General features: G+C 61.1%; 50 protein-coding genes and 1 other RNA gene. 23 read left to right on the top strand and 28 right to left on the bottom strand.

Going from position 1 to position 57,671, the window contains the following annotated elements; all coding sequences use genetic code 11:
• Nucleotides 1–63 precede the first annotated feature (63 nt).
• Nucleotides 64–420, bottom strand: a complete 357-nt coding sequence (locus RRF64_RS17450; RefSeq protein WP_479691305.1) for a 4a-hydroxytetrahydrobiopterin dehydratase — start codon at nt 418–420, stop codon at nt 64–66.
• A 307-nt stretch (nt 421–727) separates the two neighbouring features.
• Between RRF64_RS17450 and RRF64_RS17445 the strand changes: the two genes are divergently transcribed.
• Nucleotides 728–2,527 (top strand): DUF885 domain-containing protein, encoded by a 1,800-nt coding sequence (locus tag RRF64_RS17445; protein ID WP_323847212.1) that lies wholly within the window; start codon nt 728–730, stop codon nt 2,525–2,527.
• Between the two features lie 455 nt (nt 2,528–2,982).
• On the opposite strand, the gene RRF64_RS17440 is transcribed toward RRF64_RS17445, so the two are convergent.
• Nucleotides 2,983–4,491: a fumarate hydratase gene (locus RRF64_RS17440; RefSeq protein WP_323847211.1), complete on the bottom strand. Its 1,509-nt coding sequence runs from the start codon at nt 4,489–4,491 to the stop codon at nt 2,983–2,985.
• A gap of 158 nt (nt 4,492–4,649) precedes the next feature.
• Nucleotides 4,650–5,390: a hypothetical protein gene (locus RRF64_RS17435; protein WP_323847210.1), complete on the bottom strand. Its 741-nt coding sequence runs from the start codon at nt 5,388–5,390 to the stop codon at nt 4,650–4,652.
• Nucleotides 5,391–5,733: 343 nt separating this feature from the next.
• Between RRF64_RS17435 and sodB the strand changes: the two genes are divergently transcribed.
• Both sodB and RRF64_RS17425 read left to right on the top strand, forming a co-directional pair.
• The gene (sodB, locus tag RRF64_RS17430; RefSeq protein WP_323847209.1) at nt 5,734–6,315 is read left to right on the top strand and encodes a superoxide dismutase [Fe]; all 582 of its coding nucleotides are present in this window, start codon (nt 5,734–5,736) and stop codon (nt 6,313–6,315) included.
• Between the two features lie 83 nt (nt 6,316–6,398).
• A complete protein-coding gene (locus RRF64_RS17425; protein WP_323847208.1) occupies nt 6,399–8,288 on the top strand; it encodes a DUF885 domain-containing protein in 1,890 nt (629 codons plus the stop codon).
• Between the two features lie 104 nt (nt 8,289–8,392).
• Here RRF64_RS17425 and RRF64_RS17420 read toward each other — a convergent pair whose 3' ends face one another.
• Nucleotides 8,393–9,328: a universal stress protein gene (locus RRF64_RS17420; RefSeq protein ID WP_323847207.1), complete on the bottom strand. Its 936-nt coding sequence runs from the start codon at nt 9,326–9,328 to the stop codon at nt 8,393–8,395.
• A 188-nt stretch (nt 9,329–9,516) separates the two neighbouring features.
• Between RRF64_RS17420 and RRF64_RS17415 the strand changes: the two genes are divergently transcribed.
• Genes RRF64_RS17415 through RRF64_RS17405 form a run of 3 tightly spaced genes read left to right on the top strand, consistent with a single transcriptional unit; the run spans nt 9,517 to nt 13,314 of the window.
• Nucleotides 9,517–11,028 (top strand): thymidine phosphorylase family protein, encoded by a 1,512-nt coding sequence (locus RRF64_RS17415; protein ID WP_323847206.1) that lies wholly within the window; start codon nt 9,517–9,519, stop codon nt 11,026–11,028.
• Nucleotides 11,025–11,954, top strand: a complete 930-nt coding sequence (locus tag RRF64_RS17410) for a ribose-phosphate diphosphokinase (RefSeq protein ID WP_323847205.1) — start codon at nt 11,025–11,027, stop codon at nt 11,952–11,954. Before RRF64_RS17415 ends, RRF64_RS17410 begins: the two co-directional genes overlap by 4 nt.
• A gap of 4 nt (nt 11,955–11,958) precedes the next feature.
• Nucleotides 11,959–13,314 (top strand): MBL fold metallo-hydrolase, encoded by a 1,356-nt coding sequence (locus RRF64_RS17405; protein ID WP_323847204.1) that lies wholly within the window; start codon nt 11,959–11,961, stop codon nt 13,312–13,314.
• 4 nt (nt 13,315–13,318) lie between these two features.
• Here RRF64_RS17405 and RRF64_RS17400 read toward each other — a convergent pair whose 3' ends face one another.
• The 4 genes from RRF64_RS17400 to RRF64_RS17385 form a co-directional block, all read right to left on the bottom strand.
• The gene (locus tag RRF64_RS17400) at nt 13,319–14,581 is read right to left on the bottom strand and encodes a C69 family dipeptidase (RefSeq protein ID WP_323847203.1); all 1,263 of its coding nucleotides are present in this window, start codon (nt 14,579–14,581) and stop codon (nt 13,319–13,321) included.
• A gap of 230 nt (nt 14,582–14,811) precedes the next feature.
• Nucleotides 14,812–17,847 carry a glycoside hydrolase family 2 protein gene (locus tag RRF64_RS17395; protein WP_323847202.1) on the bottom strand — a complete coding sequence of 1,012 codons (3,036 nt, stop codon included), beginning with the start codon at nt 17,845–17,847 and terminating at the stop codon, nt 14,812–14,814.
• A 370-nt stretch (nt 17,848–18,217) separates the two neighbouring features.
• On the bottom strand, nt 18,218–18,967 hold the full coding sequence (hda, locus tag RRF64_RS17390) for a DnaA regulatory inactivator Hda (RefSeq protein ID WP_323847201.1): 750 nt from the start codon (nt 18,965–18,967) through the stop codon (nt 18,218–18,220).
• A 1-nt stretch (nt 18,968) separates the two neighbouring features.
• On the bottom strand, nt 18,969–20,066 hold the full coding sequence (locus tag RRF64_RS17385; RefSeq protein WP_323847200.1) for a DUF2066 domain-containing protein: 1,098 nt from the start codon (nt 20,064–20,066) through the stop codon (nt 18,969–18,971).
• 471 nt (nt 20,067–20,537) lie between these two features.
• Between RRF64_RS17385 and purM the strand changes: the two genes are divergently transcribed.
• From purM to RRF64_RS17360, 5 genes are all read left to right on the top strand, one after another.
• Nucleotides 20,538–21,599, top strand: a complete 1,062-nt coding sequence (gene purM / locus RRF64_RS17380) for a phosphoribosylformylglycinamidine cyclo-ligase (RefSeq protein ID WP_323847199.1) — start codon at nt 20,538–20,540, stop codon at nt 21,597–21,599.
• Nucleotides 21,599–22,273: a phosphoribosylglycinamide formyltransferase gene (purN, locus tag RRF64_RS17375; protein WP_323847198.1), complete on the top strand. Its 675-nt coding sequence runs from the start codon at nt 21,599–21,601 to the stop codon at nt 22,271–22,273. Before purM ends, purN begins: the two co-directional genes overlap by 1 nt.
• 288 nt (nt 22,274–22,561) lie before the next feature.
• Nucleotides 22,562–23,281, top strand: coding sequence for a DUF3108 domain-containing protein (locus RRF64_RS17370; protein ID WP_323847197.1), 720 nt, complete (start codon nt 22,562–22,564; stop codon nt 23,279–23,281).
• Nucleotides 23,282–23,517: 236 nt separating this feature from the next.
• Nucleotides 23,518–24,900 carry an outer membrane protein transport protein gene (locus RRF64_RS17365; protein ID WP_323847196.1) on the top strand — a complete coding sequence of 461 codons (1,383 nt, stop codon included), beginning with the start codon at nt 23,518–23,520 and terminating at the stop codon, nt 24,898–24,900.
• 419 nt (nt 24,901–25,319) lie between these two features.
• Nucleotides 25,320–26,540: an alginate export family protein gene (locus RRF64_RS17360; RefSeq protein WP_323847195.1), complete on the top strand. Its 1,221-nt coding sequence runs from the start codon at nt 25,320–25,322 to the stop codon at nt 26,538–26,540.
• A 795-nt stretch (nt 26,541–27,335) separates the two neighbouring features.
• On the opposite strand, the gene RRF64_RS17355 is transcribed toward RRF64_RS17360, so the two are convergent.
• Together RRF64_RS17355 and ffs are read right to left on the bottom strand one after the other, a co-directional pair.
• A complete protein-coding gene (locus RRF64_RS17355) occupies nt 27,336–29,210 on the bottom strand; it encodes a M2 family metallopeptidase (protein WP_323847194.1) in 1,875 nt (624 codons plus the stop codon).
• A 269-nt stretch (nt 29,211–29,479) separates the two neighbouring features.
• An RNA gene (ffs, locus tag RRF64_RS17350) (signal recognition particle sRNA small type) lies at nt 29,480–29,577 on the bottom strand.
• 197 nt (nt 29,578–29,774) lie between these two features.
• Here ffs and RRF64_RS17345 point away from each other — a divergent pair.
• The 3 genes from RRF64_RS17345 (at nt 29,775) to RRF64_RS17335 (ending at nt 32,046) form a co-directional block, all read left to right on the top strand.
• Nucleotides 29,775–30,632: a 6-carboxytetrahydropterin synthase gene (locus RRF64_RS17345; protein ID WP_323847193.1), complete on the top strand. Its 858-nt coding sequence runs from the start codon at nt 29,775–29,777 to the stop codon at nt 30,630–30,632.
• Nucleotides 30,633–30,820: 188 nt separating this feature from the next.
• Entirely contained in the window at nt 30,821–31,537 is a 717-nt protein-coding gene (locus RRF64_RS17340) for a 16S rRNA (uracil(1498)-N(3))-methyltransferase (RefSeq protein WP_323847192.1), read from the top strand.
• A 116-nt stretch (nt 31,538–31,653) separates the two neighbouring features.
• Nucleotides 31,654–32,046 (top strand): DUF6249 domain-containing protein, encoded by a 393-nt coding sequence (locus RRF64_RS17335; RefSeq protein ID WP_323847191.1) that lies wholly within the window; start codon nt 31,654–31,656, stop codon nt 32,044–32,046.
• Nucleotides 32,047–32,344: 298 nt separating this feature from the next.
• Here the strand turns inward: RRF64_RS17335 and ald are convergent, their stop codons facing one another.
• Entirely contained in the window at nt 32,345–33,490 is a 1,146-nt protein-coding gene (gene ald / locus RRF64_RS17330; protein ID WP_323847190.1) for an alanine dehydrogenase, read from the bottom strand.
• 199 nt (nt 33,491–33,689) lie between these two features.
• Here ald and RRF64_RS17325 point away from each other — a divergent pair, with 199 nt between their 5' ends.
• Complete coding sequence (locus RRF64_RS17325) at nt 33,690–34,175, top strand: Lrp/AsnC ligand binding domain-containing protein (protein ID WP_323847189.1); 486 nt, start codon at nt 33,690–33,692, stop codon at nt 34,173–34,175.
• Nucleotides 34,176–34,353: 178 nt separating this feature from the next.
• Here the strand turns inward: RRF64_RS17325 and RRF64_RS17320 are convergent, their stop codons facing one another.
• The 5 genes from RRF64_RS17320 to RRF64_RS17300 all read right to left on the bottom strand — a co-directional run bounded on the left by RRF64_RS17320 (nt 34,354) and on the right by RRF64_RS17300 (nt 39,587).
• Nucleotides 34,354–34,818 (bottom strand): Mpo1 family 2-hydroxy fatty acid dioxygenase, encoded by a 465-nt coding sequence (locus RRF64_RS17320; protein ID WP_323847188.1) that lies wholly within the window; start codon nt 34,816–34,818, stop codon nt 34,354–34,356.
• Nucleotides 34,819–34,934: 116 nt separating this feature from the next.
• Nucleotides 34,935–35,447 carry an O-acetyl-ADP-ribose deacetylase gene (locus tag RRF64_RS17315; protein ID WP_323847187.1) on the bottom strand — a complete coding sequence of 171 codons (513 nt, stop codon included), beginning with the start codon at nt 35,445–35,447 and terminating at the stop codon, nt 34,935–34,937.
• Nucleotides 35,448–35,598: 151 nt separating this feature from the next.
• Nucleotides 35,599–37,065, bottom strand: a complete 1,467-nt coding sequence (gene putP / locus RRF64_RS17310; protein WP_323847186.1) for a sodium/proline symporter PutP — start codon at nt 37,063–37,065, stop codon at nt 35,599–35,601.
• 684 nt (nt 37,066–37,749) lie between these two features.
• On the bottom strand, nt 37,750–38,691 hold the full coding sequence (ttcA, locus tag RRF64_RS17305; protein ID WP_323847185.1) for a tRNA 2-thiocytidine(32) synthetase TtcA: 942 nt from the start codon (nt 38,689–38,691) through the stop codon (nt 37,750–37,752).
• A 227-nt stretch (nt 38,692–38,918) separates the two neighbouring features.
• Nucleotides 38,919–39,587, bottom strand: coding sequence for an arylesterase (locus RRF64_RS17300; RefSeq protein WP_323847184.1), 669 nt, complete (start codon nt 39,585–39,587; stop codon nt 38,919–38,921).
• 177 nt (nt 39,588–39,764) lie between these two features.
• Between RRF64_RS17300 and RRF64_RS17295 the strand changes: the two genes are divergently transcribed.
• From RRF64_RS17295 to RRF64_RS17280, 4 genes are all read left to right on the top strand, one after another.
• Complete coding sequence (locus RRF64_RS17295) at nt 39,765–40,478, top strand: ABC transporter ATP-binding protein (protein WP_323847183.1); 714 nt, start codon at nt 39,765–39,767, stop codon at nt 40,476–40,478.
• Nucleotides 40,478–42,958, top strand: a complete 2,481-nt coding sequence (locus RRF64_RS17290; RefSeq protein WP_323847182.1) for an ABC transporter permease — start codon at nt 40,478–40,480, stop codon at nt 42,956–42,958. The genes RRF64_RS17295 and RRF64_RS17290 overlap by 1 nt, the downstream gene beginning before the upstream one ends.
• Before the next feature lie 132 nt (nt 42,959–43,090).
• The gene (gene bioA / locus RRF64_RS17285) at nt 43,091–44,359 is read left to right on the top strand and encodes an adenosylmethionine--8-amino-7-oxononanoate transaminase (RefSeq protein WP_323847181.1); all 1,269 of its coding nucleotides are present in this window, start codon (nt 43,091–43,093) and stop codon (nt 44,357–44,359) included.
• A gap of 72 nt (nt 44,360–44,431) precedes the next feature.
• A complete protein-coding gene (locus tag RRF64_RS17280; RefSeq protein ID WP_323847180.1) occupies nt 44,432–45,481 on the top strand; it encodes an ABC transporter ATP-binding protein in 1,050 nt (349 codons plus the stop codon).
• A gap of 66 nt (nt 45,482–45,547) precedes the next feature.
• Here the strand turns inward: RRF64_RS17280 and RRF64_RS17275 are convergent, their stop codons facing one another.
• Together RRF64_RS17275 and RRF64_RS17270 are read right to left on the bottom strand one after the other, a co-directional pair.
• The gene (locus RRF64_RS17275; protein ID WP_323847179.1) at nt 45,548–47,245 is read right to left on the bottom strand and encodes an ABC transporter permease; all 1,698 of its coding nucleotides are present in this window, start codon (nt 47,243–47,245) and stop codon (nt 45,548–45,550) included.
• A 66-nt stretch (nt 47,246–47,311) separates the two neighbouring features.
• Nucleotides 47,312–48,340: a Fe(3+) ABC transporter substrate-binding protein gene (locus RRF64_RS17270; protein WP_323847178.1), complete on the bottom strand. Its 1,029-nt coding sequence runs from the start codon at nt 48,338–48,340 to the stop codon at nt 47,312–47,314.
• A 146-nt stretch (nt 48,341–48,486) separates the two neighbouring features.
• Between RRF64_RS17270 and RRF64_RS17265 the strand changes: the two genes are divergently transcribed.
• From RRF64_RS17265 to RRF64_RS17255, 3 genes are all read left to right on the top strand, one after another.
• Nucleotides 48,487–48,939: a hypothetical protein gene (locus RRF64_RS17265; protein ID WP_323847177.1), complete on the top strand. Its 453-nt coding sequence runs from the start codon at nt 48,487–48,489 to the stop codon at nt 48,937–48,939.
• A 33-nt stretch (nt 48,940–48,972) separates the two neighbouring features.
• On the top strand, nt 48,973–49,257 hold the full coding sequence (locus RRF64_RS17260) for a PepSY domain-containing protein (RefSeq protein ID WP_323847176.1): 285 nt from the start codon (nt 48,973–48,975) through the stop codon (nt 49,255–49,257).
• A gap of 187 nt (nt 49,258–49,444) precedes the next feature.
• Nucleotides 49,445–49,753: a hypothetical protein gene (locus RRF64_RS17255; RefSeq protein ID WP_323847175.1), complete on the top strand. Its 309-nt coding sequence runs from the start codon at nt 49,445–49,447 to the stop codon at nt 49,751–49,753.
• Between the two features lie 3 nt (nt 49,754–49,756).
• Here the strand turns inward: RRF64_RS17255 and RRF64_RS17250 are convergent, their stop codons facing one another.
• The 6 genes from RRF64_RS17250 to RRF64_RS17225 all read right to left on the bottom strand — a co-directional run bounded on the left by RRF64_RS17250 (nt 49,757) and on the right by RRF64_RS17225 (nt 54,013).
• Nucleotides 49,757–50,821 carry a peptidase M42 gene (locus RRF64_RS17250; RefSeq protein WP_323847174.1) on the bottom strand — a complete coding sequence of 355 codons (1,065 nt, stop codon included), beginning with the start codon at nt 50,819–50,821 and terminating at the stop codon, nt 49,757–49,759.
• Nucleotides 50,822–51,176: 355 nt separating this feature from the next.
• Nucleotides 51,177–51,536, bottom strand: a complete 360-nt coding sequence (locus tag RRF64_RS17245) for a cupin domain-containing protein (RefSeq protein ID WP_323847173.1) — start codon at nt 51,534–51,536, stop codon at nt 51,177–51,179.
• 190 nt (nt 51,537–51,726) lie between these two features.
• On the bottom strand, nt 51,727–52,113 hold the full coding sequence (locus RRF64_RS17240; RefSeq protein ID WP_323847172.1) for a DUF488 domain-containing protein: 387 nt from the start codon (nt 52,111–52,113) through the stop codon (nt 51,727–51,729).
• Between the two features lie 70 nt (nt 52,114–52,183).
• Nucleotides 52,184–52,564, bottom strand: coding sequence for a hypothetical protein (locus RRF64_RS17235; RefSeq protein ID WP_323847171.1), 381 nt, complete (start codon nt 52,562–52,564; stop codon nt 52,184–52,186).
• 534 nt (nt 52,565–53,098) lie between these two features.
• Nucleotides 53,099–53,539 carry a hypothetical protein gene (locus RRF64_RS17230; protein ID WP_323847170.1) on the bottom strand — a complete coding sequence of 147 codons (441 nt, stop codon included), beginning with the start codon at nt 53,537–53,539 and terminating at the stop codon, nt 53,099–53,101.
• 45 nt (nt 53,540–53,584) lie between these two features.
• Nucleotides 53,585–54,013: a helix-turn-helix domain-containing protein gene (locus RRF64_RS17225; protein ID WP_323847169.1), complete on the bottom strand. Its 429-nt coding sequence runs from the start codon at nt 54,011–54,013 to the stop codon at nt 53,585–53,587.
• 83 nt (nt 54,014–54,096) lie between these two features.
• On the opposite strand from RRF64_RS17225, the gene RRF64_RS17220 reads away from it, so the two are divergent.
• On the top strand, nt 54,097–54,588 hold the full coding sequence (locus RRF64_RS17220; protein WP_323847168.1) for a DUF2938 domain-containing protein: 492 nt from the start codon (nt 54,097–54,099) through the stop codon (nt 54,586–54,588).
• Between the two features lie 76 nt (nt 54,589–54,664).
• Here RRF64_RS17220 and RRF64_RS17215 read toward each other — a convergent pair whose 3' ends face one another.
• The 4 genes from RRF64_RS17215 to RRF64_RS17200 form a co-directional block, all read right to left on the bottom strand.
• The gene (locus tag RRF64_RS17215; RefSeq protein ID WP_323847167.1) at nt 54,665–55,066 is read right to left on the bottom strand and encodes a DUF5655 domain-containing protein; all 402 of its coding nucleotides are present in this window, start codon (nt 55,064–55,066) and stop codon (nt 54,665–54,667) included.
• 134 nt (nt 55,067–55,200) lie between these two features.
• A complete protein-coding gene (locus RRF64_RS17210) occupies nt 55,201–55,800 on the bottom strand; it encodes a DUF4145 domain-containing protein (RefSeq protein WP_323847166.1) in 600 nt (199 codons plus the stop codon).
• A 42-nt stretch (nt 55,801–55,842) separates the two neighbouring features.
• Nucleotides 55,843–56,556, bottom strand: a complete 714-nt coding sequence (locus RRF64_RS17205) for a hypothetical protein (RefSeq protein ID WP_323847165.1) — start codon at nt 56,554–56,556, stop codon at nt 55,843–55,845.
• A gap of 127 nt (nt 56,557–56,683) precedes the next feature.
• Nucleotides 56,684–57,535, bottom strand: coding sequence for an alpha/beta hydrolase (locus RRF64_RS17200; RefSeq protein ID WP_323847164.1), 852 nt, complete (start codon nt 57,533–57,535; stop codon nt 56,684–56,686).
• Between the last annotated feature and the right edge of the window lie 136 nt (nt 57,536–57,671).

Here is a 57,671-nt window from a genome sequence, read left to right as displayed (position 1 = left end):
CCACCGACATTTCGTTCGGGGCCGCCAAGCCGGAAAGGCGGGCTGCCAGATGTGAGCAGCTGGTTATTCCGCCTCTAGTTGCTGGTCGGTACGCGCCGCCATGATGAAGTCGTTCTTGTGCAGTCCCTTGGCCTCGTGGCTCCACCAGGTCACGGTGACTTTGCCCCACTCGGTCAAAAGCGCCGGGTGGTGGCCCACTTCTTCTGCGATGGCGCCGACGCGATTGGTGAACGCCAGGGCCTGCTTGAAATTGCGGAACTTGAACACACGCTCAAGTTGCAGGATTCCGTCGCGAGTCACCGGTGTCCAGTCGGGGATTTGCCGCAGCAGCTCCGGGAGTTCTTCATCACTTACCAGCGGTGCATCGGCACGACAGGCTTCACATTGTTGTTGGGCCAGATCTTTCATATCAGCGGTCATGAATCAGTCCTCAAAAATCTTCGTTTATTATGGACTCTTTTGAGTTGGACCTCACTCTAACCGCCGCCCCTCAATGAAACAAGCGCACCGACCAAAAAGCCATTTTATGGCGTTTTCACATCGGTTAATGGGACGGAGTGCTAAAAATTACACATGAACACATAGCGCAAAAAATCGCCACCAGCGGGCGCGACTTTCGCCGTGAACCAATTGTGTGATGCGCTGGAGCGCCAGCGAATATGTTATTTTGCAGCACCCGAAATTCTTCTCAGATCACTACGAGACGTCACCGAGAATCACCATGAGAATGACCATCCCCGTCCTCGCCCTGCTGTTGGGCCTGACCGCCTGCGAGCGACAGACTGCCGACAGTGGCCGCCCAGCACCGGAACAAGCAACCGCCCCCGCGGAGGTCGGTACCGAGACCGCCCAGACTTTTCAGCAACTGAACGAAGAATTCATCCAGGAACTCTGGCAACTGTTTCCGTCCTGGGCAGTTAACGAGGGTTACTACAAGGTGGCCGATCAGCTGCAGATACCCGACGATGCCTATCGCAAGCGCGTCCTCGACTTCGCCAGCACCTACAGCCGCAAGTTCGCCAATATCGACAGCAGCCAGCTGGACGCCAATACCCGCAGTGACCTGGCGCTGATACAGAACTTCCTGGCGCGCACCCAGTGGGAACTCAAAGACTTCAAATCCCACCAGTGGAATCCCGCCGAGTACAACGTCTCCCACGCCTTCGCCCTGATCCTGAATACGGACTACGCGCCGCTGGACGAGCGACTGCGCACCTTCAGCAAGCGAATGGCGCAGGTACCTGCCTATTACCAGGCGGCAAAGGACTCACTGCGCACGCCGGCATCGCCACAGCTAGTGCTGGCCATTCAGCAGAACGAGGGCGCGCTCAGCGTGTTCGGCGAAGAACTGGAAGAGAAACTGGCGGCGAGCGGCCTCAGTGAAGAGGAGAAGGCACAGTTCAACCAGCGCCTGGCAAATGCCCGCGAAGCCATCCAGGACTACGTCACCTTCCTGCAGACCAAACACGCGGATCTGGAAAAGACACAGAAGTACAGGGATTTCCGCATCGGAGAAAAGCTGTACGAAGAGAAGTTCAAATACGACATCCAGATCGGCATGAGCGGGAAAGAACTCTACGAACGCGCGCTGGAGGAAAAAGCCCGACTGCACGAGAAGATGGCCGAACTGGCCGACAAACTGTGGCCAAAATATTTTCCCGACGAACAGCCGCCCGCGGACAAGCTGGACAGGATTTCGAAGGTGCTGGAAAAGCTGTCAGAGCACCACGCCACCAAGGAGACCTTCAAGGCGGAAGTGGAGCAGCAGATACCGGAGCTCGCCGCCTTCGTCACCGAGCACGACCTGCTGACGCTGGACGCGGACAAGCCGCTGGTCGTGCGCACCACCCCGCCCTATATGCGCGGCTTTTCCGTCGCCTCGATCAACGCACCGGGCCCCTATGACAAGGGTGCCGCCACCTATTACAACGTAATGCCGATCGAGGACTTCAGCGACGACCGCGCCGAGAGCTTCCTGCGTGAGTACAACAGCTATCTGATGCAGATCCTGAATATTCACGAAGCCATTCCCGGCCACTACACCCAGCTGATATACGCCAACAAATCACCGAGCCTGATCAAGAGTATTCTCGGCAACGGCGCCATGATCGAGGGCTGGGCGGTCTATACCGAGCGCATGATGCTGGAGGCCGGCTACGGCGACTTCTCGCCCGAGCTGTGGCTGATGTATTACAAATGGAACCTGCGCACCGTCATCAACACCATTCTCGACTACGAGATCCAGGTAAAGGGCATCGACGAGGCGCGGGCCATGGACCTGATGGTGCGCCAGGGCTTCCAGCAGAAAGCGGAGGCCATGGGCAAGTGGCGCCGCGCTACCCTGAGCCAGGTGCAACTGACCAGCTACTTCGCCGGCTACCAGGACATCCTCGCCCTGCGTGAGGAAATGAAGCAGAAACTCGGCGAAGACTTCGACCTGAAGGAATTCCACGAGAAATTCCTCAGCTACGGCAATGCGCCGGTGCCGGTGATTAGGGAGTTGATGCTGGCGGAGTTACCGCAATAAACGTTCCCCGGGGAACCGGGTTCCGCATGAGATTTTGCTTCGTAGTGGATTCCCGGGCGGCCCTGCTATCGGGGAACTGTTTGCCAGACACGCTGTGAATACATCCCTGTACGCTCTACGCGGCCATCCATGGCCGCGTAAGGTCTGGCAAACAGTTCCCCGGTAGCAGGGCCTTCGCGTTGACAACGGTGCTTCGCTCACCAGCGGGAGACGATAAATTCCCCCTGAAGGGCCGATAAAACTACACAATCGATGAGAAGGCCCTGATGCCGGTGACCTTTTGCGGGACTGTCGGCGAGAGGGATCTCGCCGACAAGCCTCCAGGGATGGATCCACGGCGTGTCCCGCAAAAGGTCGCCGGTAGCAGGGGCGCCACCAATATATCTACGAAGTCCCAAACAAAAAAAGCCGGGCTCCTCGCGGGGCCCGGCCTTCTATTTCTTTCGGAAGTGCAGTTAAACCGCACCCTCCTCGATCTTGGCCTTCCAGATCAGCGGTCCGGTGTTGTGCACCGATTCGCCCTGGCTGTCGACGGCCACGGTCACCGGCATGTCCTCCACCTCGAACTCGTAGATGGCCTCCATACCCAGTTCCGGGAATGCGACAACCTCGGCGGCCTTGATCGCCTGGGCCACCAGGTAAGCGGCGCCGCCGACGGCCATCAGGTAGACCGCCTTGTTGTCGCGGATCGCCTCGATCGCCGCCGGGCCGCGCTCGGCCTTGCCGATCATGCCCAGCAGGCCGGTCTCCTCCAGCATGGTGCGGGTGAACTTGTCCATGCGCGTGGCGGTGGTCGGGCCGGCCGGTCCCACCACTTCCTCGCGCACCGGATCCACCGGGCCCACGTAGTAGATAAAGCGGCCGGTCAGATCCACCGGCAGCTTCTCACCCTTGGCGAGGATATCGACCATCTTCTTGTGGGCCGCGTCGCGGCCGGTCAGCATCTTGCCGTTCAGCAACAGGGTCTCGCCCGGCTGCCAGCTCAGCACGTCGGCGCGGGTCACCTCGTCGAGGTTCACGCGGCGGGTATTGCCGCCTGCCTCGCGGGTGATCTCCGGCCAGTCTTCCAGTTTCGGCGGCGTCTGGCGCGCGGGGCCGGAGCCGTCGAGGGTGAAGTGAGTGTGACGGGTGGCGGCACAGTTGGGGATGATCGCCACCGCCTTGTTGGCGGCGTGGGTCGGGTAGTCCTTGACCTTCACGTCCAGCACCGTGGTCAGGCCGCCGAGGCCCTGGGCACCGATGCCCAGTTTGTTGACCTTGTCGTACAGCTCCAGGCGCAGTTCCTCGGCGCGGTTGGAGGCGCCGCGCTCCTGCAGTTCCTGGATGTCGATCGGATCCAGCAGGGACTCCTTCGCCAGCAGCATCGCCTTCTCGGCGGTGCCGCCGACCCCGATCCCCAGCATGCCCGGCGGACACCAGCCGGCACCCATCTGCGGGACCATCTTCAGCACCCAGTCGACTACCGAGTCGGACGGATTCAGCATCGCGAACTTGCTCTTGGCCTCGCTGCCGCCGCCCTTGGCCGCCACATAGACCTCGATGGTGTCGCCGGGCACGATTTCGTAGTGAATCACCGCCGGGGTGTTGTCGCCGGTGTTCTTGCGGGCGCCATCCGGGTCCGCGAGGATGGAGGCGCGCAGCACGTTGTCCGGGTTCATGTAGGCGCGACGCACGCCCTCGTTGACCATGTCGGTCACGCTCATGTCCGCGTCCCACTGTACGTTCATGCCCACTTTCAGCTTCACGGTCACGATGCCGGTGTCCTGACAAATGGGGCGGTGGCCCTGGGCGCACATGCGCGAGTTGATCAGGATCTGGGCCATGGCGTCCTTGGCCGCCGGGTTGGCCTCCTTCTCATAGGCCTTGTTCAGGGCCTGAATGAAGTCCTGCGGATGGTAGTAGGAGATGAATTGCAGCGCATCGGCAACGCTGTCGATCAGGTCATCCTGGCGGATAGTGGTCATTGGCGCTCCAGTAAAAGTCTCTGGCAGTTAACGTCTCGAGGCGGGCGATTTTACACGAAATGCGGGGTTATTGGCGGGCGTGGCGTTCACCCGCGCCGGTGCATGAAAAAGGGCGAACCAACCGGTTCGCCCTATTCAGCTATTGCGCTCAGGCGCTGTTACATGGAGGAAGCGGTGGAGCCGCCGCCCTGCAGCGAGCGGATGGCGTCGCGCAGCTGTACCAGGTCCTTGTTCACGGAGCGGCGGTAGGCGTCGATGGACTGCACCGCCTCCTCATTGGCGCCCACGCGGGCGGTCAGGTCGCTGCGCACGGAGGACAGCTGACGCTCCAGTTTCGCCAGTTTGTCGGCGGTATCGCGCTGGCTGGCGGTGTTGCCATTGCGCAGCTCCGCCAGGGCGGATTCCACCGCGGCGATCTTCTGCACGCTGGCGCTCAGGCCGTTGACCTTGCTGGCCAGGGCCGCGACCTGCTTCTTGTTGGCTTCCGTGGCGTCCTTGTTCGCAGCGATGCCCTTGCGATTGGTGTCGTAGGCCACGCCCCAGAGCTTGCGGATCTCGGCGGCGTTATCCTTGACCTTGGCATTCAGAACTTCAACCGAGGCCGAGGACTCCTCGTCGGACATCTCGAAGCGCTTCTCCAGCTCGGCGATGCGGCTCTCGGCATCGACCAGCTGTACCCGGCTGATCTGCCACTGCTGATACAGGAAGGCCGCCGCCCCCAGCCCCGCCAGCGCCAGGATCAGCGCGAACAGACCCAGCACCGAAAAACCGCCGCGGCGCTCCTCCGCCACCGGTACCGGCGCCGGCTCCGGCGCACGGTTCGGACGGCCGATCGGCCGGTTATCCAGTTGCGGTTCCAGGGCGGCACTGCCGTCCAGTGTGGGCTCTCTGCGTTGCATGTTTCAAAATACCCGATATTTTTAAAGGGCCCGCGCAGGCGAATCGCACGCGCGGAGCCGGTGATTGGTCGAATTCAGCGGCAGTTATACCAAAAACTGACGAAAAAGTAAGCAGTTACGACTTAAGCCTAGCAGCCAGGTGCCCTGAGGCGCCAGTTGGTGAGCCTTTGGCCCAAGTGGACTGTTTTTGCAACAAAAAGGCCGAGAAATCAACAGTATTCCACTGAGAACGCCGAGATTGTGGAAAAACGCCCTATTCAGCACCGTTGCCGGCTTAATTCTGACATGCCGCGCGTGTAGAATGCCCCCATCAATAACCCGAGACAAAAGGAAGGAAGACACCATGGCTTTCGAACTGCCCGAACTCCCCTACGCGAAGAATGCCCTGGAACCGCACATCTCCGAGGAAACCCTGGAGTATCACTACGGCAAACATCACCAGGCCTATGTGACCAATCTGAATAACCTGCTGGAAGGCACCGCCGATGCCGGCAAGTCCCTGGAAGAGGTCATCAAGTCCTCCTCCGGCGGTGTGTTCAACAACGCCGCCCAAGTGTGGAACCACACTTTCTACTGGAACTGCCTGAGCCCGAACGGCGGCGGCGCGCCGACCGGCGCGGTGGCCGAGGCCATCGACAAGTCCTTCGGCTCCTTCGACAAGTTCAAGGAGGAGTTCAGCAAGAGCGCGGTAGGCAATTTCGGCTCCGGCTGGACCTGGCTGGTCAAGAAAGGCGACGGCTCCGTGGCCATCGTCAACACCTCCAACGCCGGCACCCCGCTGACCGAAGCCGACCAGACCCCGCTGCTGACCTGCGACGTCTGGGAACACGCCTACTACATCGACTACCGCAACCTGCGCCCGAAGTATGTGGAAAGTTTCTGGGCCCTGGTGAACTGGGACTTCGTAAACCAGAACTTCGCCTGATAGAAGTCGACAGAAAAGAGCGGGCCCTGTGCCCGCTTTTTCTTTAATAGAAAAACAATTATCCGAACACCTGGAATGCAATCATGAAGTTGAACCAAACCCTGCTCGCCGCCGCCATCAGCGCGCTGGTAATCACAGGCTGCGACCGCGGCCAGGAGAAGGCAGCGGAGCAGAGCGCCGCCGAAGTCACCGTTGAAGCCACAGAGACTGCGACCGAGAGCACTCAGGTCGCCGCGCAGGCGGACGAAGCCGCCATTGCCCAGGCCAACCAGATGTTCGAGGATTTCTTCCAGGAACATCTGGAGCGCAGCCCGGAATTCAAGACCTTCCTCGGCATGAAAGAGGACTATGACAAGTGGAATGACCTGTCGCCGGAATTCGAACAGGAGACCCACGATATCAACCAGCGCCAGCTGGCGGAACTGAACAAGCTGGACCCGAACAAGCTGGACGACGCCACCCGTCTCAGCCTGAAATTGGCCAAACGCAATCTGGAGCAGGATATCGAAGGCTACAAGTGGCGCCTGCACACCTACCCGGTCAACCAGATGTACGCCACCCACACCGGCATCGCCTCGCTGCTGATCAACCAGCACCGCATCGACAACGTCAGTGACGCGGAAGCCTATATCGCCCGCCTGAATGCACTGCCGGAACATTTCGCGCAGCTGGAGAAAAACCTCGAGGAGCGCGCCGAGGTCGGCACCATAGTGCCCAAGTTTGTGTTCCCCTATGTGATCAGCGACGCGCAGAACCTGATCACCGGCGCGCCCTTTGACGACGGCAAAGACAGTACCCTGTTCGCCGACTTCAAAGGCAAGGTCGACAAGCTGGAAATTTCCGATGAGCAAAAGCAGCAGCTGATCGGCAAGGCCAAATCCGCGATGGTCAGCAGTGTCGGACCGGCCTATGAAAGCCTGATCGCCTATCTGCAGAAACTGGAGAAGCGCGCCACCACCGATGACGGCGCCTGGAAACTCGCCGACGGCGACGACTTCTACGACTTCCGCCTCAACGTCTACACCACCACCGATATGACTGCCGACGAGATCCACCAAGTCGGCCTCAAGGAAGTGGCGCGCATTCACGACGAGATGCGCCAGATCATGAAGAAGGTGGGCTTCGAGGGCAGCCTGCAGGAATTCTTTGAATTCATGCGCACCGACGACCAGTTCTACTACCCGAACACCGCGGAGGGCAAACAGCAGTACCTGGAAAAGGCCACCGCCATCATCGACACGATGAAAGGCCGCCTGGACGAGCTGTTTATCACCAAGCCCAAGGCCGACCTGACCGTGAAGGCGGTGGAACCCTTCCGCGAGAAGTCCGCCGGCAAGGCCTTCTACCAGCGCCCGGCCCCGGACGGCTCGCGCCCGGGCATCTACTACGCCAACCTCTACAACATGGCGGACATGCCCACTTACCAGATGGAGGCGCTGGCCTACCACGAGGGAATTCCGGGCCACCATATGCAGCTGTCCATCGCCCAGGAACTGGAGGACATTCCGAAGTTCCGCAAGTTCGGCGGCTACACCGCCTACACCGAGGGCTGGGGGCTCTACTCGGAGCTGGTGCCGAAGGAGATCGGTTTCTACCAGGACCCCTACTCCGACTTCGGCCGCCTGGCGATGGAGCTGTGGCGCGCCGGCCGCCTGGTGGTGGACACCGGCATCCACAGCAAGAAGTGGACCCGCGAGGAGGCGATCGACTACCTGAAGCAGAACACGCCCAACCCCGAGGGCGATGTGACCAAGGCCATCGAGCGCTATATCGTCATGCCGGGCCAGGCCACCGCCTACAAGATCGGCATGCTGAAGATTGTCGAACTGCGCGAGAAAGCCAAGAAAGAACTGGGCGACCAGTTCGACGTGCGCGCCTTCCACGACACCATTCTGGCCAACGGCGCGGTGCCGCTGGATGTGCTGGAGGAACTGGTGGACGAGTGGATCGCCGAGGTGAAGGCCCAGCAGTAATCAATCTCCCCAAAAAAGCGGGCCGCCAATAGGCGGCCCGCTTTTCCTCTATATTTTCTTCCGCCGGAAATAGCAGGCCCGGCGCAATTTCCTCTCGATACACCTCAGGCTTTTACCGGCGAGACAAAATCACTGGGTTTCAGCGCCAGCAGCGAACAGCTGACTTTCTGCAGGATATTTTCCGCGGTGTTGCCCATGATAAAGCCGGGGATACCGGTGCGGCCGACGGTGCCCATCACCAGTATGTCGAACTTCTTCTCGTCGATCAGCAGCGGAATATAGCGGTCCGGCCGGGCGATGGCGTGGTGCACGTCCAGTTTGCCGCCGATGCCCGCAGCCTGGATCAGCACGTCGAGTTTGGAGCGGTGCTTGGAGAGGGCCGCTTCCGCCGCCCTGTCCAGCTCCTCATCGGATGCGCTGAGAGGGAAATTGTGCCGCAGGTACTCGTCCACATCGTAATCCCAGCAGGAAATGATATGCAGCTCGCCGCTGCAGGTATCGGCCAGCGCGCGCGCCCAGCGCAACAGGCGGATGGCCAGGTCGTAGGCACTGGCCTCGTCGCATTCCGGATCCACCGCCACCGCCACGTCGATATCCTTGTGCGAGTTGGAAATCGGCCGGCACAGCCACACCGGGCACGGACACTTGCGCAACAGTTCCATATCCATGGCCTTGAAGCCCTTGCGCTGGGTGCGCCCCTCAACGTTCTTGATCACCAGGTCGTAATCCTCTTCCAGCACACGGCGGATGACCCGCTCGGCAGGTCGGCTGCCGCAATCCGCCTCCACCTCGAGGCTCAGTTGAGCCTCCGCCAGATTCAGCTGCTCCCGCACAGACTCGATACTCTGCCGGACGCGCTCCACCAGCGCATCCATGCACAGCTGGCTGTACTCTTCAAAGTCCTCCGGCACCGCCGGACAGACCACCAGCACCTTGACCGCCGCGCGGTTGTTGCGCGCCACGGCGAGCGCCTGCAGCAAGCCCCCGCTCTCGTCGCCGGTCGCATGACTCACATACAGAATGTTATGAAAATTTTGCATATCGGTTGCCCAAAACTTGCGGATCGCGGAAATAAACACGGCAAATGCCGTCCGCAGCGAGCGCAGCTGCCACAATTTAGTATTGTGGCAGCTGCGCGGATCAAAGAGGAAAACATGCAGGGCAAACCCGGCACTTTCCGGCAACCCTGGTTGGCCACAAGCGGCGAGGAAGATCTGGGTATCGGGCGATGGAGACCACCGGTCAACTGCGCGCTTTTCATATGGGCATAGACACCCACGAAGAGCCGGTTGTGTATATGGGCAGCGAGTGCGACATCTGCCGTGCCGAGGGCTTTACCGCCAATACGCGGCTGCAGATCCACGCCGGCGAAAGGAGTCTGATCGCCACCCTCAATATCGTCAGCCAGACAGTCCTGCCCACCGGCACCATCGGCTTTTCCGACAGCGCCTGGCACTACCTCGACCTGCTGGACGGCCAGCCGGTGCGCGTGCGACACGCGCCGCTGGTGAGCTCGCTGTCCGCCCTACGCAAGAAGATTTACGGCAATGAGCTGAATGCGCTGGAGATCAACGGCATCATTCGCGATATCGGCCACCGGCTGTATGCGGATATCGAGATCGCCAGTTTCCTGACCGCCTGCGCCGGTGGCCGCCTGTCCCTCGCGGAAATCACTGCGCTCACCCGCGCCATGGTCAGCAGCGGCAACCAGCTGCACTGGCCCGGCGACGGAAAGGTCTACGACAAACACTGTGTCGGCGGCCTGCCCGGCAACCGCACCACACCGGTCATCATCGCCATTGTCAGCGCCGCGGGGCTGATGATTCCCAAGACCTCCTCGCGCGCCATCACCTCGCCGGCGGGTACAGCGGACACCATGGAGGTATTGACAGAAGTGGATCTCAGCCTGGCGCAGCTGCAGAAGGTGGTGACGGAAACCGGCGCCTGCATGGCGCACGGCGGCAGGGTCGGCCTCAGCCCCACGGATGACCTGCTGATCCGCATCGAACGCGCGCTGGATCTGGACAGCGAGGGGCAGCTGGTGGCCTCGGTGCTGTCGAAAAAGGTGGCCGCGGGTTCCAACCATATCCTGATCGACATGCCCGTCGGCCCCACGGCCAAGCTGCGCGACCGCACCCAGGCGAAGCGGCTCGCGGATCTGTTCTACGGTGTCGCGCGGGCGCTGCAGCTGAATGTGCGCTGCGTATTAACCGACGGCACCCAGGCGATCGGCAACGGCATAGGCCCCACCGAGGAGGCCCGCGATGTGCTCGCCGTGCTGTGCAACCGCGCCGACGCCCCCGCCGATCTCGCCGAGCGCTCGCTGTTTCTCGCCGGGCAACTGCTGTCGATGCACTCCGGTGCGCCCGATTCCGCCGGACTGGAGCAGGCGCGGGAAATTCTGTACTCGGGCCAGGCGTGGCAGCAGTTCCGGCGCATCTGCGAGGCGCAGGGCGGACTCAAGGAGATTGCCGAGGCACCCCAGCACTCTGAACTGCGTGCCACTCGGGATGGGCGACTGCTGTCGATGGACAATCGCCGCCTGGCGCAGCTGGCCAAACTGGCCGGCGCGCCTTCGTCCCCGGCCGCCGGACTGCGACTGCATGTCAAAGTCGGCGCATCGATTGTCGCCGGCCAGCCACTGGCCACGCTGTACGCCGATAGCGTCGGCGAGCTGGCCTACGCGCGGGATTATTTCCGGCAGAACCGCGATCTCTTTCGGATCGGAGCCGCGCCGTGACACCGCTGCTGTTTGCGCTCGATCCCAGCCTGGCGCTGTTTGAACCGCTGCGCCGCGGACTGCCGGCGGAAGCGGGCGCACTCGAATACCGGCATTTCCCCGACGGCGAAAGCTACCTGCGCATCGATACGCCGGTTGCCGGCCGGCACTGCATCCTGCTCGCCGACCTCAGCGACCCCGACGGCAAGTTTCTGCCGCTGCAGTTTCTCGCCGCGACGCTGCGCGAGCTCGGCGCCGGCAGCGTGGGACTGGTCGCGCCCTATCTCTGCTACATGCGCCAGGACCGCCGCTTCCGCACCGGCGAGGCACTGACCTCGCACCTGTTCGCGCGGTGGATTTCCCGGGAAGTGGACTGGCTGATCACCGTGGATCCGCACCTGCACCGCATCCGCGACCTGGCCGAGATTTACCCCATCCCCGCCATCGCCCTGTCCGGCGCGCCGGCGCTGGCGGACTGGCTCGTCCGCCGCGGTGAGCCCGGCCTGCTGGTGGGACCGGATGCGGAAAGCCGCCAGTGGGCGGAGAAGATCGCACAGCGAAGCGGTTGGCCCTATATCGTCGGGTGCAAGGAGCGCCGCGGCGATCGCGATGTCCACGTTGCCCTGCCGGCACTCGATGCACAACAGGCAGCGAGGCCCTGTGCGGTGATCGTCGACGACGTCATCTCCAGCGGCCACACGGTGCTGCAGGCGGTCGCGCGGTTGCAGGCGGCCGGCTTTGCCGCCATCGACTGTATCGCGGTACACGGGCTTTTTGCCGGCGATGCGCGCGAGCAGCTGCTGGCGAGCGGCGTGCGTGCGCTGATTACCAGCAACAGCGTTCCCGGGCCGGCGCCGGCGATCGATCTGGGCCCGCTGCTGCTCGATCCCATCCGCGCACTGCTAGCCGGCGCAGCGCGGCACTCAAATTCCGGCAACGGAGCCTGAAGGCATGAAAATTATCTTTCTCGGTGCGACGCAGACGGTGACCGGCTCCAAGTTCCTGGTGGAGGAAGGCGGGCACAGCTTTCTCGTCGACTGTGGGCTCTATCAGGGCTACAAATGGCTGCGCGAACGCAACTGGCAGCCGCAGGCATTCGCGATCGACAAGCTCGACGCAGTGGTACTGACCCACGCCCATATCGATCACTCCGGCTATATTCCGCGCCTCTATCAACAGGGCTATCGCGGACCTGTCTACTGCCACCACGCCACCCGCGACCTGTGCGGCATACTGCTGCCGGACAGCGGGCGCATACAGGAGGAGGATGCGCGCTTCTACGCACGCCACAAACTGAGCAAGCACGAGCACCCTGAACCGCTTTACGACGGCGAGACTGCCGAGCGCTGCCTGGAACTGTTCCAGCCGGTGGACTTCGGCCAGGAATTCTTCGTCGGCAACTGTCGCGTCCACCTGCAGCCGGCGGGACATATCCTCGGTGCCGGCTGTGCCATTCTCGACAGCGGCGGCACGCGTGTCGGCTTTTCCGGCGACGTCGGCCGCCCCCACGACCTGATCATGCGACCGCCGCAGCCGCTGCCGGAACTGGACTTGCTGCTGCTGGAATCCACCTACGGCGACCGCTCGCACCCGGAAATCGACGTCTACCAGGAGCTCGCGCGGGTGGTCAACGAGGCCGTGGGCCGCGGCGGTGTGCTGCTGATCCCGAGTTTCGCCGTGGGCCGCGCGCAAGTGCTGCAGTATCTGCTGGTCAATCTGATGGAGCGGGGCGAGATCCCCGAACTGCCGATTTTTCTGGACAGTCCGATGGCCATCGACGTCACCGACATCTACTGCCGCTACGCAGACCAGCACCGCCTGGCCCCGGAGGAATGCCAGCGCATGCACCGCGGTATCACCTATACCCACAGCGTCGACGAGTCCAAGGCCCTGGAGAAGATTCACTACCCGCATATCATCATCGCCGGCAGCGGCATGGCCACCGGCGGGCGGATACTGCACCACATGAAGCGCCTGCTGCCGAACCATCGCACCACCCTGCTGTTCACCGGCTATCAGGCCGGCGGCACCCGCGGTGCGCGCCTGTCGGGCGGCGGGCTGTCGGTGAAGATCCACGGCGAACAGGTACCCTGCAAGGCCCGGATAGAGATGATCGAAGGTCTGTCAGCCCACGCGGATTACCGCGAGCTGTGCGACTGGCTGCTGCAGTCGCAGCTGCGCCCCGGCACCGATATCCAGCTGGTACACGGCGAACCGGACGCCGCCGACGCGCTGCGCTTTTACCTGAAGGAGAATACCCGCTTCCACCCGGTGGTGGCGGAGTACCGGCAGGTACTGCACCTGTGATCGGTCACTGTGCGTCGAGGTCGAGTCTTTTCCAAAAGCGGTCGTAGGCGGAGTACCAGCGGTAGCGCGCTTGCCCTTCCCCGGCGCGGTCGCGCCAGCGCCGGTGCCAGTCCTGCGCCATCTCGCTGGCAGTGCCGATGCCAGCGCCTTCGGCCATCGCGGCGATTATTTGCTGCTCCACCCTGTCGCGATCCTGGCGCAGCCGCGCGCAAAACGCGCGGTCCCGCAGGGCGCGCCGGTGGACTTGTTCGAACCGGAGCCAAGGGCTCTGCCGGGGGTCGCCGTCGAGCAGAAAAATCACCCCGCTATCGGTGGAGAAGTCCACCGGCTGGAACAGGGACAGACAGGGCGCGGAGGTGCCGGTCACCCACACCTGCGGCGCCAATCCGCTTTTGAGCCGGACAATCATCGAGCCGCAGGTCTGGCTCGGCCGGGCAATGCCGCCCGCGTGCATACAGATGTCGCGATTGCTGCAAGCGGCAAAGTGCCCGCCGTCGCGGTGATGCCGGCGCAGACCCGCCGCCATGACTGCCAGAGATGGCCTCTCGATCGCTGCCAGGGATTTCAGGCTCGACAAACGGCGCTCCCGGGCGCGGCCCATATATTTCATGAACCGGGTATCGAAGGCGCGGGCGAAGTGAAAGGATCCGCTGCCGCGGTAATAGCCGGCAACCGTCGCGAAGTCCGTGAGCCCGTCGGAACACAGGTCGAACGACTCGCCGATGGAAAGCGCATTGGAAATGGCCGCGATCCGCTCGACCCGCTTCGCCACCCAGTGACGTCCCGCGGTCTCCAGCACCCAGGCCTCGGCGCTGTCGGCGATGATAAAGCTGTTATCGTAGCGGAAGGATTTATTGCGGTAGCCGGCCGCGCCACCCTGTCCGTGGGCTTGCAGCAGGCCGGTGATCACTTCCAATGCCCGACGCGCACTGGCGCCGCGCTCGAGACCCAGGCGCAGCAAGTCCATACCCAGCAGCGCCTGACCTTCCTTATCCACCAGGCGGCTGAACACCGCCTCGTTGCCGATCACCACGCCGCAGTCGTTCACCCCCATCTCGGCACCCCAGATCCACGCCGGCTTGGACAAGATCATGCCGTGGCGGTCGGGCACCTGGGGAATACGGATATAGGTAGTGGCGACTTCTGCGCTCCGATCTGCGCACACCGGCGGAATGTAGCAGACGACCTGCGCCTCGCCGGGTTCGCGATCGCTGTTTTTGGCAAACCAGGTCTCATCGGACTTTCTTATTATCTGTGTATCGCACATGGTATTTTTCGCTCGGCCATCCCGGGCAGGGAGACGAATTGTCGCGCTGGCCCGGCCTGTTAGCTGCCAATAATACACGCGTATCAACGCGAACATCACCGGCGCGTGAATTTCCAGGTGTGTGCAGGTAAATCCCGCACGGCTTCATTCCGCGCGACTTTATCCGGCGCGACTTTATCCGGCACGATCCGGCACAGCTTTGCCGCATCGCTTCAAGAATCCACAGCGCGTTACCGCCGGATGTCGTAGTACTCGCGCCGCACACTGTTTTTATTGCGCGACTTCACCAGCACGCCGTGATGCTCAGTTACCTGCATATGGTCGCTCGCGGGCTCGCCGCGCAGCGTCACCTTCAGCTCACTGCCCTGCCCGACCACCCGCAACTGATCCCGCAACTCCGCCACCGTTACCCGGCACGGCAGGACAATACACCGCGTGTCGTAGTCTACCGCCAGATGTTCCGAGTACAGCAGACCACCGCTGACCGTAAACTGGGTGGCGCCAAACAGGCGGAAGCTGCCGAGCAGCGGCAGCTCCACTTTGTAGCTGCTGTCGAGGATATTGATGCGCACAAAGCGACCGCATCTGCCGATCGCATCCGCGGTGCGCAATGGCTCGCGGTTGCGGCGCCGATCCACCACCATGTCGTAGTGCTCAACAAATACCGTTGCATCCGGCTCCAGGTCCCGCGCCACTTCTACCGTGTACTGGCAGACACCGTTTTCCGTCAGCAGCGGCGGCAGCCAGGCACTGTCGAGCCTATGAATAAAGTAGTCCGCGCCCAGATCGATGCGGAGATGACCACTGCCCTGGTTGGCATCCCCGGTCAGCCAATAACTCGCCGTGTGCTTCTCCTGCTCGAGCGGGAAACTGTCATTGCCGTCGACAACCTTTACCGCCGGCGCCGCCGGATATCCGAAGATGCCGTGCAGCAATTCCTTATTCACCCTGACCGGCCGCGCCACCGACAGGGCGCCCCTGGCAACGGTGTATTCGCGCCGTCGACCGTTGGCCGCCACTACCGCGAAGCGATCGCCCGGCCGTACGATTCTCCCTGCAGAGCCTATTGCGGAGACATCCAGGACGGCGCCGAAGGGCAGCTTGATGAGCCCCTCCAGCTCGGCCACCGAAGTGCCGTAAGGCAGGTGGTAGATACGGCGGTTGTCGAGGTCCACACCGATGACGCCGTTGCTGGCGGCTATATCGGTATCGTCGTTATCGATGCGCTGCCAGTGCACCTGGTCGCTGTGCCAGTGGCTGTCGCGATCGACCGCCTTCGCTTCGATGCAGTTGTCCCCCATCGCCAGACCTACTGCCGGAAAAATCACGCGGCAGTCCTCGACCTGCCTGACACCGAGTGACCTGCCGTTCACCAGCAGCTCCACTCGCTCCAGATTGGAATAGATTTTTATATCGGCACAGGGGCGCTTGCGCACATTGAAGCGGCGACTGGTGATGTAGAGCACCGGCGCCCGGCTCCAGTTGGCCTTGTACCAGAAGAAGCTGTCCTTGCGGATCTTGCGGTCATAAGTCACCAGCCCCTTGTCGTTGATTCCGGCCCGCTCACCTTCATCGCGGCTGTCCACGGCGAAATCGAACATATTCCAGATGAACTTCGACCAGAGGTACGGGCGCCGGCGCATCTGCAGCCAGCTGATCTCGTGATAGATACTCTGGTACTCCTCCGAGTGGTCCCCGGCGTGCGGCTCATCGCTGTGAATGCCGACACCCGCTCCGGCACCGTACTCGCTCACACCGAAGGCCCGCTGCGGGTACGCCTGGCGCGCGCGGTCGGCCCAGCGCCCCAGATCCTCGGCGGCGTCGTAGTACCAGCCGAAATAAGTGTTCTCCGCGACTATATCGGTGAGGAACCAGATATCTTCGCCGTCGCAACGCCCCAGCACCGCGTTGGTGGTCAGGCGGCCGGGATCCTCCGATTTCGCCAGCGCCTGCAGCCCCTTGAGGATCTCGAAGCTGTCCGCGCCCATGCCGCAGAGGCTGACCTCATTGCAGATGCCCCAGAAGAGTATCGATGGATGGTTGTAGTTCTGGCGCACCAGCTCCAGCAACTGACTGCGCACATTGCGTTCGAAGGCCTCCGTCGCCGGCACTTCGTTGACCAGCGGAATTTCCGCCCAGGTGACCAGACCCTTCTCGTCCATCAGGTCGTAGACACAGGGGGCGTGCTGGTAGTGCGCCAGGCGCACCGCACTGGCGCCCAGCTCCTCGATCATCTCCACATCCCGCCGGTGATCGTCTGCGCTGAGGGCCCACCCCTTGCCCTCAGAATCCTGGTGGCGACTAACGCCGCGGACGTCGTAGTGGCTGCCATTCAGGAAGAGTCCGCTCACCGCATCGACCTTGAACTCCCGCAGCCCGAGCGGCTGGCGCAAGCTGTCGACAAGGGTTTCGCCGTCGAGCAGGCTGACGGTCACCGCGTAGAGATAGGGATCGCGGATACCGTCCCAGCGGCGCGGCTGGTCGATCTCCAGGGTAATGAAGCGGGCGCTCCCGCAGCCCGCCCGAAGCGCTACCGGCTGCTCCCGGCGCGCGACAATAGATCCATCGGCGTCGGCGATCTCGATGCGCAGCAGACGCTTGAGGGAGGCTGTGGCGTGGTTGATCAGGTTGACCTGCACGTCGATCCGGGCCCGCTGGTCGCTCAGGCTTTTCTGGTGCAGGAAAACCCCGGGCGAGGCGTGGTCCATCACATCGATGTGTTCCTGCCGGGTCACCAGCAGTTTCACATCGCGATAGATGCCGCCGAAGAAGGTAAAGTCGGCGCTCAGCGGGGCCACGTCCTCGTGGCGCTCGTTGTTGACCTTCACCGCCAACAGTTGATCTTCACCGGGCCGCAGCAATTCGGTGAGGTCGAAGCGGAAAGCGCTGTAGCCACCGCGGTGCTGCCCCACATGTCGGCCGTCGACATACAGGTCCGCAATCAGGTTGGCGCCGTCGAAATGCAGATAGAAACGCCGACCGGCAAGCGACCCGTCCAGCCTTATTGTCTTGCGGTACCAGCCGTCGCCGCGGAAATAATCGTTGCCGCCACTGTAGCCGTCCAGTGCATTCCAGGTGTGCGGCAGGTCGACCCGCCCCCATTCGTCACACCCGTTTCCGCTCCGATTGACGTCCGCATCCAGCGGGCCCCGGTGAAAATCCCAGTTGCTATTGAGTGAGATTTCAAGGCGCCCGGATCGCGCACTGAGCTTTGTCAGTTGGATTTGTTGGGTTTCCACACCGCTGTCAGAGATTATTGTCACCATGGCTGTTTCGCAGGAATTTAACGACGGATTTGCTCTGGGAATTCCGGGCGCGGGAAATTCGTGCGACCGTTTGACGTGCAACCGATTATTAAAAAGAGGTTACGGCGCTGTTTCGGACCGGCGAGCGGAAAGCCCGCCCGTCACCCTAATCAGAGATAGTCAACGAATGCGCAAAGGTCAAAAACCCCGGGGGACAGGGGAGAGGCGAGAGAGGTGTGGGAAAGGATCAGGTGAAGAAAGGGTCAGGAGAAGAAGGGGTTGCGGTTGAAGCGCTGGCGCCCATGGTAGGAGTGCGCCGCTGCCCACCGGTGCACCGGTCGGAATTCGGGGGCAGGCGCGTCGCTCGGGTGTGCCGGCCGCCAGAGGGACGTCAGATATTCAGCACCTGTTTGACGAACGGAATGGTGATCTTGCGCTTGGCCATCAGCGAGGCCCGGTCCAGCTGTTCCAGGCAGAGAAACAGGGCGCGGGTGTCGCGCGGCGCGCGGTGCAGGATGTACTGCGCCACATCCTCCGGCAGGTCGAAGCCGCGCAGGCGGCTGCGCCGGCGCAGGGCGGCGATCTTGTCGCTGTCGTCGAGGGGTTGCAGCTGGAACACCAGCGCCCACTGCAGGCGCGATTTCAGGTCGGCCAGTGCGATATCGAGGCCGCGGGGAGATTTCCGCGCGCCCAGCAACAGCTGGCCGCCACTGTCCTTGACCCGGTTGTACAGGTGGAACAGCGCCGTCTGCCACTGCGGCTGTCCCTCCAGCAGATGCAGGTCGTCGATGCACACCAGCTCCAGCTGCTCCAGGCCGTCCAGCATCACCGCCGGGCCCATTGCCAGCCCTTTCTCGAGCCCTTTCTCGAGCCCTTTCTCCAACAAATCGGCCAGCGGCAGATACTGGAACGAGCGGCCACAGGATTCAGCGCTCTGGCACACCGACTGCAGCAGATGGCTGACGCCACTGCCCGCCTCGCCCCACAGATAGATCACCGGTTCCGGATTTTCCCCGCGGGCAAAGGCCTGCAACAGGGCCACCACCTGGCGATTGGGATCCGCATCGGACAGGTAGAAGTTGTCAAAGGTGGCGTCGTCCCGCAGGGATATACCCAGCGGCAGCTGTTGCGGCGTGGTCATTTCAGTGCCAGCGATAGCGCAGCGGATTTTCCGCGCTGCCCAGCGGGGCGCGATAGCCGCTCAGGTCGATGGACTCGCTATCGGCCTGGGCCTGCAGTTTGCGGTTCAGGGCCAGAGCATCGCGCAGGTTCTGCATCCGCGCGGAGGTGGTCAGCGCGACGCGCATGCGGTCGCCATCCACCGACAGCAGGTCGGCCCTGCTGACCTGGGCCAGTCCCTGCAGGTAGGCGCCGGCCTCCGTGTAATCGGCAAAGCTGTCGACACCGGACAGCTCGACAATCACCGTACTCTGCTGGCCGCTGCCGCCGTCCGGGCGCACCGCGTAACGCTGCGCCAGCAGATTGGCCGCCTCGTCGATGCCGCGCAGGGCAACCTCCTCCAGGGAGCTGCCGCTGGCGTCGAAGGCATAACTGCGGCCGCCGTGAATCAGCAGCCAGCTCGCCTGCCAGCGCTGGCCGGACGCCTGCAGCAGGCGCCCCATCAGGGTCGCATCCGGGCGGTAGCGCACGCCGGCCTGCTCGGCGGCGCGCTCGTCAAGGGCCCAGAGGTTACCCAGCGGCAGGTTGCGCTGGTCGTTCAGGTCCATGACCGGGAAATCCACCGGCAGGCCGCGCTCGATGGCCATGGCCTCCAGGGCGGCGAAGAGCTCCGGGCTGTCGTCGCCGCGCAGCGCGCTGCGGCCACCCTGCAGCGTGTCCACCGCCATCCACACCAGCGTGCCGGGACGGTTGTTCGGCCACATGGGCAGCCCCAGCTTGTGCACCTGATCGGCCACGGCCTGGGGATCATAGGAGAGGTGCAGGTACAGCTGGTTGTCTTCGCTGGTATAGCGGTAGCCCTGAATATACTGCTGCGCCTCCTGCAGCACCGGCTGCAGCTGGGGATTGCTGCCGATGGCCGCGTCACCGGTCACGCGCACAAACACCCGCTCCAGCCCGCGACTGCCGGCGCTGGCGCGGTCAGTGGCACCGCGGCTCGGCACGGCTTCCACCACCTCGTACAGATCCGGGATCACCCGGGCCTGGGCGGGCAGGACCAGCGCGCAGAGCAACAGCACCAGACCCGCTGGCATCAATCCATGCCGGAGCAGCTTATGCATCGGATATCTCCCCGAAACCTCTTCAACGGTCCGGAAGGCGTGGATACTCACCTTCCGCCCTGATCTGTGAAAGCGGCCGGTTCCGCGGCGCAGGGCGCCAAAATGGGCGGGTCACGGCCAGATTTGGGGCTATTGTATCAGTGTCGGGTATTTCTCCCAGTACCTGGCCCGCATTTCTCGCAATGCCCCTGTGTCGAGCCCCCGCGGCGTCGCCGCGCCCGGGCGTTTGCCAGAATCGCCGACCTATTCGCACAATTGGTTAGTTTCCCATTAGCCCGGACTTGGGCCGGGAGGCGCGATGATCGCGCCGATATCTGTCCAGCCAGTGCGATTTACGCTCGTACGCCCATGCTTCTGCATGGATTAGAGCGGAAATTGCGCTGGATGGGCAGAGATCAAGCGAGGGCGTGGATACCTGCCCAAGACCGGGCTAGAATACGCGCCCTCCGTAGACCCATCGCAGGATGAATCATGAGCGATTCCAAGCCGCAGAATCCACAAAAGCCCCTCTCCTATAAAGACGCCGGTGTCGATATCGACGCGGGCAATGCCCTGGTTGAGCGCATCAAGCACGTCGCCAAGCGCACCGCGCGCCCGGAAGTAATGGGCGGGCTGGGCGGATTCGGCGCCCTGTGCGAACTGCCCAGCGGCTACAGGGAGCCGGTGCTGGTGTCCGGCACCGACGGCGTCGGCACCAAGCTGCGCCTGGCGATGGACCTCGGTATCCACGACACCATCGGCATTGACCTGGTGGCCATGTGCGTCAACGACCTGGTGGTGGCCGGCGCCGAGCCCCTGTTTTTCCTCGACTATTACGCCACCGGCAAACTGAACGTGGATATCGCCACGGAAGTGGTGTCCGGCATCGGCAGGGGCTGTGAACTGGCCGGCTGCGCCCTGGTGGGCGGTGAGACCGCGGAAATGCCCGGCATGTACGAAGGTGACGACTACGATCTGGCCGGCTTCTGTGTCGGCGTGGTGGAGAAGTCCGAAATCATCGACGGCAGCAAGGTCAAGACCGGCGATGTACTGCTCGGCCTCGGCGCCAGCGGCCCCCACTCGAACGGCTATTCGCTGATCCGCAAGGTGCTGGAAATCAGCGGCGCCGACCTCCAAGAAGATATGGGCGGCGTGACCCTGGCCAAGGCGCTGATGGCGCCGACGCGCATTTACGTGAAGAGCCTGCTCGAACTGATGAAGAGCTGCCAGGTCAATGCGCTCAGCCATATCACCGGCGGCGGCCTGCTGGAAAACCTGCCGCGGGTGCTGCCGGAAGGCGCCTGCGCCCGCATCGACGTCAACAGCTGGGAACTGCCGCCGGTATTCCGCTGGCTGCGCGACGCCGGCAATATCGACGGCCGCGAGATGTACCGCACCTTCAACTGCGGCGTGGGCATGGTGATCTGCGTGCCGGCCGACGCGGCCGATGCCGCACTGGCGACCCTGCGCAAGCTGGGCGAAGACGCCTTTGTGATCGGCAGCATCGAAGCCGCCGCGGCGGGCGCCGAAGCGGTGGAGCTGGCAGGTCTTTGATGTCCTCCGATTCCCCATCAAAAAAACAGTGCAGGGTGGCCGTGCTGATATCCGGCAGCGGCACCAATTTACAGGCGCTGATCGATGCAGCCGCGCGGGACGATGCAGATTTCACTCTCAGCGCTGTCATCAGCAACAAGCCGGAGGCCTACGGCCTGACGCGCGCCACCGAGGCGGGCATTCCCGCCGCGGTGGTCGACCACAGGGACTTCCCGAATCGCGACACCTTTGATCGGGCGCTGATCGAGGAGATTGACCGCCACAACCCGGACCTGGTGGTGCTGGCCGGCTTTATGCGCATCCTGACACCGGAGTTCGTGCGCCACTACAGTGGCCGTCTGCTGAATATCCACCCCTCCCTGCTGCCCAAATACCAGGGCCTGCACACCCACCAGCGCGCGCTGGAAGCCGGCGACAGCGAACACGGTGTCACGGTGCACTTCGTCACCGAAGAACTGGACGGCGGCCCCGCCATCGTTCAGGCGGTAGTGCCGATTGAAGCCGGCGACACCGCCGAGCAGCTTGCCAAACGGGTACAGGTGCAGGAGCATGTCATCTACCCGCTCGCGGTGAGCTGGTTTGCCCGCGGCCGCCTGCGCATGGTGGAGGACCGCTCGGAACTGGACGGTGAGCTGCTGCCCCGCTGCGGCAAGCAGCTAGCCGCAGCCGATTAATAGATCCCCGCCAGATCCCAGCGAGGTCATCTGCACTTTTCCCGGCGAGCCGTGTCTCATTGACTGACAACGGATTCAGGTTCGGTATAGATTTCGGATCGTACGATGCGCTGTAGCCTGCTTGCAGGCGAACGGGGGAGCGGACGGCAAATGTAATGCCCGCTTCCCCGGCGCTACAATTCCGTTTTCGATCAACCCAGGGTCCCGCCACCCGTGGCGGGCCGCCGCTCCGCGCACAAAGCTGCGCTTTGTAAACGCGCGACGCGGTCCAGACATCAGGAGGTCGCCGTGCCAGCGCGCTTTATCGCCTTGTTACTCCTTTTCCTTTCCGGTCAGATCCTGGCTGCCGAACTCAAACCTTTTTCCGCCACCTACACCGCCAGCTATAACGGCATCGGTGTCACCGCCACCCGCGAGCTTTCCGGCCGCAACAACAGCTGGCGGCTGGACTTCAACGCCGATTCCCTGTTCGCCGACATACGCGAATACTCACGCTTCGGCATCGAGCAAGGCCGCCTGATCCCACAGCATTACGAGTACCACAGAACCGGACTGGGGCGCGACAAACACACGGTGCTGAACTTTGAACCGAAAGAGGGGGAACCGGCGCAGCGGCGGGTCGTCAATGTTTCCAACGCCAAAAGAACCCTGGAGAACGCCCCGGAAAATGTGCTGGATAAAATCAACTACCCGCTGCAACTGGCCCTCGACGTTGCCAACAAAAAAAAGGATCTCGAATACCAGGTTGCCGACGGCAGAAAAATCCGCGAATACAAGTTCACCGTTGCGGGAACCGAAAAGCTGCAAACACCACTGGGGCTAATTGAAACCATCAAGGTCGAGCGCGTGCGGGACGGAGATTCGGAACGCGAAACAATCATCTGGCTTGCACCAAAATGGAACTACGCCCTGGTGAAACTGATGCAACAGGAAGAAGATGGCGAAACCTACCAAATCGCCTTGACCAAATTATCCATCGACGGAAAAAACATCGCGTCGAGTCAATAAAATTCCTTTCCACTTCTAAAAGTCGAAAAAAAATCGCGACATTCGATAGATTTTTCGGCTTTTTGTCTTTATAAAGTCGCCCGTTTCCACTGTTGGCGGTGTTTGGCGTTGCTAGACTTTTTTGACAGGGAACAAATTACGAAAACGGAAGGCGTCAAAAAACGTCTTCCTGCCATATATCAGTATTTCCCAATTCTGCGTGTGGCTTTCTGTAATCAGCAATAGAGTGGGATCTCATGAACAAGACATTTCTGCGCCGCGCAGTTTTGGCTGCCGCAATCAGCTCCGCGTCCAGCGGCGCCATGGCCGCAGGTTTTTACCTGCAGGAAACCAGCACTTCCGGTCTGGGCCGCGCCTTCGCAGCAGAGAATGCTATCGGTGACAACGCCGCCATCCTCGCGCGCAACCCGGCCGGCTCCGCTCTGTTCAAGGAAATCAGCATTTCCGGCGGCGTGTCCTACATCAATCCGGAAATCGACGCAGCGGGGGACGTCACCTACTTCCTCCCGAATCCCATAACTGGCGGCTTCATTCCGCTGGAACCGATCCCCATCAAAGACGACGATTACTCGCCCAGCGCATTTATACCCAACGCCTACCTGGCATTGCCGATCGACGACTGCTGGTCCTTTGGCCTCTCCATGTACACCACCTATGGATTGGAAACCGATTTTTCCAGCGACTGGCTGGTGACCACCATCGCCGACAAGACAGAACTGCTGACCGTCAATATCGCGCCCTCAGTGGCATACGACTACAACGATCAATTCAGCATCGGTCTGGCAGTCAACTTCCTGTACGCCGATGCGACCCTGAAAACCAAATTCCCGTCCAACTTCCCATTGGATCCATCCGCATCCAACACGTCGATTTTGGATTACGACAATGCGGATGACTGGGATGTGAGCTGGAGCATCGGCGCCCTGTGGAACATTACCGATCGCACCCGCTTCGGTATCTCCTACCACGCGGAGCTCGATCCCGAGCTCGAGGGCGATGTAAATTCTGACATACTGCCCACGGCGCTGATCCCGACCTTGCCGCCTTTCCATAACGCCGATGGCAATGTCACCCTGGATCTGCCGGACACATGGGAGCTGGGCCTGTACCACCGCTTCGACAACTACTGGGGTATTGCCCTCGGCGCCATGTGGACCGACTGGGACGACTTTGAACGCCTCGAGGCCTTTGTCCCGGAAGGCGGTGCACCGTTTGACCCGCTGCTGTTCAAGGAAGAAAACTTCTCGAGCGGTTGGCGCTACAGCATCGCCGGCGAATACTATCCGTGCGAAGAGGTCACCTGGCGCATCGGCTACGCCTACGACGAAGGTGCGGCCCGCGACGGTCTCAATCCGGATGAGCCGACAGCCAATGCGCTCGGACTACCGGTCACCTGGCGCACCCTGTCCATTCCGGACACCGATCGCCAGTGGGTAACCTTCGGCGGCACCTACAAGTTCAACAATCAGCTGAGCATCGACGGTGGCTTTGCCTACCTGTGGGGCGATGACGAAACCATCCAGGAAATCACACCGATTCCAGTTCCCACTTACTTCGACGGCGGCACCACCAACATCGAAGCCTGGCTGGCTGGTGTTTCCCTGAACTACACTTGGTGATTGCGCCCAGTTAACCTGGCGAGCAGGAGGGCCGTACATTCGTGTACGGCCCTTTTTGTTGCGCGCACGTTTTGTTGCCCGCGAATCGCACCAATATGGATCCTCGACTCTGCTGCGGGACGGCCGCTCCGCACTGAAAAGGCGCCGCTGCCATAATCAATACCAATAGGGGCCCCCGCCCTGCTGGCACACTCTGTGCATCGATTCTCTGGCAAGGCGTCGAACTCCAGCCATCCATTTTGCTAACGGACGGCATCTCGCGATTTAACTTTCACCGCGGCTTGCACACCATAACTGTTCCGATCGCGTAGCGCGGCGGGACCTGAGCAGAGGCGCTCACTGACTCACTGTCTTTCGACAGTTGTCTGTGAGCGCCTTTTTTTATGCCGGCGACTTCCTGCCGGCCACCAATCGGGGAGATGCTGAAGATGCTAGGGAAGAAATCGATTTGCTGTGGGCTGCTTTCATTGATCGCAGCAGCCGGAAACACAGCGGCAGCCACGGCCGGCGGCACAGACGAACCCGCCGAAGTTACCGCTGCGACTGTGTCAGAGGCTCTCGCCTTCGGCAAGATTACACTGGGACTGCGCGCACGCAGTGAACTGGTGGATACAGACGGGCTGGAGACAGTGGATCTGACCAGCCTGAAGACCCGCCTGACTTATGAATCGGCACTCTTTCAGGGATTTCGCGCACTGATCGAAATGGACGATGTCACTCACCTGAGCGATTTCGAAGGCGGCGTGGCGGACCCGGCGGGTACGGAAATCAACCAGGCATCCTTGTCCTATACCATCGGCGGCACGACGATCAAGTATGGCCGCCAGCGTATACTGCTGGATAACCAGCGTTTTGTTGGCGGTGTCGGCTTCCGCCAGAACGAGCAGACTTATGACGGCCTCAGCATCAGCGATAGCAGTCTGGCCAATACGACGCTGTTTCTCGCCCATATAGACAATATCAACCGCATCTTTGGCGAGGACAGCCCTGTCGGCGACCACGAGAATGACTCTTACTTGTTGAACGCCAAATACAGCGGTTTGAGTGCCGGGTCTATAACGGCCTATGCCTATCTGCTCGATAACGAGAGCGCCCCCGCTTTTTCCACCGACACCTATGGACTGCGCTTCGCGGGAGCGACCGGCGCCGCGAGCTACGTGCTGGAGTATGCCGCCCAGTCAGCCGCTGCCGACAACCCGTCCAACTTCGATGCAGCCTATTTACTCGCCGAAGCCGGCTATAAACTCGGCCCGGTAACGCTGAAAGGTGGTTATGAGCTGCTGGGTGCCGATGGCGACGAGGGCCAGTTCATCACGCCGCTTGCGACTCTGCACAAGTTCCAGGGTTGGAACGACATGTTTCTCGGTGGCGGTAGCGGCAATATTGTCGGAGGTATCGAAGACGTCTATGCGACACTGGGCACCGCGTTGGCGGGAGTCAAGCTTTCACTCAATTACCACCAGCTCAGCTCTGACGATACGGATGCTTCCGGCATGGACAAGCTTGGCAGCGAATACGGGTTTGAAGTCGGAGGGAAAGTCGGCTTTGCAGAATTGAGCCTTCAGTACAGCAGCTATATTGCCGAAGAATACAGTGTGGACACGGACAAACTGTGGCTGACCGCCCAAGCCCAGTTCTGATCGGAAAATAAATTAACTCGCTGACTGACCAAACCTGTTGGAGTGACCATAATGATGGCCCCTGTTTATTTTTATTATTCTCAGAATAAAAAAGACCCGGCAAGACCGTAATGCTGTTCACTTAAGCGGAAATCGGAATGCGAAGGGCCTGATTCCGGCTAGTAGCTTGCGAGACTGTCGGCCGGAGGGACCCGGCCGACAAGCCTACAGGGATGTATTCACGGCGTGTCTCGCAAGCCACTAGCCGGTAGCTGGGCCGCCTCGGTGCCGGATATGGCTTCGCTTAACTGGACTGCATTTCGATAAAAACCGGGAATTTCAATTTCTGGGCCGGCACTAGGCTTCTAACTCGCCATCCATGGCGCGACAGCAGTGTGTTCGATCCGGCCCCGGCCCGGCCAGTCCGGCCGCTCCACGTATTCGCGGCGCCTTCGGCCCATGGCCGGTCGAGTAACTGCGCAGCGAGCATGCTCGCTCAGCGCGCGCGCCCGAAATCCTGTAGTGGTATTGAACATCGCGTTAGCCATCCATGGCGCGACATATGTGTGTTCGATCCGGCCCCGGCCCGGCCAGTCCGGCCGCTCCATGTATTCGCGGCGCCTTCGGCCCCTGGCCGGTCGAGTAACTGCGCAGCGAGCAGTGCTCGCTGTTCGCGCAGGCCCCAAATCCTTGTCGGTATTGAGCTTCTAACTCGCCATCCATGGCGCGGCAGCAGTGTGTTCGATCCGGCCCCGGCCCGGCCATCCTTGGCCGGTCGAGTAACTGCGCAGCGAGCAGTGCTCGCTGTTCGCGCAGTTACTCCCAGCCGCACTGGCGGTCTTTGTTCTGCTCTTCCAGGTAGGCCATCAGCGGCTGGAAGTAGTCGATGATCGCCGAGGCGTCCAGTTCGCGCTGGCCGGTCAGGGCTTCCATCGCATCCGGCCAGGGCTTGCTCGCGCCCATCGCCAGCATGTTGCGCAGTTTTTCACCGGCCGCGGCATTGTTGTAGATCGAGCAGCGGTGCAGCGGACCTGTCTCACCGGCAGCCTCGCAGAGAGCGCGGTGGAACTGGAACTGCTGGATGCGCGCGAGGAAATAGCGCGCGTAGGGTGTGTTACCCGGAATATGGTATTTCGCACCCGGATCGAAGTTGGCTTCGGTGCGGGCTACCGGCGCCTGGATACCCTGGTAGTCCTCGCGCAGCTGCCACCAGGCCTTGTTGTAATCACCCGGCTGCACTTCGCCGTTGAATACCTGCCAGCGCCACTTGTCGACCAGCAGCCCGAATGGCAGGAAGGCGATCTTGTCCAGCGCCTGCTGCATCAGGAAGCCGATGTCCTTGCTCTCGTCCGGTACCTCATCCATCAGACCGATTTCCTTCAGGTACTTCGGCGTGATGGAGAGCGCAATGGTGTCGCCCACGGCCTCATGGAAACCGTCGTTGGCGCCCTCTTTGTACAGGAACGGCTGCTCCTTGTAGATGCGCTGATAGAAGTTGTGGCCCAGCTCGTGGTGAACGGTCACCAGGTCCTCACCAGTCTTGTTGATGCACATCTTGATGCGGATATCGTCCTGGCCATCCATGTTCCAGGCGCTCGCGTGGCAGACCACGTCGCGGTCGCGCGGCTGGGTGAACTGGGAGCGCTCCCAGAAGGTTTCCGGCAGCGGTTTGAAGCCCAGTGAGGTAAAGAACCGCTCACCGACCTTGACCATTTCCTTTTCATCCATACCTGACTGCTCGATCAGCTCGGTCAGGTCGTAAGGTGCCTCCATGTCATCGTCCTTGACGACGTCATAGATGTTGCCCCACTCCTGCGCCCACATATTGCCGAGCAGGTGCGCCGGGATCTTGCCGTTGGGCGGCACCACATCGTCGCCGTAGCGCTCGTTCAGCTTGGCGCGCACATGGCAGTGCAGCGCTTTATACAGTGGCTTGACCTTGTTCCACTGCGCATCCATATCCGCAGCGAAGGCATCGGGCTCCATGTCGTACTTGGAGCGCCAGAAGGTGCTCAGGTTGTCGTAACCGAGCTCCCGCGCGCCGGCATTGCCGATCTCCACCTGGCGCTCATACAGCGGCTTCATCGGCGGCGCGACCTTGCGCCAGCCGACCCAGACCTCTTCCAGCAACTTCGGATCGCGATTGTTGGCCATGATCTGGCCCATCTCGGTCAGGGTGTAGCACTTCTCCTTACCCTCTTCCTCGCGGCAGTATTTGCCGGCACCGTACATGCCCTGCATCTTGGAGCCGATCTGGGCCAGTTCCGCGGTCAGCGCCGGATCCTTGGGCGCCGGGAACACCAGGCCCTGCTTCAGCATGGTCAGTTGACGGCGGGTGTCCGGATCCAGGTCCAGGTCGTTGAACTTGGCCGCCTCGGAGGCGAGTTCCACCGCCATAGCGGTGTAGCGCTCGGAGGCCAGGGCCTCGACGTACTGGGAGTCGACATTGATATAGGTGGAGGCCAGCCAGCTCGCGTGACTCACCTCTTCCGCCATCTTCTCGAGGCGCTCCTGGGCGCTCTGCAGGAACGCCTTGGCGTCCTCGGCCGTCAGCTGGCCGGTCTCCGCCGGGCTGCTGACTTCGGCTGCAGCGGTCGTCGCCGCCTCCTGAACCGGTTCCTGCTGGGCCTGTTTGTTATCGCATCCCGCGAGCGCTACTGCCGCGGCAATGACAAGAGCTATCTTCTTCATCGGCTCCCTCTAATCGTTATTGGATATGGTTTTGGTTGTCGCCGTTTATAGCATAAGCGCAGCGGAGGCAGGGACGTGAACACCTTTCACCGGGTTATATCGGCATAAAATTCCCCGCGCTGCCAGGATTTCGGGGAAAAATCCCGCATTGTTCGCACAGCTGGCGATTCACGTGGCAAGAGGACAAAAGAGGACAATAGGGAACGGTAACTCGGCCCGGGGCCAGGTCGGCAGGAATGCCAGGGGGAAGAAGGGGAAACTGGAGGCAGCCCAACCAGCAACACCCTCGGCACATGACACCACTGCTACCGTTGCTCCCTTCCGGGCCTGGCGGGGTTCACAGCTGTTCATTGCGAGGGGACCGGAAGGGCCGCCACAAAGATCTCCGGCAAATCCGAAGAGGGCGCGATTATAAGGAAACCCCCGAATAAGTCCATAGCCACCCCGCTGCGCTTTCAGGGACTTCCGGGGGCTCAAAGGCGCGAGTTCTAGCCCCGCTAACAGGTTATACTGTGCGCGATCGGTCTTACTCCGGCTAAAAGTCCCCCTGTTTAAGAGTTATTCATGCACCTGTTCGTCGACAATCTCACCAACGTAGACTTCAGCTACCTGGATCACTGCCGCGGCCTGGTGGGCGAGACCTGGCTGGCGAACGCGGCCCTGGATGGCGCCCTGGACAGCCAGGGTATGGTGTGCGATTTCGGCGTGGTCAAAAAGACACTGCGTCGCTGGCTCGATGACCAGCTGGATCACCGCCTGCTGGTCCCCACCCGCTCGCCCCACCTCACCCTGGCGCTGAATGGCGACCAGGTCGCCCTTCACTGGCAGATGGACAATGGCGAGGCGATCTCGGTATCAGGCCCGGAGCAGGCGTTTGCCCTGGTGGAAGCGGAAACGATCACCCCGGACAGCGTCGCGGCCTGGAGCGTGGATCAACTGGCGCCCGCCTTCCCCACCAGCGTGGAGCGGCTGAGCCTCTCTTTTTCCGCTGAAGAGATTGCCGATCCCTACTACCACTACAGCCACGGCCTGAAAAAGCACGAGGGTAACTGCCAGCGTATCGCCCACGGACATCGCTCGAGAATCCAGATTTTCCTGAACGGCGAGCGCAGCCCCGAGTGGGAAAGCAACTGGGCGGAGCGCTGGCGGGATATCTACCTGGGAACCCGCGAAGACCTGCAGGAACGGAGCAGCGAAAAAACGCTGCGCTTTGCCTACGCGGCGCAGCAGGGTAAATTTTCCCTCGACATTCCCGCACGGCGCTGCGAACTGGTGGACTGCGACACCACCGTGGAGCAATTGGCGCAGTACATCGCCAACAGCATCGCCAAGACCATTGCCGCCGAGCTGCCGGGCGCCGAGGTGCGAGTGCGCGCTTACGAGGGACTGGGCAAGGGCGCCGTGGCTTCCGCCAAGGGGTAAACTGCAGCACGGCGCCGCCAGTATCACCGGCAGCCACACCGACTAGCGCGAGAGTTTCAGCGCGGCGAACTCTTTCTCACTCAACGGAGCGAGCTGCGCGTTCACGCCCAACTCCTTGGCCGCTATCCGGCCAGTTTCACCTGTGCCCCACTGTATAATCTCCGCCGATTAACGATGAGTGCGACAATTTGAATCTGATCATTCTGGAACAGAACGACTTCGTAGATTCCGATCGCGTGCGACTGCACGGGCGCCGGCACCAGCATATCCAGCAGGTACACCGGGCGAATCCCGGCGACCAGCTGCGCGTGGGTCTGCTGAACGGGCGCATTGGTACAGGCGAGATCGTCTCCCTGCAGAGCGATTCGGTAGAGCTGAAGGTAAACCTGCAGGCAGCGCCGCCCGCCGCCCTGCCGCTGACGCTGATACTCGCGCTGCCGCGGCCGAAAATGCTGAAGCGGGTGATCCAGCATGTCACCGCTCTGGGGGTAAAGAAGCTCTATCTGATCAACGCCTATCGGGTCGAGAAATCCTACTGGCAGACGCCCTGGCTGGCGGAGGACAGGTTGCGCGAACAGTGCCTGCTGGGACTGGAGCAGGCAGTCGACACACGGATGCCGCATATTGAGCTGCGCAAGCGTTTCAAGCCATTCGTGGAAGACGAACTGCCAGAGATAGCCGCGGGTACGGAAAAACTGGTGGCACACCCGGTCACGGCACGGCCCTGCCCGGTGGATACGCCATATCCGACCACCCTGGTGGTGGGGCCGGAGGGCGGGCTTATTCCCTACGAGATAGAGAAGTTACAGGCAGCGGGGTTCAGCGCCGTTCACCTGGGGCCGCGCATTCTGCGCGTCGAGACCGTATTGCCGGTCCTGCTGGGCCGCCTTTTCCCGGTACGCTAAGGCATTAATTCCACGCTGGAGGCGACTACTGAGGACCCCCGCATCCAAATGACAGTGACGACGCATCAGATAGATACGGAAAACCTAGACACAAACGCCTATCTGGAGCAAAAAAAATGAATGAAGGCACTCTCGCACTGCTGACCCCGTTCGCGCTATTTCTGTTAGTTGGCTCAGGATTGTGGATGATTCTCCACTTCCGCCATAAATCCAATGCTGAAGCCCAGCAAACCATTCGGCTGGCGGTGGACAAGGGCAATGACCTGACCCCCGAACTCGTCAAACAACTGGTCAATCGCGCACCCCACCCCAAGCGGGATATCCGCTTCGGCACTATGTGGATCGCTGTGGCGATCGGGCTCGCATTAATGGGAGTTTTGGTACCGGACCCGAGCAACCATGCGTTACGGGGTCTGCTCTCTATTGCCGCGATACCGCTGATGATTGGTATTGCGTATCTGGCCATATACCGCTTCACCGGGCGAACGAGAGAGACCCGACAGGCCTGATCGACGGAAGCGCACCGCCAGGCCAACCCGCCCTGTTCCGGCCATTGTTGCCGGCGGACAGCGAGGGAGAGCAGATAACCTTAATCGTCACCCGCCCCGCCATCCGCGTCATCGGAAAAGAAATAAAAAAGCCGCGTAAATACGCGGCCATAAATGGTGGCTACCGCCACCGGGTCTCACAGAGCAGGGCGCGCAGTGCGCCCCTGGGGAGAAAAACTGCTCAAGTAGACAAGCGCTTGACTGAATACTTTCTCAATCCGCGGCCGCACAGCGGCCGCGCTCACGTTCAAACAGCGGCTCAGGCTGCCTGGCCTTCCGCTACCGCGGATTTCTGCAGTGCCAGTTTCGGGTCGACGTATTCGTAACCCAGCACATCGGCAACCGCCTGGTAAGTCACCATACCGGCGTGAACGTTCAGGCCTTCCAGCAGGTTGGCATCGTCCAGCAGCGCCTGCTTGGCACCCTTGTTGGCCAGGGCCACCGCGAACGGCAGGGTCGCGTTGTTCAGGGCCATGGTAGAGGTGCGCGCGACACCGCCGGGCATATTGGCAACACAGTAGTGCACCACACCGTCGACCACGTAGGTCGGCTCTGTGTGGGTGGTCGCCTTTGAGGTCTCGAAACAGCCGCCCTGGTCGATGGCCACATCCACAACCACAGCGCCTTTCTTCATGCGGCTGATCATGTCGCGGGTCAGCAGCTTCGGCGCCGCGGCACCCGGAATCAGGACCGCACCGATCACCAGGTCGGCTTCCAGCGCGTGCTGCTCGATCGCGTCGTTGGTGGAGTACTCGGTGCGCACGGCGCCGCCGAAGATATCGTCCAGCTGGCGCAGGCGCGGCAGGGATCTATCCAGGATGGTCACGTCGGCACCCATACCCAGCGCCATCTTGGCCGCGTTGGTACCCACCACACCGCCGCCGATAATCAGCACCTTGGCCGGGGCCACACCGGGCACGCCGCCCAGCAGTACGCCGAGACCGCCCTGGGCTTTCTCCAGGTGGTGCGCGCCGCACTGTACGGACATACGGCCGGCAACTTCCGACATGGGCGCCAGCAGCGGCAGGCCACCGAAGCGGTCGGTTACGGTTTCATAGGCGATGCAGGTAGCGCCGGATTTCACCAGCAGTTCGGTCTGCTTGGGGTCCGGAGCCAGGTGCAGGTAGGTGTAGAGCAGCTGGCCGGGGCGCAGCATTTCGCACTCGTGCGGCTGCGGCTCTTTCACCTTGACGATCATGTCGGCGGTGGCGAAGATTTCTTCCGGCGAGTCGATGATGCGGGCACCGGCCTGCTCATACATCTCGTCGGTAAAGCCGATGGCAGCACCGCCGTCCTTCTGCACGATCACTTCGTGGCCGTGGCTGATAAGTTCACGAACACTCGCCGGGGTCAGGCCAATGCGGTACTCGTGGTTCTTGATCTCTTTCGGAACGCCAATCAACATTTTTCTGCTCCTCATGTTTTTGGCGAATGCACCGCCTCCAATGTGGCGGCCGCACGCCTTATCTCTGTGATTTGCCTAGTATAGGGCCGCGTCAAAAGTGGATTTATGCTAGATTTTGAACCCAGCCAGTTGAATCCACTGGTTAAGGCGCTGCAACGCCTGTTTTTTAAGCATATCGACCAACCGGGAGAGATAGTCCATGCGCAAACGCGCCAGTGAACTGAGCACCATCGACCGCAATATCCTGCGGGTACTGCAGAAAAACGGCCGCACCAGCTATGCGGAACTGGCGCGTCAGGTCGGCCTGACGGCGACTCCCTGCGTGGAGCGGGTCAAGCGGCTGGAGGGCGACGGGGTCATTCAGGGCTACACGGCGCTGATCAATCCGGAGTTTCTCGACGCGGCCCTGGTGGTCTTCGTCCAGATCCGCCTCAACCGCTCGGCCCAGGATGCCTTCGAGGAATTCCGCAACGCCGTGGCGGCACTGCCGGAGGTGCAGGAGTGCTATCTGGTCTCAGGCAACTTCGACTACCTGATCAAGGCGCGGGTGGCCGATATGAGCGCTTATCGCAGGTTTTACGGCGAGACACTGCTCAGCCTGCCGGAGGTGCTGGAGTGCACCAGCTATGTGGTTATGGAGCAGGTGAAGGAGACATTGGAAGTGCCGGTGCACTACAACCGCTGAGATGAATACTCGATGCAATTTCTATGCTGTAGGGCCGAAGGCGCCGTGAATGCTTGGAGCGGCCGGGGCGGCCCAGGGCCGCGATTGAACTTACATGCAATCCTAACCATCGATCGCGGCCATGGGCGGATGGCCGCCCCGCCGCTTCTACAGCGCGATACCAGGTGGCACCTACAGACTAGTATTTGATGCCCAACTGGCGGTAGATAAACCCGATCACCCAGGCGGGGCCGATCAGCAGGAACTGCAGATCCTTGAAAAACGACGGTTTCCTGCCCTCGATATGGTGGCCGACGAACTGCAGAATCCACATCAGTACAAAAAGCACCAGCGCCGTCTGCCACACGGAGATGCCCAGGCGCTCGACTACCGACCAGCCCCAGAGGCACACCACGCTGATCGCCGCCATACCCAGTGCCAGCGGGAACGACATCACCAGATAGAACAGCAGCGTCGGCACCATAGCCACCACGGCCCAGTTCAGCCAGGGTATCTCGGCCATAAACGCCGGCTGCGGCACGGCCCACAGCAGGCCGACCACAGTCGCATAGATGACCGGCACCGCGATCCAGTGGATGGCTTTGTTGGTCGGGTTCTGGTGGCTCTCGCCGTATTCGGCAAACCACTGCTCGGCGCTGCGCATGGGACTCTCCTCATCTTGTTATTTTCTGCGCTAATCATCATTGACCTGGAAAGTCCGATCAATGACCAAACCGGCCAGATCCAACCGGCGGCAGGTCCATCAATGGCAGGGCCGCCTTAGCGCCGCACGTAGGCCTCCAGCTGCTGCCGGTAGAGTTCCGCCATCGCCTCGTCGAAGCAGCAGAACACGACCCGCTGCGGCTCGCAGTCCCGGTCCAGGTGCTGCTGCACCAGCTCCACCGCTATTTCCACCGCCTGCTCGGGCGGATAGTCGTAGACGCCGCAGCTGATCGCGGGAAAGGCAATGGAGCGCATATGCTCGCGCCGGGCCAGGGTCAGGCACTGGCGGTAACAGCCGGCCAGCAACTCTGGCTCGCCGAGGTTACCGCCCCGCCACACGGGGCCTACGGTGTGATAGATGCGTTTTACCGGGATGGCAAAGGCCGGTGTAGCGCGCACTTCCCCCACCGGACAGCCGCCGATCGCTCGACAGGCTTCCAGCAGGCGGGGCCCCGCCGCACGGTGAATGGCCCCGTCTACACCACCGCCGCCATGCAGGTGCCGATTGGCGGCATTGACGATTACATCGACATGTAATCGAGTGATATCACCCAGATGGACTTCGATCACTCAGTATCTCCAACCGCTATTTGAATAATTGCTGCGGATGGAAATCCTTTTCACTTCACAACAGTCGCGCCCGCTCGGCGGGCGCGGTCCGCGCGCAGCAATCTGCGGTCATTCCCGCACATTCCGTGCCGCAGTCAGTAGTTCGCCGGATTCAATCCAGCAATTCGCGATGGCGCGATGCTACTGCTACGGGACATTTCGTCACTGCGCTAACAATCACGATAGCAGCTGCGGAGAGGATGAAGCCCGGCAGCAGCTCATAAACATCGAATATCCCACCGGAGAGCTGCTTCCAGATCAGCACGGTCAGGCCGCCCACCAGCACGCCGGCGATGGCTCCGGCGCCGGTCATGCGGGACCAGAACAGACTGATCAGAATCGCCGGGCCGAAGGCCGCGCCTAAGCCGGCCCAGGCATAGGCCACCACATCCAGGACCTTGGAGTCCGGATCCATGGCCACCCACACCGCGACCAGTGACAGGGCGATTACCGCCCAGCGGCCCACCTTCACCATCGCCTCCGGGCTGGTCTCGCGGCCGAACCACACATGGTAAATGTCCTCGGCCAGGGCCGCAGAGCTAACCAGTAGCTGGGAATCGGCCGTACTCATGATGGCGGAGAGGATCGCCGCCAGCAGTACACCGGCTACCAGTGGGTGGAACAGTACCTGCACCAGCTCCATAAAGATCCGCTCGCCATCCGGCAGCGTCTGCTGCAGCTCCAGGTGGCCGAACAGCCCCACTGCCATGGCGCCGAGAAATCCACACAGCGACCAGACCGCCGCCACCGTTGCGGCCACCGGCACGTCGTCGGGACTGCGCACGGCCTTGAAGCGAGCGAGGATATGCGGCTGGCCAAAATATCCGAGCCCCCAGGCCAGCGAACTCAGGATGGCCACCAGGCTGAGGGTCTGCCCGGTGCTATCGCTCATCCAGTGGGTCAACTCCGGGGCCTTGGCCTGCAGCTCGGCCCAACTGGCGGCGAGACCACCCTGGTCGGTAATCACCACCAGCGGTACCACCAACAGCGCCAGGCTCATCAGCAGGCCCTGAAACACATCGGTCCAGGATACCGCCAGGAAGCCGCCAAACAGGGTATAGGAGATGACTGCCGCCGCGCCGACGAACACCGCCCAGCGGTAGTCCCAGCCGAACACCGTCTCGAACAGCTTGCCACCGGCAATCAGGCCCGATGCCACATAGAAGAGGAAGAACAGCAGGATGAAGATCGCGCAGATGGTGCGCAGGTAGGGGTGGCCGAGATCGAAGCGGCGGTGCAGATAGGCCGGTACCGTCAGCGCGTCGTCGAGTTCGTAAGAGTAAATGCGCAGCCGCCGCGCCATGATGCTCCAGCTCAGCACTATGCCGGAGAAGAGGCCTATCGCGATCCAGCCGGACGAGAGGCCGGAAACGTAGGCCGCCCCGGGCAGGCCCAGCAGCAGCCAGCCGCTCATATCCGAGGCGCCCGCAGACAGCGCCGCTACCGCCGGAGGCAGTGAGCGGCCGCCGAGAAAATAATCGCTGGCGTCTTTAGTGCGCTGGTAGGCGTAGACACCGATCACCAGAATCAACGCAAGATAGGCGACAAATGTCAGAGCGACGAGCCATTGTGCAGACATAGGAAATCCCTGTTCTCGAGGTGGGGTGACGCCCGTCGATTGAAAATCCGAAATTGCCTGCTTTTAGTGCAACTTCGTCCTTCAAAACAGGCGTCACAACCAATTATTGTGTTTATTGCGCGCAAATCTACTAATTAGGTGGCGCAGACTCAATCCGCAAACTACATATTGGGTGAAACAAACGGAAAAAACCTGACAACACTATGGGTATCTGTCTGGACGAGTTGCGGCTTCTGGTCATTCGTCCGACCCTCAAGCATCTGAGAGCCTGGTCTGCCGGAATGGAAAACCTGCTGCTGGGCACCGCCGCGCAGGAATCGCAGCTAGGCTTTCATCTCAAACAGGGGCGGCGCCACGGACTGGGCATCTATCAGATTCAACCGCACACACATCGTGAGATCTGGGACGAGTACCTGATCGACTTCCCGGCACTCGCCTCCAAGGTGCGCGGCCTGGCGAGTCAGCGGGACTTCCTCGATCACCCCCACAGCGAGCTGACCACCAACCTGCGCTATGCCACAGCGATAGCCTGGCTGATCTACCGATCGGCGAAGATCTACAAGGTGGAAGAAACCGATGTCGGTGGCATGGCACGGCTCTGGCACCAGCACTTTCACCACGGTCCATCGGCCTCCGCGCGAGACTTCGAATGTAGCTACGCGCGACTGGTGAACGGTGCCGACCCTACAGATTCAGCGCCTCGATATACTGCGGCCCTAGATCATCCGCCGCATCATCGGGTACCCAGTCCGCCCCTTCCGGGTTCCAAGACTGCACCTGGCGCTGGATTGAATGGTCATCCCGCGCGGCCTTCGACGGTCTAGAGCGATCGAGTTCCAGGCTCTCGAAGTCGTAGAGGTCGCGATCCGCCAGCTGTGACGGCGAAACCCGGGTCAGCGCGGCAAAGATATTCTCGCTGCGCCCCGGGAACTTCCTGTCCCACTCCCGCAGCATCTGCTTGATCGCCTGCCGCTGCAGGTTCTCCTGGCTGCCGCACAGGTTGCAGGGAATGATCGGGAAAGCCTTGTGTTCAGCGAAGCGCGCGAGGTCTTCCTCGCGGCAGTAGGCCAGCGGGCGTATGACGACATTGCGGCCGTCGTCCGCGCGCAGCTTCGGCGGCATCGCCTTCAGGCGCCCGCCGTAAAACATGTTCAGGAACAGCGTCTCGACGATATCGTCCTTGTGGTGCCCCAACGCTACCTTGGTCGCACCTATCTCCTCGGCAAAGCCGTACAGGGTGCCGCGACGCAACCGCGAACAGAGCCCGCAGGTGGTCTTGCCCTCCGGCACCACTTCCTTGACCACCGAATAGGTGTCCTTCTCGACGATGTGGTAGGGCACGCCCAGGGACTGCAGGTACTCCGGCAGCACATGCTCCGGAAAGCCCGGCTGCTTCTGGTCCATATTCACCGCCACCAGCTCGAAGTGCACCGGCGCCGTCTTTTGTAGATTGAGCAGGATATCCAGCATCGCATAGGAATCCTTGCCGCCGGACAGGCACACCATGATCTTGTCGCCGGCTTCGATCATGTTGAAGTCGGCGATGGCGCGGCCGACATTGCGGCGCAGGCGCTTCTGCAGCTTGTTGAATTCCAGCCGCTCGCGGCGGTTTTCCAGTTCGGACATGGTGCTTCTCTAACTTCGGAAATCGGGACTGGGGGCTTGGCACAATTAGGTTAATGCGAAGGTCCTGATGCCGGTGGCTTTTTGCGGGACCGTCGGAGGCATGGATGCCGACGCCGAGCGTACAGGGATGTATTCACAGCGTGTCCCGCCAAAAGCCACCGGCAGCAGGGCCGCCACGGAGCTCGAACCAAGCGCCCAAAATCAGGCCGCGATTGTACGCATTTCGATCACGGAGTACACGACTGTTCGGCCACGCTCTGCCCCAGCAGAACCTGAACGCAGGGCCAGACGTGGTCGAGTAGCGCCGCCTGGGCCACGGCGGTGGGGTGGATGCCGTCCGTCTGCATGGCCCCGTCCAACAGCGCCACCGGCTCCAGGAAGAACGGCACCAGCGGAACCTGCTCCGCCTCGGCCACCTTCGGGTACACAGCGGCGAAGGCCTCGGTGTAGGCGCGGCCGTAGTTCGGCGGCATGCGCATGCCCAGCAGCAGCACCTCGGCGCCCTCCTTCTCTGCCAACTGCACCATCTGCTGCAGATTGCGCTGCAGCGCCTGGGGCGGGTAGCCGCGCAGCCCGTCGTTGCCCCCCAGCTCCACGATCAGCCAGCGCGGCCGGTGTTCCTGCAGCAGGCGCGGCAAACGCGCCAGGCCCCCGGAAGACGTCTCCCCGCTGATACTCGCGTTGACGACCTTCACCGGCTTGCCGCCGTCCTGCAGGCGATCGCGCAGCAGCTGTACCCAGCCCTGCGCCTCATCGATCCCGTAAGCCGCGCTGATACTGTCCCCCAACACCAGCAGCGTATCCGCGGCGCTCGCCTGCGGTTGTCCCAGCGGGACCAACAGCAGCAGACACAAGCCGAAACGTGCAATCAGCTGCCGGAAAACCATTGTCGTCATGTCATACTCTCCGTTTACCTACTTGTTGAAAAAGGCCATCCTTGGCCTCTTTCAACCCGGGTTTGCGGCGCATGTCCGCAAACCCCCTACGGCAAACCGGGTGCTTGCACACTCGATTTGCGCGCCGAACACCTGTTCGACCAACTCCCAAAAAAAGCAGCGCAGAGGGAATACAAGATGTCCGCCATGCTCAGGGCCGAAAACCTTCACCACCGGGTCTCCACCAGCGAGGGACCGTTGACCCTATTAAATAATATTTCCCTACAGCTGGCTCGCGGCGAAAGCCTGGCCATCACCGGCGCCTCCGGTTCGGGCAAGTCTACCCTGCTCGGCCTGCTCGCCGGTCTCGACAAACCCAGCGACGGCCGCATCTGGCTCGCCGGCGAGGAAATCACCGCGATGGACGAGGAGCAGCGCGCGGCCCTGCGCGCCCGCTGCGTCGGCTTCGTATTCCAGACCTTTCAACTGCTGCCCGGCCTCACCGCGCTGGAAAACGTCATGCTGCCGAGCGAACTGCGCGGCGAGCGCAGCGCCGCCAGTCGCGCCGGGGAGTTCCTCGACCGCGTCGGCCTCGAACACCGGCTGCACCACTACCCGCGGCAGCTGTCCGGCGGCGAGCAGCAGCGCGTCGCCATCGCCCGCGCGTTTGCCAGCTTCAGCGGCAGTGACGGCGTCCTCTTCGCCGATGAACCCACCGGCAGCCTCGACGCTGCCAACGGCGACAAGGTTATCGACCTGCTATTCAAACTCAACGCCGAATCCAACACCACCCTGGTGCTGGTCACCCACGAGCAGCGCCTCGCCGAGCGCTGCGGCGCCCACCTGCGCATGGCGGCGGGCGAGATAGAGGCCGGTGATTCCGACAGTACGCTCGCCGAGGTGTCCGCCTGATGCTGCCGCTCAAGCTGCTCCCTCTCAAACTCCTGCTGCGGGACTGGCGCGGCGGCGAGCTGGCGCTGATCGCCACCGCCCTGGTGCTGGCGGTGACCTGCGTGACCGCCATCGCCCACTTTACCGATCGCCTGGCCCGCGCCATGGAACAGCAGTCGCTGACCTTCCTCGCCGCCGAGCGGGTGCTGCGCAGCAGTCTTCCGGTAGACCCGGCCTGGCTGCAGGAGGCCCGCAGGCGCGGCCTGCAGCAGGCGCAGGCGGTGCAGTTCGCCTCCATGGTCGCCGCCGGCGACCAGTTCCAGTTCGCCGCGGTCAAGGCCGTCGACGACGGCTACCCGCTGGTGGGTCATCTGGAAATGCGCGCCGCGGAAGACGCCGCGAGCCAGATAGTGCGGCGCGGGCCGCCGCCGGGCGAGGCGTGGCTGGAACCGCGCCTGCTGCCGCTGCTGCAATTGCAGATGGGCGATTCGCTGCAGCTGGGAGACACCCGGCTCAGGGTCACCGGCCTGCTGGAGCGCGAGCCGGACCGCAGCACCAGCTTGTTCGATATGGGCGCGCGACTGCTGGTGCACCTGGACGACCTGCCCGCCGCCGGCGTGATCCAGCCCGGCAGCCGGGTGCGCTACCGCTACCTGTTCGCCGGCGATGACACCGCGCTGGAGCAGTACTTCAAGTGGCTGGAACCGCAGCTGACCGAACACCAGCGGGTGATCGACCTGCGCGAGGGCCAGCCGCGGGTGGCCTCGGCCCTGGACCGCGCCGAGCGCTTCCTGTTCCTGGCCGGCAGCCTCGCGGTGCTGCTCGCCAGCGTCGCCGTGGGCCTGGCCGCGCGGCGCTACGGCCTGCGCCACACCGCCTATGTGGCGGTGATGAAAAGTCTCGGCGCCGGGCGCGGCAAGATACTGGCCATCTACCTGGGCCAGCTCACCGCTCTGACACTGATCGCGACCGCCGTCGGTCTGCTGCTCGGCAGCCTGATCCAGGCCCAGGCGGTGGCACTGATGGCGGACTTCTTCCCGGTGGAGCCGCCGCCGAGCCAGTGGCGCCCGCTGCTCGTCGGCCTGGCCACCGGCTTCGCCTGCGCGCTGGGTTTTGCCCTGCCGCCGCTGTTCCGCCTCGCGCGCACGGATCCGATGCAGACGCTGCGCCGCGACTGGAGCAATCCGGACCGGCGCGAGTGGCTGGGGCTGGTGCTGGGCCCGACCAGCATGCTGCTGCTGATCTGGTGGCTGTCCGGCAGCCTCGCCATCACCGCGGCACTGTTTGCCGGCATGGCGCTGCTGGTGGGCGGCAGTGCGCTCGTCAACCAGCTGCTGGTGCGCGGCCGCCTGTCGGCCCTCGGCGGCGCCTGGCGCATCGCCCTCGGCAGCCTGCAGCGCCGCGCCGCGTTCAACACCCTGCTGATCGCCGCCTTCGGCACCGGCCTGCTGGCGATGCTGGCGCTGGTGTTCGCGCGCACCGCGCTGATCGACGAGTGGCGCATGCAGCTGCCGGAAAAGGCGCCCAACCACTTCCTGATGAATATCGCCCCCCACGAGGTGGACGGCCTGCGCCAGATGCTGTCCGACAACGATGTCACCAGCACCGAGATCTACCCGATGGTGCGCGGGCGCCTGGTCGCGATCAACGGCGTCCCGGCCAGCGAATACGAAAAAAATACGAGCCGCGAACGCGTCGGCGCCCTGCACCGGGAGCTCAACCTGAGCTGGACCGAAAACCTGGCGCCGGACAACCGCATTCTCGAGGGTGCCTGGTGGGACAAGGCGGATGAGGGTGTGTCGGTCGAGGTGGAACTGGCCGCGCGCCTGAACCTGTCGCTGGGCGACAGGCTGCGCTTCTCCATCGGCGGCCTGGAAGTCGAGGCGCCGGTGGCCAGCTTCCGCTCGCTGGACTGGAACAGCATGAGGCCCAACTTCTACATGCTGTTCGCGCCCGGCACCCTGCAGGATTTCCCCGCGACCTATATCACCAGCTTCTACCTGCCGCCGCAGCAGAAACTGGTGGTCAACGACCTGGTGCGCAACTTCCCCAGTATCAGCGTGATCGAACTGGACAAGATCATCGAGCGCATCCGCAACACCATCGACCAGGTCTCACTGGCGATCGAGACGGTGATGGCACTGATGCTGGTGGCCGGCGTCCTGGTGCTGATCGCCGGTGTGCGCGCCAGTATCGCCGAGCGTTTGCAGGAGGCGGCGATTATCCGCACACTGGGCGGCCGCCGCCGGCTGCTGCTGCAGAGCCTGGTACTGGAATTCGGCCTGCTCGGCACCGCCGCCGGCCTGCTCGCCGCGATTGGCGCCGAGGCAACGCTGGCGGTGCTGTCGCAGCGGGTGTTCGAGCTGCCGCTCGCGTTTCACCCGACACTGTGGCTATTGGGCCCGCTGGCGGGCGCGCTGCTGGTGGGCATCGCCGGCACCCTGGCCTGTCGCAGCTCGGTCAGCCAGCCGCCATTGAAGGTGCTGCGGGAACTGGCGTAACAAGAGAATTGCACGTTCCCCTGTAAGAGCGGCCGGTGGCCGCGATCGATCCTCCCGAATTTTGCGGAATCCGATCGCGGCCAACGGCCGCTCCTACAGGGCGAAAAATTTACCCGAATCATGTAAAGATTTATGGATCTGGATTTCGACCGCAACCATATCTGGCACCCCTACTCCTCCCTGATCGATCCGCCGCCGGTCTACCCGATCGCGCGCGCGGAGGGGGTGCGCATTTATCTGGAGGACGGCCGCGGCCTGATCGATGGCATGTCCTCCTGGTGGAGCGCGCTGCACGGCTACAAGGTGCCGGAGCTGAACGATGCCATGCGCGCGCAGATAGAGAAGATGTCGCACGTGATGTTCGGCGGCCTCACCCATCAACCCGCCATCGATCTGTGCAAAAAACTGGTGGAAATCACCCCCGCGCCGCTCACGCGGGTATTCCTCGCCGACTCCGGCTCGGTGTCGGTGGAAGTCGCGATCAAGATGGCGCTGCAGTACTGGCACTCGCAGGGTCGCAGCGAAAAGGACAAACTGCTGGCACTGCGCAACGGCTACCACGGCGACACCTTCGGCGCCATGGCCGCCTGCGATCCGGTCACCGGCATGCACCACCTGTTTGCCGGCCACCTGACCCAGCATTTTTTCGCCCCGGCACCGCGGCCAAAGTTCGACCAGCCCTGCGGCGACGCCGATATCGCCGAACTGCGGCAACTGATCGAAGCGCACCAGGCAGAGCTGGCGGCGGTGATCCTCGAGCCGATCGTGCAGGGCGCCGGCGGTATGCGCTTCTATTCGCCGGACTATCTGCGCCGCGTGCGCGCACTGTGCGACGAATATGACCTGCTGCTGATCGCCGACGAAATCGCCACCGGCTTCGGCCGCAGCGGCAGACTGTTCGCCTGCGAGCACGCCGGTATCAGCCCCGACATCCTCACCCTGGGCAAGGCGCTGACCGGTGGCACCATGACCCTCGCCGCGGCGCTCTGCACCGACAGGGTGGCCGAGGGCATCTGCCGCGGCGAGGCCGGCGTTTTCATGCACGGCCCGACCTTTATGGGCAACCCGCTGGCCTGTGCGGTGGCCAGTGCCAGTATCGACCTGCTGCTCGCCGGCCCCTGGCAACAGCGGGTCGCCGCCATTGAAAACCATCTGCACAAGGCACTGGCGCCGCTGCGGGATTCAAATGCCGTCGCCGACGTGCGCGCCCTCGGCGCCATCGGCGTGGTGGAGATGCGCGAGCCGGTCAACATGATGCAGGTGCAGCAGGCGCTGATCGAACGCGGCGTCTGGCTGCGCCCGTTCGGCAAGCTGGTGTACACCATGCCGCCCTATGTGATTGCCGAGCAGGATCTGAGCCAGCTCACCGACGCCATGGTCGAAGTCCTCGGCAATCTCTAGGCGACAAATAATGTAGGAGCGGATGGCCGCCCCGCCGCTCCTACGGCCACAGAAGTTTCAATAAGGTCCAACGTGCAGCCGCTGCTAAAAGTCACCGACCTCGAATGCCGCTACGGCGACAAGGTCATCCTCGAGTCCGTTTCCTTCCAGCTGAGAGAAGGCGAGATCGCCTGCCTGCTCGGCCCCAGCGGTTGCGGCAAGACGACACTGCTGCACGCGATCGCCGGCTTCCAGCCGCCGTCCCGGGGCGACATCGCCCTGGGAGGCGACACCATTTCAACCCCCGCGGCGATAACGCCGCCGGAAAGGCGCCAGATCGGTGTGATCTTCCAGGACTACGCCCTCTTCCCGCACCTGAGCCTGCGGCAGAATATCGCCTTCGGCCTCAAGTCACTGCCGGGTGCGGAGCGGGAGTCCCGGGTGCGGGAATTGCTGCAACTGGTGCATCTGGAGCAACAGGCGCACCAGTATCCGCACCAGCTGTCCGGTGGCCAGCAGCAGCGCGTCGCCCTGGCCCGCGCGCTGGCACCGCGCCCGCGCCTGCTGCTGATGGACGAGCCCTTCTCCAACCTGGACACGGAACTGCGCCGCAGCCTCGCCGCCGAAGTGCGCCACATACTGCGCGAGGAGGGCACCGCCGCGATCATCGTCACCCACGATCGCGGCGAGGCCTTTGTCGCCGGCGACGAGCTGGGCGTGTTGAGTGGCGGCCGGCTGCAGCAGTGGGACACCCCGGAAAACATCTACCGCAAGCCGGCCAACGCCGCGGTGGCCCGCATTGTCGGCGACGGCAATCTGCTGCCGGGCAAACTGCTTGAGCCGGATTTGATCGAAACGGAAATGGGGCGACTGCAACTGTCCAAGGCCGTCGATGCCCGCGGCGATACATTGCAGATCTTTGTGCGCAGCGAAGACCTGGTGCCAGGCGCACATCCGGATGCGGTGCTTGCCCAAGTGGTGGAAAGGAATTTTCTCGGCAGCAGCGTGCTGTACAAATTCCGCCTGCCCGCCGGCCGCTTGATAGTGGCGACGCTGGGTGCGGAATTTCAGTTTGCACCGGGCAGTGAAGTGCCCTTGCGAATGGAATCGCCGATGATCTTTGCAGAAGGAACTGGCGAATAGTCTTCGGCGGACGCCTATCGCGGCCATGGGCCTCGATCAGAGGTCAATTTGATAGATTGGCTGCCTCTATAAAGCCGGCGCCTCGGACTCCATCAATTCAACCGGCTCCTCACCCGCGCGCCGCCCCATGGCGCGGCTCAGCAGAATCACCGGCAGCAATCCCACCAGCACGATCATCAGCGCCCCCAGCGCGGAGCGCTCGAGCATTTCATCGGACGCAAACTGATAGACATAGGTCGCCAGCGTATCGAAACCGAAGGGCCGCAGCAGCAGTGTGGCCGGCAGCTCCTTCATGCAATCGACGAACACCACCAGTGCGCCACCCAGCAGGCCGGCGCGCACCAGGGGAAAATGCACGGCCCAGAGCGTCTGCCAGCTGTTGCGCCCCAGGGAGCGGGCAGCGCGGTCCATCGACGGCGTGATCTTGTCCAGGCTCGACTCTATGGCACCGGCGGAAACGGCGAGGAAACGGGCCGTATAGGCGAATAAGATCGCGAACACGCTGCCGGACAGCAGCAGGCCGATGGAGATATCGAAATGCGCGCGCAGCAAGGCATCCAGCGCATTGTCGAATGCCGCCAGCGGGATCAGCACGCCGATGGCCATCACCGCGCCGGGCATCGCATAGCCCAGCTTGGCAAAACCGACCAGGGATCTGACCGCGCGATGCGGGTACAACCGCTTGCCGTAGGCGAGCAGCAATCCGAGCAGCGCGGTCACCAGCGCCGCGGCGCCGGACAGCAGGAAGCTGTTGCGCGCAATGGCAAAGAAATCGTCGCTCCAGTAGCTGGCAAAGTTGCCCAGCGCATAGCCGCCCAGCACCAGTAGCGGCACGCCGAAGCCGGCGAGCAGCAGCAGCCCGCAGAAGAGGCTCGCCCCGCAGGCGCGCCAGCCGCGCAGCCGGTAACTGTCGCGGCTCTGCGTCGGCGACTGCACGAAGTGCCGCTGGCGCGCGCGCCCCATGCGCTCCAGGGCGATCAGCAGCACGACGAACACCAGCGTGCTGCAGGCAATCTGCGCGGCGCCGCCGAGATTGCCGCGGGAGAGCCAGGTATCGTAAATGCCCACGCTGAGCGTGCGCACCGCAAAGAAATCCACGGTGCCGAAATCGTTCAGCGTCTCCATCAATACCAGCGACAGGCCGACCGCAATCGCCGGCCGCGCCATCGGCAGCGACACGCGCAGGAAACTCTGCCACGGGGTACAACCCAGCGAACGGCTGGCGGCGCGGATACTGCCGCACTGCTCGATAAACGCCGCGCGCGCGAGCATATACACGTAGGGGAAAAGCACCAGCGACAGCATCGCGATGGCGCCGCCCATGCTGCGTATCTCCGGAAACCAGTAGTCCCGCGATGTCTGCCAGCCGAACCAGTCGCGCAGCAGTTTCTGTACCGGCCCGGCGAATTCCAGCAGATCCGTATACACGTAAGCGATCACATAGGCCGGTACCGCGAACGGCAGCAGCAGGGCCCATTCGTAAAAGCGCCGTCCGGGAAAGCGGCACATGGTCACCAGCCAGGCGCTACCGACGCCCGCCACCAGGGTAAAAGCACCGACGCCGAGGGCCAGCACCAGCGTCGCGGCAATATAGTGAAACAGCACCGTGTCCAGCAGGTGCGGCCAGATATTTTCCTCGGGAAAAAACGCCAGCCAGAAAATCGACAGCACCGGCAGCGCCACCAGCAGCGCAATGGCGGCCACCGGCAGCAGCCAGCGCCACCCGGATGCAGTCGTCCCGGAGCGTGAAAATAGAGAAGCCATAAAAAACAACGCGGCCCGCGCTATCCAGCGGGGCCGCGCCACACTAGTCGGTTGTTATTGCAAGGTTCAGAAATCGAAACCCACTTCGTCCACCAGGCGCGAAGCCGCCGGCACATGAGAGCCGATTTCGGTCAGGCTCAGGTCGTCCTCCTTGAACTCGCCCATATACTGACTGATCAGTTCGGAGCGCGGCGTGCCCGGGCGCACCGGGAACTCAAAATTCTTCTCGGCGTAGAGGTACTGGGCCTCGGCGCCGCTCAGGAACTCCAGCAGCTTGATCGCGTTTTCGCGGTTGGGCGCGTGCTTGGTCAGCACTGCGCCGGAGACAAACATATGGGTACCGCGATCCTGCTGGTTGGGGAACACCAGGTTCACCGACTTGGCCCAGTCGACCTGCTCCGGCTCCTCGGTATTGGTGATCATCTTGCCGAAGTAGTAGCTGTTGCCCAGGGACAGGTCACACACGCCCTCGCTGATCGCCTTTACCTGGGCGCGGTCGTTGCCCTGCGGTTTGCGCGCCAGGTTGGCTTTGACGCCCTCGAGCCACTTCTTGGTCTCCGCCTCGCCGTGGTGGGCAATCATGGACGCGAACAGGGACAGGTTGTAGGGGTGCTTGCCGCTGCGCGTGCAGATGCGGCCCTTCCACTTGGGATCCGCCAGTTCCTCGTAGCGGGTGATCTCGCCGGGTTTGACCCGGTCCTTGGACGCATAGATCAGCCGCGCGCGGGTGGTGAGGCCAAACCAGTTGCCCTTCTCGTCGCGAAACTGTGCGGGTATGTTTTTCTCCAGTACCGCGCTCTGCACCGGCTGGGTCAGCCCCTTCGCCAGCAGATCCATCAGGCTGCTGGTATCGGAAGTCAGCACCAGGTCCGCCGGGCTGTTGCGCCCCTCCCGCTGCAAGCGCTCGTTCAGGCCACTGCCGGCGTAGACCACCTCGGTCTCGATACCGGTCGCACCGGTGAACTTGTCGAGCACCGGTTCGATCAGGAATGGCTGGCGATAAGAGTAGATATTGACCTGCTCGGCAGCGACAGCACCCGCCGCCAACAGTCCGGTCACAGCGACAACATTGCGGAAAAGAGTTCGTAGGTTCATCGGCGATCCATGGCTTTCCATTAATTTGAGAAGGATTCTCATTTGACTAACAGACAAAGTCAACCTGGTCGAAGGCATTCCGGCTCCCGGCAGAGTCGCCGAATTCCACCTATGCTTAGGGCACACTGGCAAACTGTGGAGGGTCCATGTACCGCTTCCTGCCCCTGCTCGCACTGCTGCTTGTTCTGAACGGCTGCGGCCGCCAGAGTGATACCCACGATCCCGCCGAAGTGGAGCGCACGCCGCCGGGCGAAATGGCCACCGAGGCCATGGAGGAGCCGGTCACGCCGCCCACCGATGACAACGGTACCGCGGCACCGGAGACGACCGCGCCCCGGCCGCAAACCGACATCAGCGAAGCACCTATCTGCACGCCCGAATGGTTCGCCTGGGTCCACGAACAGGTCACTGCCAGACACGACGGCGACCTGGCCGAGCTCTACCCCGCGGGACTGCCGGAAGTGGGCAGTGTGGAATGGTTCCTCGCCGTGGACAAACTCACCGGCGGCGACGGTGCCCACGGCCCGGACGGCGGCAGCGTCGAGTGGTGCGACATGATTCAGCAGCGCCTCGGCGGCCCTGCCGTCCCAGCGCAGTAATTCCCCATCCCTGGAAGACGCGAGGAGATTTCGATGCGTTCGATCAAAACGATGCGTTCGATCAAAAGCTTGTTGCTGGCAGCCGCCGCCGCCGTCGCCCTGCAGCCGGCCCTGGCAGACGAAAAGCCGCCGCCGGGCGCCATGGCGCTGTCGGCAGTGCTGATCAAGCTCGAGCAACAGGGCTACACACCGATCACCGATGTCTCGCTGGAAAAAGGCCGCTGGGAGGTGGAAGCCTACAAGGGCGGTGAAAAACGCGACCTGCAGGTCGACCCCAACAGCGGCGACGTCCTCTCGGACAAGCCGGACCGCGACTGACAATTTCCGCCCAGATCCGGCCAGCGTCGGCACAAGCCCGCTGGCCGAACCAAAAACCCGCCGCGGGAGGCGCGGGGTTAACCGTTCAAGGACACCGCTGATTGATAGGCGATTCGAATAGCGATTCGATTGTCGCCCCCGGGCGCGGACACTGCCCAAGAGAATTCCGCGCAGTCAGGAGTCCCGCATGAGTTTCTTTGCGACGGTACTGCTCGTCAACGCGCTCACCTTTCCGATACCGCCGGACCTGAACGCCGACACACCGGCACCCATCTACGACAGCCCCGACCTTTACGGCGATGCACCCTCGGAAATTGCCCTGGACCGGTCAACCATCCGCGGCAAGCTGCACGGCCTGGGCTTCCGGCCGATTACCGAAATGAAATTCGTCGGCGGCCGCTGGAAAATCAAGGCCCGCTGGGGCGGCAAAAGGCGCGCGCTGGAGGTGGACCCGGACAGCGGCCTGATTATTTCAGACCGGCCGGACCGGGGCTGACCATCACAGGGCCCCATAGCTTTCCGCGATCAGTGTCAGCAGCTGGCTGAAGGCCTGGTTCGCCACCAGGGTCGAGGACTCCTCCATCGTGTGATAGCCGGTGGTGGGGATCTGCAGCGTCGTGCCCTGCACGAAGCCGTTGGAGGCCGCCACGATACGCCCCATCTCGGTACTGCCGAGCGACTGGGGCTCGATGCCCTGGGCGACGGCCTGGCGGTTCTGCTCCTCGATATAGGCGTCCTTGTAGCCGTAACTGATGCCGTGTGACTTGCACAGATTTTCCAGCATCGCCGTAGTGCCGGGGTGGAATTCGGCATTGACGTCGCGCCGCCGCAAAACGACCTGCTGCCGGTCCGCCGTCTGCCGGTCCGGATAGGGGCTGGTGTCCACCACCACCAATTTGTCGGTACCGCCATTGAAGCGGCGGAACCATTCCAGCAGGAAACGCCAGCTACTACCCGCCTCCTCCTGCGCGGTAAAGAATGCGGTGCCCTTGAAGCCGAGGGCAAACAGGTGCACAAGGTGGGCAGCCGTGAGCACATTGTCCAGCTGCGCACTGAGAATGCCGTCGCTGATACGCAGGTGGTCGCTGAAGGCCACCGGTGTGCCGGCCACCAGGTGCTCGAGCCCGTCCACTTCGAAGATCAGGTTGTTGCGGTACTCGCACACGTAGGTGCGCTTGATCACCCCCGAACCGAAGTAGGTGCCGGACCAGGGTTCATAGGCCATGACCGGCACCGCCTGGAAGCGGTCGACAATCTTCCGCATCAGCTTTTCCGATACCGAGTTGCCGAGCAGGTCCGAGCGGTTGCCGGCCACAAAGGCCGCATACTGGAACTCGTTCGGGCCGGTACAGATCAGGCCGTGGCGGTCGATATGCGCGGAGAACATGGCGGTGCCCGGGCGGGCGCCCTGGGCCACCAGCAAACCCTCGTACCAGGTCACGCGGGCCCCGCGCTCCTCCAACTCCCGCTGCAGCACCCGAAAGAACGAGTGCTCCGCACCCACCACACAGGGGCTGCGTATCAGCACCTTGAGCAGATCGATTAATTCATCCAACTTCTGCATGGACATCAAGTCTCCGAAAACCATTGGATCCGGGCGGCAGCGCCGGCAAGCCGAGCTCCGACACCGCCGCAGTATATCCCCCAACCCGGCGCAGCCGCGATACCGGGCGCGGTGCAACGGCGTCGGCGGGCACCGGGAGGACGGCCAGGCCAGTGCCCGGATCAAAGCGCGGAGAACAGCTCAGAACCCGCCGGCGGCCTTGCGGCCTACGGCGCAGCTATAGCGGTGGGAGGAACAGGCTGTGCGGACGCCTGGCTGCATCGCACAGAGCTGCAGTGACAGGTGCACTCGGGCCGTGCGGCGCTATCCCGGTCGCGATGCAAGGCCCGCCAGAGCCAACAGGCGGAGGGGCAAACTATTCCGACCGCGCGTAGTCGGCCATGCCCTGGAAATCGACCACGACGACGGGCTCATCCCCCACCACCCAGGCATCGTGCCCCGAGGGCAGCAGCGACACGTCACCGGGCTTGCACTCCAGTTCGGTGCCGTCGTCCATCAGGACTTTCAAGACGCCGGAAACATGGTATTGAAAGTGCGGTGCCTCGCAGCTGTCGGTGCCCGCGATGGGCTGCACCGACTCGGACCAGCGCCAACCCGGCTCGAAGGTAGCGCGGCCCACTATCCCGCCCCCGATCTTCACCAACTCCACCCGACCCTTGGGGAATTCGCGGACTTCATCCGCCTCAGCAAAGCTCTTCAGTTCAGCGTTATCCATATTCGCTTCCAGCAACTCAAAGGGAAATTATTGACACGCCGGGCGTGCGTCAGCGGAAGCAATAGCGCCTCGATCCACAGCCACAGACGACCAGTATCTATAGCAGCTGAGCTTAGCAGCAGCCGCCGGAATACCAGTTGGCCGACGTGCAAATCGACCAGTGACCGTCGCCGTCGACTGACTGTGACCGCTACAGGATGTCCGCGCCCCGCTCTGCCAACAACGCGCGCAGCACACTGCGGTGGCAGCGACTCTCGTCCTCGCAATAACAACCCACGGAGAAATTCGTCGTCCTGGATAGCGCGGCCAACACATCCAGCAGGTGACTGTTGTCCGGGCTGGCCATCTCCCGCTTGAACTGGCGCATGAATTTGCCGAATTCGGCCGGTGTACTCGCCTGCCGTGCCATGGGCATCAGTTCCGCGCTCGGCGACAGCTGCGGCAACCAGACATCGTAGAAATTGCGCGCCGCGTACTCGCTTTTCGGTACCCCGCGCGGCGGGTGCCGCACAGTGCCGACACGCAGACCCTCGTCGTCGGACCGCGCAGATCCCAGCTGGACGATACGCACACTCACGATTGGACCACCGCTTTACAATGCCCGGGCAAAGTTTGCGCCCCGCTCCACGCTCGCACCGCCGCCCCGACTAGGGCGCGTATGCATCGCAGCGGCGCCTGAACCACCCAGTGCGCTTCTTGTGGTTCACCGGGCAGCCCTCCTGGCACGCCCGCCCGAGGTCGGCCAGTGTCGTTGCTTCCGGGTAAGTGCCAACCACTTCTCCGGCAATTATATGCCGGTATCCGGGCTCCGTTGCCGAGACAAGGAAGTGATTGTCCTTGCTCCCGATCAGAATCTTGTCGCCGGCGAGCGCATAAACATCGAACTGCCACATACCCCAGCTGGTCCAGTTGTGCATAATCAGGCATGTGGACATTGTGCCGAGCGGCTCTTCTGATTCCCCTGCGAAAGCCGGTGGAAAAGCGAGTATAGAGAGTAATGCTAATGCTGTTTTCCTTACTGTTTTCATGATTCCTGTTCCTAGCTAGCTAATCTTGAAATCGCGCAACGGCGCCGCAGGGGCAAGCTGGAAAGCGGGTTAGGTTCCCAGCAAACTGCCTGGCCTTTTTATAGCGGTCGGACTCGCAGCACCCTCCTCCATGTTTTAGAAACTATCGCAGCAAAGAGTGCAACAATACTAAACTGTCCCACTGAGTGAAGTACAAGCTTTGGCCAGAAATCTATTTCTTCAGTAAACAATGGGTGCCAGACGTACATGAGCGTCAAATTTCCTGGCAATAATAGAACTTTATAGCCGGGCATGCCTCCGCCATATATATTCCAATTTATCGCAAACGCGACTAGACCGATGCATAGCGCAGCCATTCCTGAAACCACTGCGACGGTCATAGTACCGAGCTTGTTCATCTTGCCCCATAGCGTCGCGAGCAGCGGCGGCTTAGATTGGGCGCGCCTCGCCCGAAACTGGGAGCGCAGCGACCGCGCAAAATTTGCATTAAGTAAGAGGTCGCGCGGAGCCCTGGAGCCTTGATGACCGCCTTTGTTACGCATTTCTGCCAAGCCCTGGAACCCTGGCAGCCAATAGGTAAGCAATGGGGTACATGGCCAAAGCAAAGATCATGTATACAAAGGTGCGTGGATTCGATGCGTAATCAATAAATTGATGGCCATCAATGATTGAAGCCCGGTATTCAATAAAAAAGAAGATTAAAACTGCCGGAATAATGAGCTTCCAAGAACTGGCTGGCAGCAGCCAACGAAGTGCAATACCGGCAGGCAAGGCGAAAATGACACTGAGTATGAATATATACGCCAAGTTAATAGCATTGTAAGTAAATGGAGAACTTTCCGGTGGGAACGTTGATTTTACCCACGGCCGGAATACGTCATGTGGGGTTACTAGCTCCCAACCGTAGCTGACAACGAAGTTGTATAGAAAAAATACCGCTGCAATTGCGATTAAGTAAAGGAGATTTTTCTTCATTATTGTTTCCTATATTTAACGTCCGTCCCAGCCCCGCAGCGGCGATTACAGCCGCTTGTATGGCAGTGCCTTTCGAGATTTTTTGCTTCTTGCCGCAGACGCCGCAGCACTCATGAGACGACAGAACTTAGGGCATTCCAAATGATTGGCGGCAGAGCAGGCGGCGGCGTGTCGCAACCCGTCACGCAGGGCACTGAGTTGGCGGATCGTGCGATCCAGTTCATCCGCTTTGCTGGCGAGCCGTTGGCGGTCAATTTGTGGACGGCCGTCAGGTGCAAACATATCTCCGATCTCTTCCAGCGAAAACCCCGCCGCGCGTCCCAATGCGATCAATGCCAGCTGCTGCAATACACGCGGCTCGAAAGTACGGCGCAGACCGCGCCTTCCAACCGATTTAATCAGCCCCTTTTCCTCGTAATAACGCAACGTCGATGCCGGCACGCCTGATGTCCGAGCCACCTCGCTAATATCCACGCTCCAAACCCCTTGACTTCAAGTTGACTTGAAGTGACATGATGAATTTGCTGCTCAGTAAAGGCAAGTAAAAGGAGGTAAGAATGAACTACACACCAAGCGCAGTTTTCATCGGAATCGGTGCGACGCTCGTGATGGACGCCTGGATGCTCGCGCGTCGACAACTGCTCGGAACGCCCCTGGCGGACTATGGCCTAGTGGGTCGCTGGTTCGCGCACATGTCACACGGGCGCTTTCGTCACGAGCGTATCGCAGCCGCACCGCCAGTCCGCGGCGAGCGTATACTCGGTTGGGCCGCCCACTATCTGATCGGCATCGTGTTCGCGATGGTGCTGCTCGCTATCTGCGGAGTCGAGTGGATACATAGTCCGGCGCTCTTCCCCGCGCTAGTGTTCGGTGCCACGACCGTCGCAGCGCCGTTCCTGCTGATGCAGCCAGGGATGGGCGCAGGTATCGCAGCTAGCCGTACGCCTCGACCAAACGCCGCGCGGCTGCAAAGTCTTGTAACGCACACAGTATTCGGCCTCGGCCTCTACGCCGCAGCCCTCGTCTTGAACCTCGTCACAGGAGTATGAAATGCGTATCTCCGCCCGACTGCCTCAATTGTGTTTGGAGCACTACTCCCAGCAACCATGTGTAGGAACCAGACTGTCAGGACAAAGAAAACTCATACGCCTCTTTTATTAATGGCTCAATTTCTCTTAGCTCACCAAGATTTCCAATTTTAGCCACATGGGTAACTTGTTTGCCATCATCAACGACCTTTACAAAAATAGGATTTTTGACTGTTCGCCCAACATGAATTGCAACACGAACTACGTCTTTCATTATTGATAGATCGACAAATATCCGGGAACTTCGAAAAAGAACATATCTATCTCTCGCAAATATTTCGACTTTTCCTAACTTATTGATAAATTCTTCAATCGCGCTATAAACTTCGACGACTGATTGTGGCCTACCTTGTATTACGTCATCTCGATTTCCAGTGCCGCAGACGTGCCCCTGGTTCTTACGCGTAAATTCTCTATCGCATTTTGGGCATAGCCACATTTTTTGAATCCTCTATGGGCTCTTAACGCCCAGCGCAGGCGCAGCCAACGCGGAGCGCCTTTTGTGTTAATGTTTGAGCGACAGCGAGTAACACAAAAGGCGCGTAGTGTTGGCTGTCGCTCTGCCGCTGCTTGTTAGCTGCGTTGTGCATTGGCAATTCCACGCTCCACACGCGAAGGAAGTACGAACAAGAACATCCCTAAAGCCTGAACAAAATCAATAAGTTTTTTTGCTTCTTCAGCTGTTGGTAAAGCAGCACTGTTATCTGAATGACGTTGATCATTTGCTTCCAAGCGGACTTCGTGCGCCCAATGTGACATCTCCTCTGTAATAAGGTGATTTTCCACTGCAAGATTTATCCGAGAATATAAGTTTCCGTCGGTTAAGCCTTTTTCTTTGAGCATGGCATCCACAGAGCTAGCGGCAAGCATAACCGCTCCAGCTGGAGCGCTAATACTACTAATTGCTTGTTCTAGATACGCTTTAGCTCTTTCAGGGATTGATTCCTCGACTTCTAGAGGAGCCGGATACATTTCTTGAATGAAGTTACTGCCTTTATTGGACCAAGCGGTTATGGCTCCGCCGCATCGATTGCAGGTATACATAACCCAAAGCCTATTGAATCCACCGGTGTGATCTGATGTTTCAAATGCTGTTTTGTGCCCAAGGTGAGGCCTATCGACGGCACAGTGGGGGCATCGTTCAAGTTCTAATATTTTTCCATGATTTGGCATACTTTATCCTAGATTTTTAATCTCTAACTGACAGCTAACGCTTCAAGCAGGGGCGCAGCTTTGCTGCGTCCCTTGGCTTGACTTGTTAGATTTTTTTGCGAGAAACTCTATTAGCTCTCGAACTATATCGAAACTTGAAAATACATATTCATTTGAAATTTCGATCTTCGCCCCTTCGTGGATTATATCGTTTCGTAATTTAGCTATTTCAATAAGATTTTCTTTGTTGGGGATTTCAGATTTTATGAGTTTGTTGAGACTTTTAAACAATACGCTCCATTTCTGCGAAATGAACTTTTGAGCTGCTGATTCTGACAAATGCGATACGTACTCGCTTTTGGTTTCATATTTAAGGACATCTTTAAAGCTGACTGATCCAGAGCAATCCCCCACAAATGGATACATAGATTCAGGCTTTTCATAAAAATATGATGACACAAAATTTTTCAGCATTGCTTCTAGTAGAGTAACGGAAATTACGATCATTTGACGCCGATAAGTCATAACACCTACTAACCCCTGACTTACAAACTCTTCAATCCATTCTTGCCGAAATTTACTGACGTCCTCTTCGCTAACACTACGACCTTTCTCTTCTTCTTGTACCCTATATCCAAGACCTGCAATTTCTATAAGCCTGCTATTCTCATAATGGGTTCTAAGCGCATCGCTACAAATTATTGGATCGTGAATAGCGATGTAACCATCGAGAACTTCTTGGAGTTCTTCTGACCATTGTTGGTGCTTAAATTTCATAATAAATCTAACGCCCAGCGCAGGCGCAGCCGGCGCGGAGCACCTTTTGTGTTAATGTTTGAGCGCCAGCGAGTAACGCAAAAGGTGCGTAGCGTTGGCTGTCGCTCTGCCGCTGCTTGTTATGCGCTTACTTGCCAACTTGCGACGAAAGCCAGGTTACGCTTTGCACTACAGTCATGGGTAACGCCGCCTGATGATCCCCCTCAACAACTACGTTTTTTAGTGACAGGCTTTTATCATTTCTACTTTTTAGGATTGTAATAAACTTTTCCGCCTCTTCGCCAAGCTCGCCTTCTAGCGAACCATACGAAATGAAAACATTTGAATTGAAGCTCTCAATTCCAGCTTCCGGATTAGCTTTGAGATCAGAAAGGTAAGGAATATCACCAACAAGTGAAGGGCTACCAAGAATGTAATTCTTAAACGTATCGGGTTTCATGAGCAGTATATATGCACCTAACTCACTACCAAGTGAGTATCCAAAGAAAGTGCGATTATTAGGATCGGCTCGATAGCTGCTCTCTATATACTTAATTATATCATTACGAATAAAATTTAGATGGGTACTTGCCTTGCCAAGTTGGTACTTTTGCTGTACCTCTTTATTACTTGACTCTTGCATTGTGTAATCGCGATATCGACTTACATGAGCTCCAGACTCCTTTAACAAGTCTTCGTCGATATCAGTTTGCCAGGAAATTCCGACCAAAATGGCGTTTTCTAGTAAATATTCGGTTGTAGCAGATAAAATTTCGATATTCCATGCCGCATCAGGAAAATAAATAACTGGAAATTTTTCATCGTTTTTTTCGAAGTGTTTCTCTGGAAGTTTTATATAAAGGTCATACTGCCCACCAGTCATAGAATTTTTAATAGGAACTACGTTAGTTCTAGGCATCTCATATGATCTTCGATCACTTGCCTCAACAGTTCCTAGAGTAAGTGTAAACAAACAAAATATAACAAGGTTTCTTATCATTTTATTTCCTCTTTTCGCATAACGAGGCTGTAGAAAAACTCCGGCCCCTTCCTTCTGATTGTATTTCACCCAGAAAATCGCGTGCCTACGTGAATTCTGGCTCTATTTGGGGTGACGAAAAGCATTTTAGGGCACT

It is taken from the genome of Microbulbifer magnicolonia (assembly GCF_035117725.1).
Taxonomy (GTDB): Bacteria; Pseudomonadota; Gammaproteobacteria; order Pseudomonadales; family Cellvibrionaceae; genus Microbulbifer; species Microbulbifer magnicolonia.
Note: the sequence above shows the minus strand (reverse complement) of the source record. Positions and strands in the feature narration are given on the sequence as shown.

Bases quoted from the DNA above. Each gene is read 5' to 3' on its own strand.
- RRF64_RS17235 (WP_323847171.1), bottom strand. From the start codon at position 52,564: ATGAAAACAGTAAGGAAAACAGCATTAGCATTACTCTCTATACTCGCT.
- RRF64_RS17220 (WP_323847168.1), top strand. From the start codon at position 54,097: ATGAACTACACACCAAGCGCAGTTTTCATCGGAATCGGTGCGACGCTC.
- RRF64_RS17250 (WP_323847174.1), bottom strand. From the start codon at position 50,821: ATGCAGAAGTTGGATGAATTAATCGATCTGCTCAAGGTGCTGATACGC.
- purN (WP_323847198.1), top strand. From the start codon at position 21,599: ATGTCCTCCGATTCCCCATCAAAAAAACAGTGCAGGGTGGCCGTGCTG.
- RRF64_RS17260 (WP_323847176.1), top strand. From the start codon at position 48,973: ATGCGTTCGATCAAAACGATGCGTTCGATCAAAAGCTTGTTGCTGGCA.
- RRF64_RS17230 (WP_323847170.1), bottom strand. From the start codon at position 53,539: ATGAAGAAAAATCTCCTTTACTTAATCGCAATTGCAGCGGTATTTTTT.
- sodB (WP_323847209.1), top strand. From the start codon at position 5,734: ATGGCTTTCGAACTGCCCGAACTCCCCTACGCGAAGAATGCCCTGGAA.
- RRF64_RS17420 (WP_323847207.1), bottom strand. From the start codon at position 9,328: ATGCAAAATTTTCATAACATTCTGTATGTGAGTCATGCGACCGGCGAC.
- RRF64_RS17265 (WP_323847177.1), top strand. From the start codon at position 48,487: ATGTACCGCTTCCTGCCCCTGCTCGCACTGCTGCTTGTTCTGAACGGC.
- RRF64_RS17415 (WP_323847206.1), top strand. From the start codon at position 9,517: ATGGAGACCACCGGTCAACTGCGCGCTTTTCATATGGGCATAGACACC.
- RRF64_RS17360 (WP_323847195.1), top strand. From the start codon at position 25,320: ATGCTGAAGATGCTAGGGAAGAAATCGATTTGCTGTGGGCTGCTTTCA.
- RRF64_RS17255 (WP_323847175.1), top strand. From the start codon at position 49,445: ATGAGTTTCTTTGCGACGGTACTGCTCGTCAACGCGCTCACCTTTCCG.
- purM (WP_323847199.1), top strand. From the start codon at position 20,538: ATGAGCGATTCCAAGCCGCAGAATCCACAAAAGCCCCTCTCCTATAAA.
- RRF64_RS17395 (WP_323847202.1), bottom strand. From the start codon at position 17,847: ATGGTGACAATAATCTCTGACAGCGGTGTGGAAACCCAACAAATCCAA.
- RRF64_RS17215 (WP_323847167.1), bottom strand. From the start codon at position 55,066: ATGTGGCTATGCCCAAAATGCGATAGAGAATTTACGCGTAAGAACCAG.
- RRF64_RS17300 (WP_323847184.1), bottom strand. From the start codon at position 39,587: ATGACGACAATGGTTTTCCGGCAGCTGATTGCACGTTTCGGCTTGTGT.
- RRF64_RS17325 (WP_323847189.1), top strand. From the start codon at position 33,690: ATGCGCAAACGCGCCAGTGAACTGAGCACCATCGACCGCAATATCCTG.
- RRF64_RS17275 (WP_323847179.1), bottom strand. From the start codon at position 47,245: ATGGCTTCTCTATTTTCACGCTCCGGGACGACTGCATCCGGGTGGCGC.
- RRF64_RS17245 (WP_323847173.1), bottom strand. From the start codon at position 51,536: ATGGATAACGCTGAACTGAAGAGCTTTGCTGAGGCGGATGAAGTCCGC.
- RRF64_RS17295 (WP_323847183.1), top strand. From the start codon at position 39,765: ATGTCCGCCATGCTCAGGGCCGAAAACCTTCACCACCGGGTCTCCACC.
- RRF64_RS17440 (WP_323847211.1), bottom strand. From the start codon at position 4,491: ATGACCACTATCCGCCAGGATGACCTGATCGACAGCGTTGCCGATGCG.
- RRF64_RS17435 (WP_323847210.1), bottom strand. From the start codon at position 5,390: ATGCAACGCAGAGAGCCCACACTGGACGGCAGTGCCGCCCTGGAACCG.
- RRF64_RS17400 (WP_323847203.1), bottom strand. From the start codon at position 14,581: ATGTGCGATACACAGATAATAAGAAAGTCCGATGAGACCTGGTTTGCC.
- RRF64_RS17445 (WP_323847212.1), top strand. From the start codon at position 728: ATGACCATCCCCGTCCTCGCCCTGCTGTTGGGCCTGACCGCCTGCGAG.
- hda (WP_323847201.1), bottom strand. From the start codon at position 18,967: ATGACCACGCCGCAACAGCTGCCGCTGGGTATATCCCTGCGGGACGAC.
- RRF64_RS17200 (WP_323847164.1), bottom strand. From the start codon at position 57,535: ATGATAAGAAACCTTGTTATATTTTGTTTGTTTACACTTACTCTAGGA.
- ald (WP_323847190.1), bottom strand. From the start codon at position 33,490: ATGTTGATTGGCGTTCCGAAAGAGATCAAGAACCACGAGTACCGCATT.
- ttcA (WP_323847185.1), bottom strand. From the start codon at position 38,691: ATGTCCGAACTGGAAAACCGCCGCGAGCGGCTGGAATTCAACAAGCTG.
- RRF64_RS17205 (WP_323847165.1), bottom strand. From the start codon at position 56,556: ATGAAATTTAAGCACCAACAATGGTCAGAAGAACTCCAAGAAGTTCTC.
- RRF64_RS17355 (WP_323847194.1), bottom strand. From the start codon at position 29,210: ATGAAGAAGATAGCTCTTGTCATTGCCGCGGCAGTAGCGCTCGCGGGA.
- RRF64_RS17345 (WP_323847193.1), top strand. From the start codon at position 29,775: ATGCACCTGTTCGTCGACAATCTCACCAACGTAGACTTCAGCTACCTG.
- RRF64_RS17425 (WP_323847208.1), top strand. From the start codon at position 6,399: ATGAAGTTGAACCAAACCCTGCTCGCCGCCGCCATCAGCGCGCTGGTA.
- RRF64_RS17385 (WP_323847200.1), bottom strand. From the start codon at position 20,066: ATGCATAAGCTGCTCCGGCATGGATTGATGCCAGCGGGTCTGGTGCTG.
- RRF64_RS17210 (WP_323847166.1), bottom strand. From the start codon at position 55,800: ATGCCAAATCATGGAAAAATATTAGAACTTGAACGATGCCCCCACTGT.
- putP (WP_323847186.1), bottom strand. From the start codon at position 37,065: ATGTCTGCACAATGGCTCGTCGCTCTGACATTTGTCGCCTATCTTGCG.
- RRF64_RS17270 (WP_323847178.1), bottom strand. From the start codon at position 48,340: ATGAACCTACGAACTCTTTTCCGCAATGTTGTCGCTGTGACCGGACTG.
- RRF64_RS17335 (WP_323847191.1), top strand. From the start codon at position 31,654: ATGAATGAAGGCACTCTCGCACTGCTGACCCCGTTCGCGCTATTTCTG.
- RRF64_RS17290 (WP_323847182.1), top strand. From the start codon at position 40,478: ATGCTGCCGCTCAAGCTGCTCCCTCTCAAACTCCTGCTGCGGGACTGG.
- RRF64_RS17320 (WP_323847188.1), bottom strand. From the start codon at position 34,818: ATGCGCAGCGCCGAGCAGTGGTTTGCCGAATACGGCGAGAGCCACCAG.
- RRF64_RS17365 (WP_323847196.1), top strand. From the start codon at position 23,518: ATGAACAAGACATTTCTGCGCCGCGCAGTTTTGGCTGCCGCAATCAGC.
- bioA (WP_323847181.1), top strand. From the start codon at position 43,091: ATGGATCTGGATTTCGACCGCAACCATATCTGGCACCCCTACTCCTCC.
- RRF64_RS17405 (WP_323847204.1), top strand. From the start codon at position 11,959: ATGAAAATTATCTTTCTCGGTGCGACGCAGACGGTGACCGGCTCCAAG.
- RRF64_RS17450 (WP_479691305.1), bottom strand. From the start codon at position 420: ATGACCGCTGATATGAAAGATCTGGCCCAACAACAATGTGAAGCCTGT.